Genomic DNA, 57,671 nt, shown 5'->3' on the forward strand with positions numbered 1-57,671 from the left:
CGGAGACTGGCGCCGCGCGCCTTTTCATTAGCAAAGACGGCGATGCAAATCGCTGGTGCGTCTTTCCCGTCAATGCGCCCTGCTGGCGCCCTACCCCTAGAACGCAAGCGGAAAATTTGACAGTCATCGTCCCTGAAGTATCGCAGCAGCGCGTCGCTTCACTGCAATCGCTGTGCAATCACCAAAGCGTCTTGGCGCTCGAGGGCTGATTGAGCAAGCTGGAAAAAATGCAATGCAACCAGCAACATCATCGCGTTGGAGCCTGCTGTTTTGAGCACACAGCAAGCCTATGCTGGCGCTAGCGGCAAGCCTTCCAGTTGCTTGAGAAAACTGGAGAAACCGCCGAGTGCGCGTGCGTGCCGGCGGGCGCTGGTCAAGACGACCGAGCGTGGTGACCAGGCGATCGGCGCTCTGATGGCTTGCAATGCGCGGACCAGCGCTACGTCTTCGCTGCAGGTCAACGCAGGAAAGCCGCCGCACTGTTGATACAAATCCACGCGAACGCCCAGGTTGGCACCGTGAATGCGGCCGTGGCCTTCTCCGGTTGGCTCGGTCTGTTCAAACCTGCGGCGCACGTCGTCGGAGTAGTCCAGCCAATCCTCCACTTCCACCACGCCGCAAAACACACCGGCGCCTGCCCTGCGTTGTTCGATCAACCAATCCGCCGGAACGCGGGAGTCGGCATCGGTGACAGCCAGCCAGTCCGCGCCCAACGCAATGGCCTTGGACGCAGCCGCAGCGCGGGCGATGCCTACCCCGCCGGGCATGGGCACATCGATGACACGCGCACCCAATGCCAATGCCAGTTGCGCCGTGGCGTCCGTACAGCGATCCACAGCGACGATGACTTCCACCCATTCGTCCAACTCGGGGTGCGAGGCGGCACGGGAGACCGATCTGAGACAGGCAGCCATGCAATCGGCTTCGTTGTGCGCTGGAATGATGACGGCGATCATCGCAGTCCCTCTTGCTGCGCCACAGATAGTGGTTGTGCCGTCCACGCTTCGAGGACAAAGTCGCTGTCGTCATAGCGATACGCCACAGGAAGCGTCAGCAGCCGCGCAATGCAGGCATGGACCTCGGTGCCATCCTGTTGCGCCTGTTCGAACGGATGCTTCCAGTGACAGGCCACCAGAAGTCCATCTGCAGTAAGTGCGTTTTGGATGCGCACGATCAGGTCTTCGAGCTCGGCGGTGGCAAGGTAATAGCCGATCTCACTCAATACGATCAGGTTGAAACTGCCGACCGGCCATTGCTGCGGATGACACGCTTGCAGGATTTCGACATTGCTGCGTTCGCCAACCCGCTGCTTGGCCTGCTCGACCGCTGCTGCGGACATGTCGGTTGCCAGCAAGTAGTCACAGCGGGCAGCCAGGCCGCGTGTGGCCTCGCCATTGGAACAGCCCAGTTCCCATCCACGTGCGAACGTCGTTCTGGGCAAGGTTGCCAGCAGGATGTCGCGTTTGCGCGTCTCATACCAACGCGTCGCGTAGCCAAAGGGATCCGGCTGTTGGTAGATATTATCGAAATAGCCGGCGTTGGCCTGGGCATTCATGGCAGATAGACCTCGAAATCGCGCCGAAATCTGGCCAGCGCCCAATCAGGAAGAATGGGACTGCGCAGCGCTGGCGTGACGTGGCCTGTCTGCGTCTTGAACGCCGACACCGCCCGCATCTTTGCAGCGTGAGCAGCAGAAGGAAGCGCAAGCCGTGTTGCCGATGCCAACATCCGGCTGGCGTCCGGGTCGTCCCAGTGCCATGCCCAGACCGGAAATTGGATCAGCCGCGCTGCGCAGGAAGCGCCTGCGTTCGTGGCTGCATCAGCGCATGCCTCGTGATCCGGATGCCCATCGCGTGCATAGGTCACCAGCACGGCGTCGGTTGGTTCGAGCAGATCGGCAAGCCGGGCGCCAAGCGCAATCACGCCTGCACGCACTTGACCATCTCCCATGTCCAATCTGACCACATTGGCTGAATCAATCCCCAGGCAGGACAGCGCATCACGCAGCTCGTGCTGACGCGCGGCAGCGAGCCGCGCTGGTGGCCATGCGTCTTCGTGCCGATAGGCCGCTTCGCCATCTGTGACGGAGGCGATCAGCACATCGCGTCCCGATTCGATCGCCATCGCAAGCAGCCCGCCGCATCCCAGTACCTCGTCGTCAGGATGCGGGGACACCACCACCAACCGGCGCGCATTACCAAGCAGTTGTTCGATCGTGGTCGTCGGCAGGGCGTTCAACTGACGCGAAGCGTTCCATTGGGCTTCGGTGTTGCCCTGCCCTTCGATATGCTCCCCTCTCAAAGCAGCCATGGATTCACCTCGCGTGCGTGGAGCTGCTCACCCAGCCATTGCTGATCCTTTTCGCCATGCGATTGGCGGATGAAGGCTGCCAAGTCGGCACAGCGCTGCGCATGCTCGGCATCGCAACACAACGAAACAGGGCCCAGTGCCAGTGCGGCGCGTTCGATCACGTCGCGACAAATGCGATCCATCAGGCTGCGCAGCTGGATGACCGCGAACTGATGGCTTTCAGTCGGGGCGCCATCGATCGTGTTGGCCAAGTTTTCCAGCATCAGCCGTGCCGCCGACAGCTGCGTGTCGATGGCACCCAAGTGCGCTGCGGAAAATGGGTTGTGCGTCGTCCGAGGCGAGCGGCGGACATGCTCGGCAATCGCTATTGCGGCGCCGTACCAGCACGCCGCGATCCCTGCCCCCCCGTGCCAGAAGCCCGGGCGCTGCAAATAGAAGTCCGGCTCGCCGAGCAATGCAGCAGGCGCGTTCTTGAACAACCCGTTGCCCGTAGGAATGCCGACCATGCCTGGGCCATGCCATTGGCTTGCGTCGAGTTCGAACTGGCCCTGCATCAGCGCGACCGCCGCAAGCGGCCGTTGATCGCCTTGGTTAACCGTCACCAGCGCATGCGTCACCACCGCCAGGTCTGCGCTGCACCACGGCTTGACGCCAGAAACGCTGCAGGAGTTCGCGTCGTACGCTGCGGTATCGTTCGGACCGCCGGCCGCCCAGACCGCCCAGACGGTGCCTACCGGCGGCGCGGCCTTTCCGGCCTCGGAGAAAATGGACAAGGCGTCGTAGTGCGCTTCCAATACCTTGGCCGCGGGAAGGCTTTCGGCGCCAATTCTGCTCAGCGCCTGCCAACGGGCACGCGTCTGGCCCGAGCCTGGATTGGGGAGCTGCGGCATCGCGCACACGTGCTCGCCAATGCGCTGCGCGAGTCCTTTATTCGTGGAGCGTGGAAGCGTGCCCGGCAGCTGATCACTAGCAATGAATGACTGAGACATTCGCCAACTTAGGCGCTGTATCGTCAACCCGAGGTGAGTCCGTGCGCATGCGCTGAACACATCGACGCGACGCTATATTCACGCAGCGCGGCGGCTAGATGATTGCCAAGCGAACGCTGCCTGCACTCAGAATTTTTACCTAATGCTTGCGCAGTGGAGCTCTTCGGAGCCGTCCACATTCCTCTGCCGATTGATCACTTAGGTTTCGAAGCCGCCCAGACGCCCAGGAAGGCAATTTCCGAGTTTCCCTATCCTGACCGCATCGCTGGATTCCGCACCAATCTGCAGAACACCATCGATATCTGCGTGCAATAACCAGCAGTGACCATATAAAGCAAGATGAAAAAAGCGCTACCAGGGTGTTGCACTGCACAGGCGAAGCATCGTCTACGATAGAAATGCTTCATGACGTTTCCGGCACTTCCGCAGCACACCCTTCGCCTGGCCGTGCTGAGCGCGCAGCATGTACAGATTGTCAGTTGAGAACTATTGATCCAGACGGGATGAAACACACGCCCGCCCGATCAGCGCTTGGCCCGCATACGATTCGCTCACCTGCCATCAAGACTCCCCAGTTGCCGTTGACGTATCTCTCGCTCTTTTTCGTATCGCTGGTTGCTGCCACCCTGCTGCCGGCGCAATCGGAGGCCGTGCTGGTGGCATTGCTGCTGGACGGCGGCTCTGTTGTTGGCCTCGTGATGGTTGCGAGCCTTGGCAACGTGCTGGGGTCGCTGATCAACTGGTGGATCGGACGCGAGGCGGTACGGTTCCAGGGGCGCCGATGGTTTCCCATCAAACCGAATGCCCTGCTGCGTGCGCAGGCGTGGTACCGCAAATATGGCAAGTGGTCGCTGTTATTGAGCTGGATGCCGGTCATCGGCGACCCGCTCACGCTTGCCGCCGGGGTCATGCGCGAGCCGCTGCGTACCGTGCTACCTCTGCTGGTGGTTGCCAAGACCGCACGCTATGCCGTGGTTGCAGGGGCGGTGCTTGCACTTGCCTCGTGACAGCCAAATCCGGCAGTTAGCGTCCGGCCTGAAATCACCAAAGTGCATCGCGCACGGGCGCTTAACATGCGCTGGCTATGCCTTTTGGGCTGCAGAGTAGCTGCAGCGCATGAGCGACACGACGAAGGAGACTGTATGAAGCAGCTACAGACGATGATCCTGGCTGGTTGCCTGGTGGGGCTGAGCCCCATGGCCTACGCCGAGGTCGCCAACCTCACCAATAGCGCCGATGGCGCCAATCGCGACGCAGGTATCGCTGCGGTCAAGAAGAAATTGCAAGAGGCCTGCACATCGCGGAACGGCACGCCGGATCTCGGCTCGTTTGAAGTGGTGTTCGAGAAGATCAGCAAGAATCCGGATGTTCCCAAGCCGTATTACGTGGACGGCAAACTCAAGTGCGATCTGCCGTAACACGCGCGTTCGATGTTAAACGCAGCGCGTTGCGCTAAGCCACTGCAACATCGGAGTAGACTGGCGCCCCTGCATTGGTAGGGGCGCTTTTCTGATGATCTGGATCAGCGTCAACCGCGCAAGATGCTTTTCCAATGCGCTGGCGCTGATCGGCGCCGTGCAAGATCGTGGGCCGCCGGACATTCCTTCTCAGAATTGATCAGCGCATGCTGTGCAGAAGGACAGACGGGATCCGGCTGCCACGCGCGCTTCGGTTGATGGCGGCCCTCGTGAAAAGCGCATTGTTCCTGGCTAGATGGCCGCCCCGCCTCGCGCTTCGCCGCAGATGCTTACCGACGCTACACCACACCTAGCTGCGACCGCGCCACGTCCAGTGTCGCCATGATCCGAAGCACCTCATCGAGCGGGTGCAGCGGCGATTCCGTCAATCCTTGGCCGATGTAGCGAGCGGCTGCGGTGGCTTGCCAGGAGAGCCCGCGATAGCCGTCGAGGCCGGTCGGGTCGGTCCAGAGCAGCGGTTCGGTGGCGGAATCGTTGCCGGCCAGACGCAGCGTGGTGGGGCTATGAAAGTCGCCTGCCAGGTCGATGCGGCCGGCGCTACCGGTCACATAGGCGGTCGAGTTGCTACGGGCTACGATGGAACTGATGAGGGTGGACTGCGCGTGCCCGCCATGCGACAGCACCACGGTCGAATAGGCGTCGACACCGGTTTGGGTGAGCGCACCGACGGCGGTGATTGCGCTGGGCGCGCCAAGAATCATCGAGGAAAACTGCACGGCATAGACGCCCAGGTCGAGCAGCGCGCCGCCCCCGAGTGCAACGTTGCGCTGCCGATGCGAGGGATCGCGCGGGCCCGACTGGCTCAGGTCTGCGAACACGTGCCGGATGTCGCCCAATGCCGCCTCTGCCAGTAGCTTGCGCACCACCGAGGTGTGCGGCAAATAACGGCTCCACATGGCTTCCATCAGAAACAGCCCGCGCGCACGGGCTTCTCGTACCAGCACGCGAGCATCTTGCGCGCAGGTCGTCATAGGCTTTTCGATCAGGACATGCTTGCCTGCGCGCAGCGCCAGCAGACCATGTTCCAGATGCTCGCTGTGTGGGGTCGCAACGTAGACGATGTCGACGTCCGGGTTGCAAACAAGGGCCTCGTAGCTGTCGTAGGCATATTCCATCGACCAGGCAGTGGCGAATTCCTGGGCACGCGCGCGGCTGCGTGAAGCCACCGCGACTGGACGTTGATGGGTGTTGCGACGCAAGGCACCGACGAATGCGGATGCGATGTTCCCTGGGCCCAAGACACCCCAGCGCAACGCAGGTTCGCCCTGGCCTGGCAGGAACAGATCCGGCGTCGGGAATGTCGTCGGCAGCATGATCATGTGCTCTGCATCGGTGATGTCGCGATGCTAGCAAACCACGGACGATGGCAATAACGACGAATAACGCATGCTTTGCGTACAAGGGATGCGTGCCATATCCAGCGCATTGCACCTCAAGGCAGGACACCGCACGCAATCAGCGTCGTGACCAGCTGCAAGCGAACGACTAAGTTGCCGACTGTCGTTCCGATCCCGGGGCTTGCCGCACCAGGATCGGAAGTTGCGTAACGCGTTCCTGCTTACTGCGGCGCAGCTGCAGACGTCTCTGGCGTGATCCGCCAGATGATGTTGGCCAGATCGTCGGCCACGATCAGCGCACCACGCGGGTCTACCGTGACACCGACAGGCCGCCCGCGGGTCTTGCCATCTTCACCGTGGAAGCCGGAAACGAAGTCGATCGGGTCGCCTGACGGGCGACCATCGCGGAACGGCACGAACACCACCTTGTACCCAACCGGCGGGTCGCGATTCCAGCTGCCATGCTCGCCGACGAACACGCCGTCGGCGAACTTGGCGCCCATTGCGCTGGACGAAAACGCAACGCCGAGTGCGGCGACATGCGAGCCCAGCGCATAGTCCGGCACGATCGCCGATGCCACCTTCTGCGGATCTTGCGGCATGACGCGCGTGTCCACGTTCTTGCCCCAATAGCTGTACGGCCAGCCGTAGAAGCCGCCTTCGCGCACCGAGGTCAAATAGTCAGGCACCAGGTTCGGGCCGATTTCATCGCGCTCGTTGACGACCGCCCACAATGCGCCACTGCCTGGCTGGATGGCCAGCGCAGTGGGATTGCGGATGCCTGTGGCATACGGCTTGTGTGCGCCGGTTGCGGCATCGACTTGCCAGATCTGCGCGCGGTCGAGTTCGACAGCCATACCGCGCTCGGTGATATTGCTGTTGGAGCCGATGGCCACATACAGGTAGCGGCCATCTGCACTGGCAGTGAGCGCCTTGGTCCAATGGTGATTGATCGCTGACGGAAGCTCGGTGACCTTGGTGGGTGACCCACTCGCTTGCGTCTGGCCATCGCGATAGTCGAAGCGCACCAACGCATCCTGATTGGCGACATACAGCGCGTTGCCGATCAGCGCGAGCCCATAGGGCGCGTTGAGCTTGTCGGCAAACACCGTCTTCAATTCGTAGGTGCCATCGCCATTGGCATCGCGTAGCAAGGTCAAGCGGTTGCCGCTCTTGGCCTTGGAGGTGCCCTTGGCCTTGATCGGACCGGCGATCACATCCTTTGGCTTGAGGCTGGGCGCACCGCCGCCACGGCCTTCCGCCACCAGAATGTCGCCATTGGGCAACACCAGCGTCTGGCGGGGAATGCCGAGATCTTTGGCGATCGCAGTGATGCGATAGCCTGCGGGTACGGTCGGTTTGCGCTCGCCCCAACTCGTCGGGTCGGCGATGGTCATGTCAGGCAGCAAGCCGCGATCGGGCGTGGGTAATTCTGGTGTTGCACCGCGCTGATTGAACTCCGGTGCTTTGCCGCATGCGGCCAGCCCTGCGGCAAGAATGGACACCGCGAGGATACGGGTGGTCTGACGCTTCATCGTGCACTTCCTACGCGCAGACCGGACATTCCCGCCCAGGTCGCAACCAACGCAAACAGTGTCGCAATCGCAGACAACGCCAGGGCTGCCGGCATGACGGCCCATGCGTCGCGTGCATGATGCAAACAGTCGAAAAAGCCCACGACCCACGCGGCAACGAGCGCAATGACGTAGACCAGGTGACGGCTTCCGCGCACCAGCGCGACGATGGCGCACACCAACGCAAGCGTGGTCAGCACCATCGCGCCCACTAACAGCCAGGACGCAAAATTGCTCCACTGAACCTGATAGCTGCTCCAGTAGGCGTAATCGCTCAGCAGCGCACCGAGAAACAACGGCCACACGCCGCCGAGCACAGCTGCATGGAACGGGTGGATAGCCCAGGGGCGGGCCGAAACGGTCGTGAAATTCATAGCGGACTCATCGGGGGTAATGGCGAAACGTGCCCCGATGCTGCCAGCTTGCATGTGATGAGGAGCGTGATATTTCAGCGCTTCCTGTTCTTGCAGAGGACTTTGACCGGATGTGCCTTGTGCTTATCGAACGACTGCAACGCATGCACTTGCTGTCGAGTTCGATTTCCCACTGGATCGCACGCGATGTCCATCCAGGCGCAGTGTAAATCTTCGCCCGCTGCCCCACTCATCCGCCCCGACGACCGCTCGATGGCTACCGCGACCGCAGATGATGCATCGCTGGGCGCAGCGCGGCCCTCTTCGCAGGCTCAGCTTCATCCACTGGAGGAGCAGACATAGGAAGACAGTTGCAATGATGGTGTTGGTCACCGCGCTGCGCATTTCCGGTCCGGCTGGCACAAAGCAGCCAGCGCCGCAGGCATCAGCGACGGCGGCGCTGGTGCGCGAAGCGGATGCGTTTTTCAAGGGCAGTCGACCGGGCGGTGTGGTGCTGGTGACGCGCGGCAATCAGGTGCTGCTGCGCCAGACCTATGGCATGGCGGATATCGAAAAAGGCATCGCCATGCAAGCCAATGCGGTGTTGCGGCTGGCCTCGGTCAGCAAACAACTCACCGCCATCGCGATGTGCAACTGGTGCAGGCAGGCAAGCTGCGTCTGGACGCCACAGATCAAACATTGAACGGCCCGCTCGCCAAGGTCACGGTGCAGCAGTTGCTGACGCACACCTCGGGCAACAAGAATGTCAGCAGCATCGCGGCGTCGCATGCGACGGCGCGAGGACACCAATGCGCACAGCCGGATGACTGTCGCAGTTGCCGAGCAGCTGTCGTGAAACCACGCTGCGGGTGTCGGAATTAAATCCATACCCATGATCACCGGATAATCCCAGATCCCACTGCGGGGCTTTCCCGGTGACATGGAGCCATGCCATTGAGTTGAAATGCTAGATGCCAGTGCCGGGAAAAGTGCCGGATCCAGTGAATCCAGATCACTTGAGACGATGGATTACGCACAATGGCTAGCCACGCTAGAGCACGCCCTATATATTTTTACAGATATACTGTTTAAATATCAGGCCAGCTAGCACACATCAGAATTACTTTAATTTAATCGATTATAAATTCGACAGCAAACGCCAGAGTCCGTTAGAGCTGCTAACTTGCGCTTGAATTCGCTACACCGGGGAGGGAATCGACCGACATTCGCGATGTGTTTCCCTTATTCCGCCTTACTGTGGTCGCATTTAGGATTGCCGCCCTCCGAGATTTGTGACGCACTATTGTCGAGTTCGCTCCGACAAAATTGTGCGGTAGGGCCTGCTAGCGCGGTTTTCATTCGCTTGGACTATGGAATAAATCAGCGACAGCTATTTCGGTTGATTTTCTCTGAATAGCAACTGTCCATTCAGGTTTTAGAGTTTTTGGATAGCGCCGTTAAACAATCTCGCAAGCACACGGCCAATGCACGAATGCATTTTCCGGATGGCCGGTAAGTGCATCTCCCCGGGGATGGAGGTGCGGCAGTCAAAGTGAATAACCTGTGAAATTAATGCCCGCGTTGGTCATCGCCAGCGCTGGGGACCTCTGCGCCAAATTTTGAATATCCGCTATAGCGGCGCGCCCAATGATCGGAACCGACAAGCCTATGAATCGCTCGCTGCTCGCAACCACCATCGCCTCCTGCCTCGTCCTGACTGCCTGTGGTGGTGGTGGCGGTGGCGGCAACGTCCGTAGCGATCCGCCGCAGAGCACCGTGATTGCACCGGCTCCGACGCCGTCGCCGACGACTCCGCCGCCCGCAGCCGACCCGTTGCCCAAGACCGCGCCGGCGCCGACGCCGGCCCCGCCCCGCTACCAGGGTGTGGGCAGCAATCTGTTGGTGCCGACCAATGCGGATCTGGCGCAGCAAGCCGGTGCAAAGGGTAAGGGTGTGAAGCTGGCAGTGCTGGACGACAATCTGGTGCCGAGCTACGCACCGATCAGCGGCAAGGTCGACAGCTTCAACGATTACACCGCCAGCCCGGGCACGCCGGAGTCGTCGGCCAATGCCTTGCGCGGTCATGGCACGATTGTGTCCGCGCTGGTGCTGGGCTCCGCGCAGGACGGCTTCGCCGGTGGCGTCGCGCCGGATGCGGACCTGTTCTATGCGCGCATCTGCGCCGAAAATTCCTGCGGCACGCAACAGGCCCGCCGCGCTGCGGTGGATCTGGCCGCCGCTGGCGTGCGCATCGCCAACCTCTCCATCGGTGCCTCCTATCCGGATGCTGCCGCCAGTGCCAACGCTGCGTTGGCCTGGAAGTACGCACTGACCCCGCTGGTGCAGGCCGACGCGTTGATCGTGGCCTCCACCGGTAACGAAGGCGCGGCGGAAGCCTCCTACCCGGCCGCAACGCCGGTGCAGGAAGCCAGCTTGCGCAACAACTGGCTGGCCGTGGGCGCGATCAATATCGACAGCGCCGGCAACGCCGCCGGCTTGACCAGCTATTCCAATCACTGCGGCGCCGCTGCGCAGTGGTGCCTGGTCGCGCCGGGCAGCTACACCGCCCCGGCACTGGCCGGCACCGAATTGCAGGGCCAGATCGCCGGCACCTCGTTCTCCACCGCCGCCGTCAGCGGTGTCGCGGCGCAGGTGCTGGGCGTGTATCCCTGGATGAGCGCCTCCAACCTGCAACAGACCCTGCTGACCACCGCCACCGACCTGGGCGACCCAGGCGTGGACGCGCTGTACGGCTGGGGCCTGGTCAATGCGGCCAAGGCGATCAAGGGCCCGGGCCAGTTCGCAAGCAACTGGGCAGTCAACGTCACATCCGGGTACGACAGCACGTTCAGCAACGACATCTCCGGTGCGGGCAGCCTGACCAAGAACGGCACCGGCAAACTCACCCTGAGCGGCACCAACACCTATACCGGCGGCACCACCATTCTCGATGGCGTACTGTCGCTCACCGGCAGTCTGCGTTCGGATCTTCTGGTGGCCAACTCGGCCACCTTCGAAGCGCGCGGCGGTGTCATCAACGGAAACTACAGCCTTGTCAACGCGACCGGTACCACTGCCATCGAGCTGGGCAAGGGCCTCACCGTCACCGGCCAGGCCAGCTTGAAGGGCAATCTGCTGTTGCTGCCGGAAGCGGCCGGCTACACCGTGGGCAGCACTGAAAAGATCGTCAGGGCCGGCGTCCTGCAAGGCACGTTCGACCGCGTGCAGTACGCCAATAATTTCTTCTGGAACGCGGCGCTGTCCTACGACCCGACCACCGTCACCGCCACCCTGACCCGCAATGCTTCCGCCGCCAGCGCGCAGGCGGCCGGTGCGCCGCAGTCGGTGGTCAATGGTGCGAACCAGATCGACGCACTGGTCAAGGTGCTCGATACGCGGGTCGCCTCGGGCGACACCGACAACCTGGGTGGCCTGATCAGCGCCACAGGGTCGCTGATCGCCGCGTCCGATGCGCAGGTTGCCGCATCGTTGCCGACGCTGGCCGGCCAGGTGCACGGCATCGAGCGCACGCTGGGCTTCCAATCCGCACTCAACGATGCGCGTGTGGCTGCCGACCGCCTGCCCTATCTGGCCGATACCACCACGCTGACCACCTGGATGCAGGGCAGCTATCTGGACGGCGATCTGAGTCGCAGCGGTTTCGATGCAGCCGATTACACCCAGCAGGCGACCACCTTCGGCGTGGATCTGCCGATGGGCAACGCCGGCACCATCGTCGGTGCGGCTTTGACCTCTGGTCAGGACCGTGCGCACATCGCGGCGTCTTCGAGCCGTCTGCGCTCGGACCGTTATGCGATGACGGCGTACCTCTACCAGCCGATTGGCAAGGCGTATCTGTCGGCGATCGGTTCGTACGGCATGAGCAACGTCGAGACCGAACGCACTGTGCAGGCCGGTAGCATCGGCGAGCGCTTGCAGGACCGTCGCCACGACACCAACTGGTCGGCGCGCGCGGAACTCGGCTTGATGCCGCATGCCGGGTTGTCGCCGTTTGTGGCCGCCGGTGTGGTGAGCCAGACCCAGGATGCCTTCAGCGAGGCGTCGGTGACCGGTCTGGGCTTGAGCGCGAACAGCGACACCCTGCGCGCAGGGTATGGCGAGGTGGGCGTACGCGGTCATCTGGCGCGTGGCAAGTGGGGCTTCGATGGTCTTGTGGCGTATCGCTCGCTGCTGGGCAACCCGAACTCCGACTTCTCCGCGTGGTTCACCGGCTTACCGGAAGCGCGGTTCAACGTGGCCGGCGAGCCGGTGTCCAAGCAGTCGCTACGCGCCTCGGTTGGCGTGCGTTACCAGCTCAACGATGCGTTTTCCATCTATGGCAACGTGGGCGCCGAGCGCAGTCGTTCCGATGCCAACAGCATCAATGCCAACGTCGGTCTGCGCTGGCAGTTCTGATCGCAGCAATGCAGCCGTGCTGCACGCTACGCACGTGAAGATGTCACGCACGCTGTTGTGTGACAGATAAAAGAAAGGCCCCGGCATGTCCGGGGCCTTTGCGTCGATGGTCTCGTGCGACTGCCGAACTGCGGAATGCCTTGACTGACACGGCGTGTCGCGCACCGGCCGCGCGCAGACGATACGAAGGTATATCGATGCGATGTCCATGGACTGCCGAAAACGCCTGAAAACCCCTGGTTTCACGCACTGACGGCTGGCACCATGCACGCCATCGACGCGGCTGCAGCACGCGTCGTCACTGCGCCGGCCCCGATGGCAGGCGCGCAACTTCACTCCTGTGGCGAGTGCCATGGGTGCGATGCCGATGTCCGCCGCTGCCGGCAGCGAGCGTGCCTCCAATCGCCAATGCGACCGCGGCCGCTGTCGCGCGTCGCTGATCGCGTGTGCAACGCCTTCCCTCTCCCCCGTTCGAGTCACCGCATGTCGTCCCTCTTCCTGCGTTCTACGCTGGCAGCTGCCTGTGTCGGCAGCCTGCTGGCTGGCTGCGGTGCCGCGCCGCCGCCGGCTGCTCCACCGCCGCTGCTGATCCACACCAACACGCAGGTGATCGTGCCGGCGCACTCGCCGTTGCGTGCGAGCCTGCGCGTGCAGGCGGTCCGCAGCCAGACCATCGCCCCGCCGCTGCAGATGCCGGCAGTGATCGAGGTGTTGCCCGAGCGGCTGGTGCGGGTGACGCCGCCCCTGGCCGGGCGCGTTGTCGCATTGCCCAAGACCCTGGGCGACACGGTGCGTGCCGGCGATGTGCTATGCGTGCTCGATTCGGCCGAACTTGCCAGTGCCTACAGCGAGGCCGGCAAGGCGAACGCAACGCTGCAACAAGCGCGTCTGGAACTTGCCCGCCAGAAGGCACTAACCGCAGACAGCATTTCAGCCGAACGTGATCTGCAGGCAGCGCAGCAGGTCTTCGACAGTGCGCAGAACGAGGCGCGTGCAGCCAGCGATCGGCTTGCCCAGCTGGATGTGGCCGCGCAAGCCGCCTCGCATCGCCGCTATGCATTGCGTGCACCCATTGCCGGCCGCGTGGTGGAGCTGAATGCCGCGCCGGGCGGCTTCTGGAACGACACCACCGCACCGTTGATGACGGTGGCCGATATCTCGCAGGTCTGGCTGACCTCCAGCGTGCCAGAGCGCGAGATCGGCCAGGTCTTCGAAGGGCAGCCGGTCATTGCCAGCCTGGATACCTATCCAGGCCAACGCTTCGCCGGGCAGGTGCAACACCTGGACGATTTGCTCGATCCCACCACCCGCACGTTGAAGGTCAGGGTGGCGTTGACTAACCGCGAAGGCCTGCTCAAGCCCGGCATGTTCGCACGCGCCCAGTTTCAATCGCGTCCACAGCAGGCGTTGATGGTTCCCGACAGCGCGCTTTTGCAGATGGGGCTATATACGCGGGTATTTGTCGAAACCGCGCCGTTCGTTTATCGCTCGCGCATCGTGGCCACCGGCCGTGCGCTGGATGGGTATACCGAGATCCTGTCCGGCTTAAAGGCAGGCGAGCGTGTGTTGATCAAGGACGGAGCCTTGCTCAATGATTGAGTCGATCATCACCACCTGCTTTCAGCGTCGTGGCATCGTCTGGCTGGTCTTCGCACTGGTGGCGTTATACGGTGCATGGAGCTGGAAGCAGCTGCCGGTCGAAGCCTATCCGGATATCGCAGATGTCACTTCGCAAGTGGTCACGCAGGTACCGGGCCTGGGTGCGGAGGAAGTGGAACAGCAGATCACCGTGCCGCTGGAACGTGCGTTGATGGGCACGCCTGGCCTGCATGTGCTGCGCTCGCGCAGTCTGTTCGCTCTTTCGTTGATCACGTTGGTCTTCGATGACGGGACGGAAGGTTACTTCGCGCGTCAGCGCGTGCTGGAACGCATACAGGCGGTCACCCTGCCCTATGGCGCGATTCCCGGGCTCGACCCGTATACCTCCCCCACCGGCGAGATCTATCGCTACACGTTGGAATCGAAAACCCGCAGCTTGCGCGAGCTGTCGGACCTGCAATTCTGGACGGTGATTCCGCGCCTGCAGAAGGTGCCAGGCGTGGCCGATGTCACCAACTTCGGCGGTCTCACCACGCAGTTTTCCCTGGCGCTGGAACCGGATCGCCTGACCCGTTACGGGCTGTCGTTGCAGCAGGTCAAGAGCGCCATCACCAGTAACAACGCCGACGGCGGTGGCAGCGTGATGGATCGCGGCGAGCAGAGTTACGTGATCCGCGGCATCGGCCTGCTGCACTCGTTGCAGGACATCGGCAACGTGGTGGTGAGCAGCAGCAATGGCGTGCCGGTGCTGGTCAAGGACCTGGGCGAGGTGCGCTACGACAATGTGGAGCGGCGCGGCATCCTGGGCAAGGACAGCAACCCGGACACCATCGAAGGGATCGCGCTGCTGCTCAAGGACAGCAACCCCTCGGTGGCGCTGCAAGGCCTCCACAGCGCGGTGCAGGAGCTCAACGACAGCGTGTTGCCCAAGGACGTCAAGGTGGTGCCGTATCTGGATCGCACCGCGTTGATCGACGCCACGCTGCACACGGTCAGCGCCACGCTCACCGAAGGCATGCTGTTGGTGTGCGTGGTGCTGTTGATTTTCCTCGGCAGCCCGCGCGCGGCGGCAATCGTGTCGCTGACCATCCCGCTGTCGCTGTTGATCGCCTTCATCTTCATGCACCACCTCAAGATTCCGGCCAATCTGCTGTCCTTGGGCGCGATCGACTTCGGCATCCTGGTCGATGGCGCGGTGGTGCTGGTGGAAAACGTCCTGCGCCTGCGCGAAGAAAACAGCGAACGTGCGTTGACCGCGCACGATGCGATCGACGCCACCTTGCACGTGGCGCGGCCGATCTTCTTCGGCATGGCGGTGATCGGGTGTGCCTATCTGCCGCTGCTGGCGTTCGAGCGTATCGAGTACAAGCTGTTTTCGCCGATGGCCTACGCGGTGGGCGCGGCGCTGATCGGTGCGTTGTTGGTGGCATTGACCCTGATTCCCGCCCTGGCGTGGCTGGCGTTCCGCAAGCCACGCAAGATGCTGCACAACCGCGTATTGGAAACACTGGGGCAGCGCTACCGCGCATTGCTGGAGCGTAGCGTTGGCCGTCGCGGCTGGTTGTTGGCCTGTGCTGCGCTGGCGTTGTGCGTGCTGGCGGTGCTGGGTGGCAGCATTGGTCGCGATTTCCTGCCGTATATCGATGAAGGCTCGCTGTGGCTGCAGGTACAGATGCCGCCAGGCATCACCCTGGACAAGGCGGCGAGCATGGCCAACGCCTTGCGCAAGGCCACGCTGGAATTTCCCGAGGTGTCGTACGTGGTAACCCAGACCGGGCGCAACGACGATGGCACCGACTACTGGACGCCTTCGCACATCGAAGCGAGCGTCGGCCTGCGCCCGTACAGGCAGTGGCCATCGGGCATGGACAAGCAGGCGCTGATCGCTGCGCTCGGCGCGCGCTATGCACAGATGCCAGGCTACACGGTCAGCATGATGCAACCGATGATCGACGGCGTGCAGGACAAGCTCTCCGGCGCGCACAGCGATCTGACCGTCAAGGTGTTCGGCGACGATCTGCAGCAGGTACGTGGCGTTGCCGACCAGGTGGCCGCAGCCTTGCACAAGGTCCCGGGAGCTGCGGACATCGCCGTGGATGTGGAGCCGCCCTTGCCCAACCTGCAGGTACGTTTCGACCGCGAGGCGGCGGCACGCTATGGCATCAACGCGGCCGATGTGTCGGACCTGATTTCCACCGGCATCGGCGGCAGCCCGATCGGGCAGATGTATCTCGGCGAGAAGAGCTACGACCTCACCGTGCGCTTTCCGCAACGGTATCGCAACGATCCGCAGGCGATCGGTGCGTTGCGCTTGCGTACTGCCACCGGTGCCGAGCTACCGCTATCGGCAGTGGCCAGCATCGAGACCACCAGCGGTCAGAGCGTGATCGTGCGTGAGATGGGGAGGCGCAACATCATCGTGCGGCTCAACGTGCGCGGGCGCGATCTGTCCAGTTTCCTGAGCGATGCGCAGGCCACGCTCGCGCGGCAGGTGCGCCTCGACCCGCAACACATGCAGTTGGTGTGGGGCGGCCAGTTCGAAAACCTGCAGCGTGCCCAGGCCCGCTTGCTGGTGGTGCTGCCGACCACCTTGTGCATCATGTTCGTGCTGTTGTTCGGCGCGTTCGGCAACCTGCGCCAGCCAACATTGGTGCTGGCCGCCGTGCCGCTGGCCATGATCGGTGGGCTGGCCGCATTGCACTTACGCGGGATGACGCTCAACGTCTCCAGTGCGGTGGGCTTCATCGCCTTGTTCGGCGTGGCGGTCTTGAACGCGGTGCTGATGCTGGCGCAGATCAACCGATTGCGTCAGGACGCCGGCATGGCATTGCGCGAGGCGGTGGTGGCCGGCGCGGTGAGCCGCATGCGTCCGGTGCTGATGACCGCGACGGTGGCAGCACTTGGCCTGGCACCGGCGATGCTCGCCACCGGCCTGGGCAGCGATGTGCAACGCCCGTTGGCCACGGTGGTGGTTGGCGGGTTGGTCACCGCCACGGTGCTCACGCTGGTGTTGTTGCCATCGCTGTACTACCTGATGGAAGCCTTCGTCGCAACGCGTCGGGGCCGCCAGGAGACAACCGCATGAGACACGTTCGCAGCGCTTTGCTCGCAGGTGCAGTGGCGGTGTCGCTCGCCGCCTGCGCAGTGGGGCCGGACTTTCAGCGCCCCGCTCCGCCCGCTACCGACCGCTACACCGCCAACGCCCTGCCTGCAGCGACCGCAGCCGCCGACGTAGCGCATGGTGGTGCGCAACAGTTCGCACCCGGGCAGGAGGTGCCGGCCGCCTGGTGGCGCGCATTCGGCTCGCCGCAACTGAATGCTGTGGTGGAGCGTGCATTGCGTGCCAATCCTGACCTGCAGGCTGCCGATGCGGCACTGCGGCAGGCGCAACAGACGCTGGCCGCGCAACGCGGTGCCTGGCTGCCGCAAGCAGATCTGCGTGTGGATGCCAGCCGGCAGCGCGACTCGGTGGTTCCGGCGCCGGATGCCGGCATCGACACGCCCTATGCGCTACGCACTGCACAGCTCAGCGTGAGTTATACGCTGGACGTGTTTGGCAGCACGCGGCGGCAAGTGGAAGCGGTGGGTGCGCAGGCACAAGCGCAGCGCGATCAGCGCGATGCGGCGTATCTGAGTCTTACGGCAAACGTGGTCAACGCGGCCATTGGCGAAGCCTCCATACGCGCGCAACTGGATGCTGCACGCGCGCAGGTCGCCATCGCCGAACAGCTATGCACGCTCACCGAACGGCAGCAGACGCTCGGCGCCATCGGTGCAGCGCAGGTGCTGGCCCAACGCACGGCCTTGGCGCAGACACAGGCCGCGATACCTGGACTGGAAAAACAGCTGGAACAACAACGCACCCTGCTGGCGATTCTGGGTGGGCACTTGCCCAGCGACGCCGCTGATGCGGCATTGACGCTGGACACGCTGCAGCTTCCGGCGCAACTGCCGTTATCGCTGCCGTCACGGCTGGTCGACCGCCGGCCGGATATCCGCGCCGCCGAAGCGCAAGCGCATGCTGCCAGCGCGCTGATCGGCGTGGCGGCGGCGGCGCGCTTGCCCTCCATCACCCTGAGCGCGGCCAGCGGCGGCTCTGCGACCAGTGTCGGCCGCATGTTCGCTGCCCGTAATACGCAATGGTCGCTGGCCGGCACCCTGCTGCAGCCGCTGTTCCATGGCGGTGCGCTTGCGCATCAGCAACGGGCGGCCGAAGCGGGCTACGCGCAGGCCATGGCGCAATACCGCAGTGTGGTGTTGAACGCGTTTGGCGAGGTCTCCAATGCACTCACCGCGCTGCAGAGCGACGTGCAAAGCCTGCGTGCATCTGCCGATGCGCAGGCGCTGGCGGAGCGCACGCTGGCGGTGGTGCAACGTCAACAGGCGGCAGGCGCGGTGGGAATGGCCGATCTGCTGCAGGCGCAGCAGGCCTACCAAAGCACGCAGGCGGCCACGGTGCAGGCACAAGCCGCACGCTACACCGACACCGTGGCGCTGTATCAGGCCCTGGGTGGCGGGCCGTGGTGGTCGCCATCGGCACAGACACCCCAGGCCGCGGCACCATGAATCAAGCGCTGTATCCAGCGCCCGTTTTGCGAACAAGGCGCTCTCAGCTGAGACAATCGTCGCCATGCGCATGACCTCTCTGTTCCGCTCGCCGCCGACACGCACCGACCTGCTTGGCATGGTCGGGCTGGTTGCCGGCATGGCGGTGATCTTCGTGGCCGACACCTTCACCGACTACGCGGTGGCTGCGGCCTTGTTCTATACCCTGGTGGTGCTGCTGTCGGTGCGCCTGCTCACGCGCGCGGGCGTGGTGGCGTTGGCGGCGACCTGCATTGCGCTGATCGTGCTCAGCTTCCATCTCACCCCGGCTGGCAGCTACCGCGTGGGCGTGATCAATTCCTGCATCAGCGCGGTGGTGGTTGCGATCACCACGTACCTGGCGGTGCAGATGGAAGCGGCCAAGGCCAGCGCACATGCCGCGCAAGCGCGGCTGCTGCGGCTGACCCGCAGTGGCAGCATGGGCGGGCTGGCCGCGTCGATCGCGCACGAAGTCAATCAGCCGTTGGCGGCCATCGTGACCAGCGGCAACGCCTGCCAGCGCTGGTTGGCGCAACAACCGCCCAACCTGGCCAAAGCCGATGCCGCACTGGAACGCATGCTCGCCGATGCCGGTCGCGCCAGCGCCATCATCGCGCGCATGCGCGCGCTGGCGCGCGGCGAGGCGAGCCAGCGCCAGCCGCTGGATTTGAACCGTACCGTGCTCGACATGATTGCGCTGACCCGTGGCGAGACCGAGCGCCATGCAATTGCGTTGTCGCTGGAACTGGACCCTGCCCTGCCTGCGGTGCTGGCCGATGGTGTGCAGATTCAACAGGTGATCGGCAATCTGCTGCTCAACGCGGTGGAGGCGCTGGCCACTCTGCCGGATGAGGCGCGCAGCATTCGCGTGCGCTCGCACCCCGATGGCGCGTGGGCGTGCCTGTGCATCGACGATACCGGCCCGGGTTTGTCCGACGACGCACTGGCGCATGTCTTCGAAGCATTCTGGAGCACCAAGGACGATGGAATGGGCATTGGCTTGAGCATCAGCCGCACCATCATGGAAGCCAACGGCGGCCAGATCTGGGCCGAACCGGCCGGCACGCGCGGTGCGCGCTTCGGTCTGCGCCTGCCCTTGGCCGCGGCGGAGCGCAGGCAATGAGCGAGATGGCTCCGGTGGTGTATCTCATCGACGACGATGCCTCGATGCGCGCCGCATTGGAAGATCTGTTCGCCTCGGTCGGGCTACAGGTCTATGCGTTCGGCTCCACCGATCAATTCCTGGCGCATGGGCGACAGGATGCCCCCGCTTGCCTGGTGCTCGACATCCGCATGCCAGGCCAGAGCGGGATGGAATTCCACAGGCGCATGGTCGAATCCGGCGTTGCACTGCCGACCATCTTCATCACCGGTCATGGCGATATTGCGATGGGCGTGGAAGCGATGAAGAACGGCGCGATCGAGTTCCTGACCAAGCCATTCCGCGATCAGGCCCTGCTGGATGCAATTCAGGACGGGATCCGCCGCGACCGTGCGCGCCGTCAGAGCGATGCGGTTGCTGCCGAATTGCGTGCACGTTGGGAGTCGCTGAGCAGCGGCGAGCAGGATGTGACGCGGCTGGTGGTGCAAGGCCTGTTGAACAAGCAGGTGGCCGCGCGCTTGCACCTCAGCGAGATCACCGTAAAAGTGCGGCGTGGGCAGGCCATGCGCAAGATGCAGGCCGGCTCGCTGGCCGAGCTGGTGCGTCTGGCGGAACGCATCGGGCTGTGAGGCGCGCTGCGCGACGGGTCGCGCGGGGTGCTTGCTGTGTTGCATGCCAGCGCATGCGCCATCGGCTGATGGCAGCCGCAGTGACGGTCTAGGCGGTTTGCGAGTGCAACCCTCAAGCAACACGGCACGCAGGCAGCGCGTCTACGCCTATCACGGTCATGCGCTGAGCTGATCGCAGCAACGCATGCGAACGCCCAGGTGCATGCCTCACGACTCGCGCGACGCACTTAGAAAAAACGCAAAAAACGCCCCGGCGTGCCGAGGCGTTTTCCAGTGTCACGCATGCGGCAGGCCAGGACTCAGAAGCTCATCCCCCAGGTCGCCTGGCCGCCGTACGCAGTCTGGCCGTCGCCACTGAGTCCTTGCAGCGACAACGCAAATCGGCTGCGCGGCGAGGTGATCAGACTAATGCCCAACTCGCCGATGGCCGCATTCTTGGCCCAGGTGACGCTTTGCACCGAGAACTCCGAGGCGGTGCCGACGAAGCCGGCCGAGCGCTGCACGGAGCGGTCGCCGAAGGCGTGCCGCCAGCCTGCCGACGCGTACAACGCCGCCTTCTGGCCGAGGTCCCAATGCCCACGCACACCCAGCGTGGCAGTGCTGAAGGTATCGCTGGCACTGTCCACCGACAGCGCGGAAATGCCGCCGCGCTCGGTGAAACCGTCGGTCTTCAGACGGGTGTAATCGGCCGCAATGAAGGGGCTGTACACCGCACTCTCGGTGCGCAGATTCCAGGCTGCTTCCAGCGAGACCGTCACTGCGGTTGCGTCGTAGCGGCTGCTCAGACGTTCTTCGAGCACGTCGGGCAACATCACCCGACGCGTGCTGTCGACGTCATAGCTGGCGTAATCCACCGCGCCCTGCAGCGAGAAGGCTGACCAGTCCGCCCGGCCATACACCCCGGCGTGGGTGCCATCCACATCGGCGCGATCGCCCCATTCGCGCGACCAGCTCTCGATGTCCTGGTTGCCTACCGCGACGCCCACCACGCTGCGTTCGCCAACACGGCGTTCCGCACCGGCCATGACGCCATTGTCCTCGCGGCGCACAGACACCGCATTGGCATCGCCATCGACACGGTTGGGCAGACTGCGCCCGGTGATCCATACCATCGTGTCGCCGACCAGCGAGTTCTGGCTGTCGCCACGCAGATGGTTGGCGATGCCGCTGTTGAGGAAGCGACTCTCCAGCAGTGCGGTAGCGGTGCTGGCATGGCTTTCGCCCGAGAGCGATGCGAACGCGGTGCGAATCGCTTCCGGATCGTCTGGCAAACGCACCACGGCTTGATAGATCGGGCTGGTGTTCGGCAAGCCATCCACGGCCGCCGCAGTGGACTGCTGGTTTGGCGTGGTCACCGCGTCCACCATGCCCACGGTGTTGCGACCGAACGTGACCGACAGGCCGGTGGCGGTGGCGCTCATATTCGGCTCGATAAAGGCGTAATCGGAGATGACGTTGGTGAACTGTCCGGTGAGGCCGCCGCTGGCGCTGATCACCGGAATCTCGGTGAACAATGGCAGGTCGGGCGCTCGCACCAACTGCAGGGTGGTACCGGTCGCCACGGTGGCTGCGCCGCCCACCGTCACCGGCGTCACCGCGCCGCCGTCACCGGGCGTGACCACCAAGGTGGAACCCGGCGCAAACGTGGCATTGCCGCCGACGCTGATGGTGCCATCGGTGCCTCCGATGGCCACCGTGCCCGACGACACCAGGCTGCCGATACTGCCGCTGCCGGTGAGCGTGCCGCCCGGGCCCACGGTGACCGGCCCGCCCAACGCAGCGCCCGGATTGGCCGGGTTGCCCACGCTCAGTGTGCCGGCGTTGACTTGCGTGGGGCCGGTGAAGGTGCCGCTGTTTGCAGTGAACAACAGCCTGCCGCTTCCCAGCTTGATTAAGCTGCCACCCCCGAATAGCCGGCCTGTATAAGTGCCTGCATTGTTTTGCAGAAACGTCAACGTGCTGTTGTTGGTGATGTCGCCTTGCAGGCTGGTGGTATTGCCGATCAGCGTACCCGCATTGATGGTGGTGCCGCCCAGATAGCCGTTGGCGCCATCCAAGGTCAGCGCGCCGGTGCCGTTCTTGATCAACGCACCGCTGCCGGTGACGGTGCCGGCGTAGCTCCCATCGGTCGCCTGATCAAACACCAGCACCGCATTGTCGACGATGTTGCCCTGCAGGCTGACAGTGGTGCCGATCAGGCTGCCACTGGCGATGGTGGTCCCGCCGCTGTAGGTGTTGGGCGCCACCAAGGTCAACGCGCCGGCGCCCTGCTTGATCACACTGCCGGTGCCGCTGACCGCGCCGGCAAACGTGCCGTCGGTGGCCTGGTCGAAGATCAACGTGGCGTTATCGACCACGTTGCCTTGCAGGCTGGTGGTAGTGCCGATCAAGCTGCCGGCGCTGATGACGGTGCCGCCGGTGTAGCTGTTGGCGCCGATCAATTGCAGCACGCCGCTGCCAGTCTTTTCCAGCGAGCCAGTCCCGCTGACCGCGCCGGCATACACGCCGCCGGTGGTCTGGTTGAAGACCAACGCCGCGTTGTTGGCGATATCGCCCTGCAGGCTGGCGGTGTCGCCAACCAGGGTGCCGGCCACGATGCTGGTGCCGCCGGTATAGCCATTGGCACCGTTGAGCAGCAAGGCGCCGGCGCCGTCCTTGATCACAGTGCCGGTGCCGGTGATCGAACCGTTGAACACGCCATCGGCTACCTGGTTGAACGCCAACGTCGCGTTGTCGACGATGACGCCTTGCAGACTTGCGCTATCTCCCACCAGCGTACCCGCGGTCAGCGTAGTACCACCGCTGTAGCTATTGCTGCCGTCCAGGGTCAGCGTGCCGGTGCTGGTCTTGATCAACGCACCGCTACCGCTGATGTTGCCGGCAAGCGTGAGGTCGGCCGGGTTATCGACGGTGAGCGCCGCGCCCAGCGTGACCGCATTGCCCAGTGCGGCGGCAACCGCATTGCTCAGCACCGAATCGCCGGTCACCGACAAGGTGCCGCTACCCAACGCGGTGTTGCCGGCCACCGCCAGAGTGCCATCGCTGAGCACCGTACCGCCGGCATACGTATTGTTGCCGCTCAGCGTGAGTGTGGACGTGCCGTTCTTGATCAGGCTGCCGGCACCGCTGATCGCGCCTGTCAATGCCAGATCGTTGCTGCCGGGCAAGCGCAACCCACCCTCGAGCACCACCGCATTGCCGACCGCCAATGCCTGATTGGTATCGAGCGTGGTGCCCGCTGCGGCGGTCAGCGTACCGGTGCCCAGCGCTTGCGCATTGCCCAACACCAGGCTGCCGCCGCCGAGCGCGGTGCCGCCGGTGTAGGTATTGGGACCACTCAGCACCAGCGTACCGGTGTCGAGCTTCTGCAACGTGCCGGTGCCGCCGATGGCGACATCGATGGTGCCGGTCACGCCGGGGTCGACGCGGATGATGGTGTTCGCCGCGTTGGCGCTCAGTGCGCCGCCACCTGCATCGCTCAGCACATAGCCGTCGGTGATGAACTGCATGCCGGTGATGCCTTGGGTGCCCTGCACGCCCACGGTGCCGGCGTTGCCGGCGAAGACCGCAAAGCTGTTCTGCCAGTCGCTGTTGGTCAGCCCATCGATCGAGGTCCAGTTGGTGGTGCCGGCAGTCCACACACCGGTACCGCCATCGGCGCTGCCATTGGCGATGGTTTGCGCGCCATCCCAGAACTGCACGTTGCTGCCAGATGCCAGCAACACCACATTGACCTGCTGCGCCAACGCGGTCTGCAGTGTCAGCTGGGTGGGATCGATCGTGCCCGGCAATGTGCCAAAGCCCATGCCATTGTCGGTCAACGCGCCGGTGTAATCGATCAAGCGATACACGCCGGTGCCGAAGCCGCCGATGTCGGTGATGTTGAGCGTGCCATCCAGCGTCAGGTTGCCGTTGACCGCCAATACCCCGGTTTGGCTGGGGATACCCAGGAACGCATCGAGCGTGGCATTGGGCGCCATGCTCAGGCTGCCGGTGGTCAACAGCGAGCCACTGGTCACCACCAGACGACCACCGTCGTTCACCGCAACCGCAGCGTCGACCACGCCGCTGCCGCTGAGCGTGCCGCCGGCGCCCACCGTGACGCCACCGGTACTGCCCAGCGTGCCATCCACATCCAGCGTGCCGGCCGTGATCTGTGTGGTTCCCCCAATCGCGCTGGTGCCGGTGAGTTGCACGGTGCCGGTGCCGACTTTTTCGAGATTGCCGGCATCGCTCAACGCACCTGCAAAGGTGCTGCTTGTGTTGTTGACGCCCACTTGCAAGGTGCTGCCGCCCAGGATCGCGACATTGCCCAAGCCAGTGACGCTGTTCAATGCGGTGTTGCTGCCGAGCGAGAGCCCAGCCCCTGCCGCGACATCCACGCTGGCAGTGCTTCCCAATGTGCCGGTGGCAGAGGTGGCAAGCACGCCGCTCTGTACCGACACCGGTCCACTGAACAGATTGCTGCCCGACAAGGTCAAAGTGCCCAGCCCGGTCTTGGTCAGCGCGCCCGCGCCCGTGAGCACGCCGGTCAACGCCAGATCGTCGGCACTGGCGATGGTCAGGTTGGCGCCCAGGTTGACGTTGTTGCCCAGCGCCAAGGCGATCGCATTGCTCAAGGTCGCATCGCCCAGTACCGACAGGCTGCCTGCACCGAGTGCGGTGTTGCTGCCCACCGCCAGCGTGCCGGCGTTCAATACGCTGCCACCGAGGTAGCTGTTGCCGCCATCCAACGTGAGCGTGGAGGTGCCGTTCTTGATCAAGCTGCCGGCACCGCTGATGGCGCCTGTCAATGTCAGATCGTTGCTGCCGGGCAAGCTCAACCCACCATCGAGCACCACCGCGTTGCCGACGGACAATGCCTGATTGGTATCGAGCGTGGTGCCCGCTGCGGCGGTCAGCGTACCGGTGCCCAGCGCCTGCGCATTGCCCAACACCAGGCTGCCGCCGCCGAGCGCGGTGCCGCCGGTGTAGGTGTTGGGACCACTCAGCACCAGCGTGCCGGTGTCGAGCTTCTGCACACCGCCGATGCCGGTGATGGCCACATCGATGCCGGCCGTTGCGCCCGGGTCTACGCGGATGGCGGTCAGCGGGTCCGTCACCGCCAGTGCGCCCGCGCCGGCATCGGTCAACCGATAGCCATCGGTCACGAACTGCAGGCCACCGATGTTCTGCGTGCCCTGTACGCCCACGGTGCCCGCAGCACCGGAAAATACCGCGAAATCGCCCTGCCAGGTGCTGTTGGCGCTACCGTCCTGGCCGGTCCAGTTGGTGGCCGCACCCCAGGTGCCGGCACCGCCATCAATGGTGCCATTGGCCGTGGTCTGCACACCGTCCCAGAACTGCACGATGCTGCCCGGCGCGGTCACCACCAGATTGAGTTGCTGGCCGATGGCCGTCTGCAAGGCAAGCTGGCTGATATCCACACTGCCGGGAAACAGCCCGATCAGCATGCCGTTGTTGGTGAGCGCGCCGGTGTAGTCGATCAAGCGATACACACCGGTACCGAAGCCGCCGATATCGGTGATGTTGAGCGTGCCGTCCAGGGTGAGATCGCCATTGACTGCGAGCAAGCGGGTTGCGCTCGGCGCGCCCAACGCCACATCGACGAATGCGCCCGGTGCCAGGGTCAACGCACCCAGACTCAACGACGAACCGCTGGTCAGTGCGAGCCGGCCGCCATCACTGATGGTCACGGCAGCGCCCACGTTACCGGCGGTGCCGGTGCCGGTCAGCGTGCCGCCCAACGCCACGTTCAACGCGCTGGTGCCGAGGCTGCCGACCACATCGAGCGTGCCCCCGCTGACCTGCGTGGTGCCGCCAATCACGCTGTTGGCCAGCAAGCGCACGGTGCCGGTGCCTACCTTGTCCAGATTACCGCCGCCGCCCAGGCTGCCGGCGAAATCTCCGCCGCCCAGTTGCAGTGTGGCGCCGGCATCGGTATCGACGCCGCCTGCACCGCTGAGCGCGGTGATCAAGCCACCGTTGGTCAGATTCAACAGCGCGCCTGCTGCGACATCCACATTACTGGCGTTGCCGAGCGAGGCAGCAGTGCTGGCCACCACGGTACCCGCCTGGATGGCCAGCGGGCCGGTATAGCTGTTGGTGCCGCTCAAGGTCAGTGTGCCGAGGCCGGTCTTGATCAGATCGCCGCCACCACTGATGGCGCCACTGGCCAGCATGTCTGCGGCGTTATCCACCGTCAGCGCGGCGCCCAGTGCGATATCGTTGCCCAGCGCCACAGCGACCGCATTGCTCAATACCGAATTACCGAGCACCGACAGGCTACCGGTGCCAAGCGCATTGTCGGCTCCCAGCGCAATGGTGCCTGCGGTCAGGCTGGTACCGCCGCTGTAGCTGTTGCTCGCAGTGAGCGACAGTGTGGTGGTGCCATTCTTGATCAGGCTACCGGCGCCGCTGAGGGTGCCGTTCAAGGCCAGATCGTTGCTGCCAACCAGCGTCAGTGGAGCATTCAACAAGACGTTGTTGCCCACCGTCAACGCGGCGGTGGTATCCAGTTCGGCAGCGCCGCTGACCACTAAGCCGCCCACGCCGAGCGCGTCATTGTTGCCAAGCACCAGTTGCCCTGCATCCAGTGCAACGCCAGCGCTGAAGGTGTTGGCGTTGCTCAACGTCACGGTGGCGTTGCCCTGTTTGTTGAGGCCGCCGATGCCGCTGATGACACCGTTGAGCGCAATATCCTGTGTGCCTGGCAATGTCAGCGTGCCATTCAACGCGACTGCATTGCCCAGCGCCACGGCGGTGCTTGCATCCAATGCGGTACCGCCTGCGGCGGTCAAGGTGCCCACACCCAATGCCGTATCGCTGCCCACCAGCAACGCCCCGCTCTGCAATTGCAGCCCACCGCCCCAGGTGTTGTTGCCGTTGAGAGTGAGCGTTTGCGTGCCGGTCTTGATCAAGCTGCCGGCGCCATCGATCACGCCATCGAGGGTGAGGTCCTGTCCATCGATCGTGAGCGCGCCATCCACGGTGACCGCGTTCTGCAGGGTCACTGCGGTGGCGGCAGTGAGCAGCGTGCCGTTGCCGGCAGTGAGTGCACCGCTGCCGAGCGCGGTATTGCTCCCCACCACCAGCGCACCATCGTTCAACAGCGTGCCGCCGGCGTAGACGTTGTTGCCGTTGAGTGTGAGCGCACCCGTGCCCTGCTTGACCAGGCTGCCGGTGCCGCTCACGGTGCCGGTCAGGCCCAGGTCGTTGTTGCCGGTCAACGACAGCGCACCATTGAGTACCACATCGTTGCCGACCGTGGCCGCCGCGGTGGCCTGCAGTTGCGTGCCGCCGGCTGCCGTCAACACGCCGCTGCCCAATGCAGCACCGCTGCCGATCAACAGGCTGCCCGCGTTGAGATCCACGCCGCCGTTGAAGGTGTTTGCGCCAGTCAGTGTCAGCGCCGCAGCGCCATCCTTGATCAAGCCACCGGTGCCGCTGATGCCGCCGGTGAGGGTGAGGTCCTGGCCGCCACCGAGTTGCAGATCCGCATCCAGCACTACGCTGTTGGCCACCACGCGTGCCGCGGTGCTATCGAGCAGGCCGCCGCTCACGCTCAGGCTACCTGCGCCCAGCGCGGTATCGCTGCCCAGAATCAGGCTGCCTGCAGTCAGGCGGGTGCCGCCCACGTAGGTGTTGTTGCCGGTCAGGGTCAGGCTGGCCGGGCCGAGTTTATCCAGGCTGCCGGCGCCACTGATGGCACCGGTCAGCGTGAGCGCATTGCTGCCGCCGACATTGAGTTGCCCTGCCAGTGCAATTGCATTGGCGAGCGTGCTCACCACTGCGGTGTCCAACGTCGTGCCTGTCGCTGCGGCCACTGTCCCGCTACCGAGCGCGGTGTTGCTTCCCACCGTGAGCTTGCCGGTATTGAGTGTGGTGCCGCCGGCATACGTGTTGTTGCCGCTTAGCGTGAGATCGCCGCCGGATTTGACCAGACTGCCGGCACCGCTGATGGTGCCGCCCAGCGTCAACGCGGGCGCGCCGTTGAGCGTCAGAGCGCCGGCGCTCAACGTCACGGCATTCGTCAGCGTGGCGGCGACCGTGTTTTGCAAGATCGCAGAGCCGGTGACATTCAACGCACCGGTGCCCAGTGCGGTGCCGCTGGCTAGCTGCAAGGTGCCGGCATTGAGGCCGGTGCCACCGGTATACGTGTTCAAGCCGCCCAGCGTCAGCGTCCCGCCACCGAGTTTGTTCAATGCGCCGGCACCGCTGATGGTGCCGGTGAGATTCAGTGCATTGCCGCTACTGCCTACGCCCAACGTCCCGGTTAACGCAACTGCGTTGCCCAACGTTGCCGCAGCGGTGGCATCGAGCTGGCCACCGCTGGCGGTGAGTGTGCCGGCGCCCAATGCGGTATTCGAACCGACCACCAACCGCCCGGCGCTGAGCGTGGTACCGCCGGTATAGGCATTGGAGTTGGTCAGCGTGAGATCGCCGATGCCGCTCTTGATCAAGCTGCCGGCACCATTGATGGCACCGCCGAGCGTGAGCGCCTGCGTGCCGGTCCAGTTCAACGGCGCAGCAAGGTTGATGCCATTGGTCACTGTCAACGGCGCAGTCGTGCTGAGGCTGGATGCTCCGGTGACATTCAATGCGCCGGTGCCCAATGCGGACGCAGTACCCAGTTGCAGCGTGCCCGCTGCCAGCGTGGTGCCGCCGCTGTAGGTATTGGAACCGCCGAGCGTCAGCGCGCCGGCACCGGTTTTGTTGACGCCACCAACGCCGGCCAGCGTTCCGCTCAAGGTCAGCGCGTTGCCGCTGGCACCCAAGCCCAGCGTGTTGGTCAATGCGAAATTGTTGGTCAGCGACAGCGGCGCAGTGTTATCCAGCAAACCGCCTGCTGCAGTGACGGTGCCAGTGCCGAGCGCACCAGAAGTTTCCAGCAGCACGCTTCCTGCGCCCAACGTGGTGCCGCCGCTGTAGGTATTGCTGCCGCCCAAGGTCAACGTACCGGTGCCGACCTTGTCGAGCACCCCGGTGCCACTGACCGTGCCACCAATCCGCAGCGCATTTGCACCGCCTATCCCAACCGTGTTGCTCAGCGAAAATGCATTGGCCAGGTTCACCGAAGCACCAGCCAAGATGCTGCCGCCAGATGCGGTGACGGTGCCGGTGCCCAACGCACTGTTGGTGCCGACCGTCAATGCGCCACCGCTCAAGTTGACGCCGCCGGTAAACGTGCTGGTCCCGGTCAGCGCCAGTCCGCCGGTGCCGGTCTTGGCCAACGCACCGGCACCGGTGATCGGGCTGCCGATGGTCAGGTTATTGGTGCCCTGCACGGTCAGCCCGCCTGCGCCCAGCGCAACCCCATTGGTCGGTGACAGCGTCAGGCCCGCAGCCGTGGCTTGCAGGGCGCCGCCGTTGGCGGTGATGGTGTTGCCCAACTGCGCGGCATTGGCGAACTGCAGCACGCCGCCATTGAGCGCGCTGTTGCCGAAGTTGCTCGCGCCCCCAACCGCCCACGTGCCGCTGTTGACGCGCAAATTGCCGAAATTGATGTATTGCGCGGTGCTCAACGTCCCTGTGCCGGTGCTGCCGCTGCCGGTACCGACCGCCGAATTCTGCAGGATCAGCGTGTTGTTGCCGCCCAGGCCGCCATCCACCACGCCGGTTTGCGCAAAACTCAGCAAACCGCTCGGGCCGAGCAACTCCAAAGCAAGTCCTGCCCCGCTGTTGACGCTGCCGCCCGTCACGGCAGTGAAGCTGTTCGTGCTGCTCGCACCCATCGAAACACTGCCGTTGATGGCGCCCGAGTTGACGAACGTATTGCCGGTGACCGAACTCTGAAAGCCGACCCGCCCGTTGATGGTGCCGGTATTGACCGCGTTGACGGTGCCTCCACCGGTCACCGCGATCACTGGCGTGTCCGGCCCCAGAATCGACAGCCCCAGCAACGGACGGCTATCGATCACGCCGGCATTGTTGATCTGCACCGTGCCGTTGTTGGCCGACGTCAGCCCAACCGCCATGCCGTCGAGATTGAGCAGATTGGCGCCAAGCAAACCGCCGGTGCCGAAGATCGTGCCGCCGGCGAGATTGTTGAAGGAAACTACAGTGGATGTGGCACTGCCCATCGTCACGCCGCTGCTCAGCACCGAGAGCAGCCCAAGCACAGAGGGGTCGACGGTGCCTGCATTGTTGAGGGTGGGATTTGTTCCGCTCAAGGCGATGGCCGTACCGCCGACGAGACCGGCGGTCATCTGGCTGCCGGACGCAATATTCACGGTCAGGTTGCCGGCACTGCTGGCGAAACTGTTACTGGTGACGGGCGTCCCCGAGCAAGTGACCGTCACGCCCGCTGTCGGGATGGCTGGCGTGCACGCACCCCAGGCCAGCATCGGTGCGGCAGCCCCCACCGCCAGGACCACCAAGGCGGGCAATTGACGACGGGTAGCGCCGGGCTTGCGGCGTCGACGCACCAATTCATGCGTCACCACCCAATTGCCAATGGCTGCATTCCAGACCAGCGCAAATGCTCGATTCATTAAATTTCCCCTAAGTACCGCCCAGAGACCGACGCGTGCCCATGCACGCGCCTCCAAAGACAGGATTGGAATAACGGTAGAGCCGGTTTAAGGCAGCAGTGCCGCCTCAGAAAATTGCCATCAAGAACAAAAGAAGCACCGAAAAAATGAATCGATCGATCAATACCACTACTAAATCGCCCCTTTCCTAAATTAATAGGCGAAACGATCTACCTGAAACTGTGCTGAATATCACCAACCTTAAACTCGCTCATAACATAAGCGGAATTTGCGGACTGGTTTGCTCGCGCTCGTTTATCTCGCTTTACCGACTCATCCGTAAAGGCAAATATTGAGGTGCGCTACGATTCACACAAAGACATATTTATCAACCATCTGCGCGCAACTGGGCAGCATGAGCGTGAATCATCTGAAGCAGACTGATGCGCATGTGAGGCTATATCGAACCTGTAAAACAATCGTTTTCAACGAAAAACCGCTGGACGGCAAACTCGACAATTCCCACCTTCTACGCGCCAGCAAATTTATGAGCTCGCTTTAACGATTAATACCAATTCCCCATTCGACATCGAACGGCAGAGTGCGCCATGTGTATATCGCGGACGCGACAGCAGATTTTATTGTCGGGACTGCTATGCAGATGAACGTTTGTAAAAAATGTCGAAGACGATCAGGCGCGGCACGCAGTTTGCGTAGATCTCGCCACCTATCGATGACCGTGGTTTGTTTCTAGTCGCAGTGCAGGCAGTATGTGATCTCCAACACGGAACCTGACGAGATGACGCTTGCCCTGGACGACAAACTGCAAGATCGCCACTTCGACTGGTCGGGTGTGCCGATCGATCTGGGCGGCATGGAGCCGCTGGAACAAATCGCACGATTGCTCTGTCATGCCTTGGTTGCGCCGGCTGCCGCGCTGACGATCACGGAAGGTGGCCGCTTGCGCGTGCTGGCAGCGCGTGGCATCAGCAGCAATCATGTCGAGCAGGCGATTGCCGTGTGCCAACAGGTTCCGGCGGCGCCCAATGGCGTGGCTGAGTTGATCGAACACGCTGCGCTTGCGCAGATTCAACTCGGCGATGCCGCGTTCCCCGGTTTGCCTGCACGCTTTATCGCCTGCGTGCCCGTGGGTGCGCCGCAGACAGGCATTTCCGGGACGTTATGCTTGATCGACACCCGCGAGCGCCGGCTGGCAAGCCAGGAGCATCAGCAACTGCTGATGTTTGCCAATGTGGCGGCCGCACAGCTTGAACTGCAGTTCGGTGCCGGCCGACGCGAACCGCATAGCGGCTTGCTCAATACGCGTCAGTTGCAATCGGATCTGGATGCCCTCGCCTTCGGCAGCCACTGCGTGCCCACCATTGCGGCCTTCATCGAGGTCTACGACACCCAGGCCGCCAACGAGGCGCGCCAGGCGCTGGGCATGCAGCCGCTGGAAGAATTGATCCGTCACGCCAGCTACGTGTTGACGTGCGCCTTGCGCGGCAAGGCCATCGTGTACCACGTGGCTCCCATGCGCTTTGCGTTCTTTCTCCTCAACTCCGCACCGGATGAGATGGAAGACCTGCTGCTGGATCTGCGCGACATGCTGCACAAGCCGGTGGATGCCGCCGGCGTCCCGATGTCGCTGACCTTTCATGCCGGTGTGGTGCGCTTTGCCCCGCAGCAACCGGACACCAACGATGTCATGCGCAAGGGTCTGGTGGCATTGGGCGATGCCATCAACAACCATACCATCGTGTGCTGGTATAGCGCATCGCACGACGATGCGATCCAGCGCTCCTACCGGCTGGCGCTGGATGCCGAAAAAGCCTTGGAAGCCGGCGATTTCAGGCTTGTATTCCAGCCACGCATCGATCTTGAAGATCTATCGGTGACCGGCTTCGAGGCCTTGCTGCGCTGGCATCACACTAATCTCGGCCCGATCGGGCCGGACGAGTTCATCCCGCTGTTCGAAAAAACGGCGCTGATGTGCACGGTCACCAATTGGGTGATCGAAAGTGCGCTGGCGCAGCTGGCGCAGCTGGCGCAGTGGCGTGCCCAGGGACTGGATTTTTCGATCTCCATCAATCTGTCGTCGCGCGATTTCGGCGACATCAATCTTGCTGCGAACGTGATCGACCGGTGCAGGGAGCTGGCGATTCCCACCGCACGCATCGAGTTGGAAATCACCGAAGGCCGCTGGCTGCGCAGCAATGTCGAAGCGGTGCCGCGGCTGCGCGCATTGCGCGACGCAGGCGTGAGCGTGGCCATCGACGATTTCGGCACCGGCTACAGCAATTTCGGCTATCTCACCGAACTGCCGGTCAATGTGCTCAAGCTGGACCGATCGTTGGTGACCGGCATCGCCAACAAGGCAGGCATGCAGATGCGTGCGGAAGCGGTGGTGCGCCTGGCCAATGCATTGGGCTATCGCACCGTGGCCGAGGGCATCGAGCATGCCGACGAAATCGCCTTGCTGCGCAGTTGGGGATGCGATGAGGCGCAGGGGTATCTGCTCGCCAAACCCATGGAGGCGCACTTGGTGGCCGAGTACGTCAAACAGACCACAGCGTTCCAGCGTCTACCCTGAAGGTCCGGCGCCGTGGTGTTGCCAGACATGCACACCACCACGCGAGTTTTTCACGATGCATGCGCGGTCCATCGCGCTGCAACGCACACGCAACCTGCAATGCAGCAATGACCCCATCGCTCAACTGAGATCGTGCAGGTCCTTGCCCAACGGGGCGCGCAATGCCCAGTCGGAGAAACGCACTTTCAACCCGGCGCGCTCCGGCGTGCAGCACATCGGCCCGACCAGATACTCGCTTGCCACCGGGAACGGACACAGCCGCACCAGCGGCCAGTGACGGCCGTCCGCAGAGACCTGCAGGCGCAGCACACCGTCGGCGACCGTGGCACGCATCCAGAAATCCTTGGAGTCGGCTTCGTACGGAGCAGTGGCCCAATCCGACACCGGGTTGGTCAATACGCTGCTGAGCATGGCACGCCCGTCGCTGAGTTCGATCCCGGCCTTGATCCAGTGTTGCTCGTCCACGCGCACCATGATGCCCGCCTGGTCGTACAACGCTTCGTACTGCGCTCGCACGCGCAACTGCGCGGTGAAGCGCGCGCCTGCCTTGATGCCAAGGAAATGCCCGCTGTCGCGGGTGAACCCGTAGTGCGTCTTGCGCCAGAAGTCGGTCGCTTGGTCGGTCACCACATCCAGCCTATCGCCACCGATATCGACTGTGTTCGGCCGGTTGAGCCACGTGCCGGCCTGCCAGTTGCTGTCCTGCGCCATCGTTTCCCCCGGTTTGCTCTGTTGTGCAAACGCGCTGCCAGTGAACGTCATCCCGACCATGCCACCCAGCACGCGCCTGCATGTGCCCTTGACTGCATCATGTTGCATCGACTGCGCTGCTGCGACTGCCGGCTGCGTAGTTCATGTGGTGTACGCGCAAGGCCACATGCATGCCTGTCTCATCTTCGCCATGCGTGCAGCGCAAGACCGCAGTTAGACGCTGAGCAGTTGCGGACCTGCATCGCGCGCAACTGCGACATACCAAGAGAATCTGGACCGAATCTGCATGCGAGCAATGGCGTGCAGATGCCTGCTGGCCCAGCCTTGCTGGCTACGAACCATCTGCCCTATCCCCAGCCCTGTGCCAATGCGTAGTCGATTGCCGCACAGATCGCCGCCACCTGCGCCGCATTGCATTGTTCGGGTGTGGCGCGTGGTCTATCCGGATAGACCTCGGTGGTTGTGCGATACCGGGCATCGGTGACACCAGCGCACAAGCCCAGCCGCCGCACCGGGTAGTTGATGACGCCATGCCCCGCCACCGGTGTGCCGATGAGCTGCCCATCCGCATCGGCAGGCGCGATGTGCGTCACCTCTGCCACCGCGGCGATCACCGCCTGCTGGAAGGCAGGCTGCGGGTCTTCGCTGTCGCCGACCAGATAAAAACCGTCAGGAATGCTCCCGGGCACGAACGTCGCACCGTCGCGCGCCGCCAAGGCGGGACGAAACTCGCTCTCATCGCTATCGGTGGTTTCGTGCAAATCGATATGCAGCAGCATCTGCCCTGTGGTTGCGGCCACCAAGCGCATCAGTGCAGCCGACTCTTCGGCAGGACTGTTGTCGCGGAATGCGCGATTCGGATCCAATGCGTGGGCATTCCAGCGCTGGATGCGCTCATAGCCCCAGGGGTTGATGCACGGCGCCACCAACAAATTGCACCTGCCCGCGTAATCGGCAGCACGCTGTTGCAGGAATTGCAGCGCACCTTGCACGCCGCTGATTTCGTAGCCGTGCACGCCGCCTGTGACTAAAACACACGGCAGTCTGTCGTCCCACTCGGCGCTGCGCAGTGCGAGCAGCGGATAGTCCCCTTGCGCGTGGGCAATGGTTCCGTACTGCACGCGTTGATAACGTGCAGCCAATGCGGCGACCTGTTGCACGACATCGTCCGCATAGCTGCGCTGCTGCAGCTGGCGTGCGCGCCACACGGCGCGCTCCGCTTCACCCCATGGTTGCCCGGGCATGCCGATCGGATAGGTTGCGTTGGTCGTCATTGCAGAAACCACGTGCGAAGAGAGCGCCAAGGGTAAGCGCTCTGCGCGCAGAAACAAAAAGGCCCCGCCTTGTGGGGCCGATGCAATCACGTCGCTGGCCATCGTACCTTCGACGATTTCGTCGGAGGTGGTCATACCGCCGATGGCCTGGCCGAATCCATCCATCTTGCCCATGACGTCCTGGATGACCGACCGAGAGACGCCCAGGCGTTCGCTGCACGACTCGACCAGGCGCTGTTGCCCCAGCGTTCTTCCAGATGCTTGATGCGCGCCTTGAGCTGCGGTAGTGCTCGATGCGTGCGGCCTGAACCTTGAGCATCTGCTCGGTCTGCTGTCCCATCGCATGCGCGTCGTGTAACCAATGACCTGTGCGCAATGCACCGTCGCTCCCCGTGCCATCCTCACCTCAAGTACCCACTGCATCCAAACTCCGTGGGAGCTGATGCATGCCTTACGCTGCGGCCACGCCAGACGCCGAAGAATGAAGTGGCATGCAACTCCTGCCGTCGGCAGGAGCGACACCATTGCATGAGCGAAATTTTTCCCTGCAATCGATGTCGGCGACCGGCAAGGCTGCAAAAATTTCGCACTGACGCTCGATGCGCTGCACAGCGAGCTGGTGTAGATCTTCACGTGCGGTCTGGGTATCGCTTGCCGCTGTCTGACTGCAGAAGCGTGCAATCGATTGCGCGCGACCCCGTGCGCCGAGCCGCTTGCGTGAGAGAGATAACAAGACAGGCACTAGACCGCATGGGCGTAGCGCCTGTCTCCAACGTCACGCAAGACTAGCTAAGCCCGGCACGCCATGGGCGCGCCGATAGCTGGATTAAGCGGATTCTTCCTGCGGCTTTGCCTGTTTGGAACGTCCGCCCTTGCTGCCGATCCGCGACATGTGATCGCGATCGCGGCTCACGGCCTGGCCGCCTTTACGACCCGCTTCGCGAGCTTCGTCGCTGGTGAATTCATGCGCATTGCCACTGGCGTGCGCGGCTTTGCCGCCGCTGCTTGCCAGCACGCGACGCTTTTCCGGGTCCAGTGCGGCAAAGCCGCGCCGGCTACGGGTTGTGTTTTGTGCGTCTTCCACTGTGCCTCCTCTCGATGCGTCGGGTACGTCATTGGGTAATGTGCTTACCGCAACAATCGTGCCAACCCGCAAAAGCAAGCTATACGGTGAGAAACGGACACATGCAGGAAAAAACCGCTGCGCTCACTGCGCAAATCTTGCGCACTTTCACGGCCAGGTGGGGCTGCAGCGCACTCTGGAATGGGTGACGCTACCAACCGGCACATCCAGTCACCGAACTGGACTGCTCACCACAGTGCGCCGCGCCTCCATATCTGTGACGCACGCACCCGCTGCTCCAATGGCGCGCCATTGGAGCAGGCGCAGTGCAGCACGATGACTGGACACGCGGTGCGTTCGCGCTTGACCGGGATCAACGGCAAGCCAGACCGCCTGTAAGCCGCAAAAAGCCAGGCGCACGTGTGGGATTGCCCGGCCCACACGTAGGCCATGCGCAGGGCGGCTGTGCCAACGGCGCTGGCCGGCCTTGGAACACGAGCGGCCTGCGTCCTCACACCGGCGACCGGTTGATCCGTCATCGAGGGTGCGCATTCGCGGGCGAATGAGAACGCTGCTTCGGCCTAGCTAGCAGCGCACGCAGTCAGGCGACGCGAACAGCGCACGCTGGACAGGCTGCAAAGCACCGTCAGCGGTCGAACGACTACGTTGCCGTTCCGGTGCATTGCCGTCGCGCACGCAATGGCAGCGCTCCCTATCCCACTGCTTGCTCCAGCACGGCAGCAAGACGATCGTCGCAAGTGGCCGACGCGTGTGCGAGCGCATCGCCGACCAATAGCAAGGTCGGCAGGCCTGGCAGCAACGCCGCTGCGGTGGCGCCAAGTTCGCCCAACGTGGTGAGGCGACGTTGTTGCTCGGGACGTGTGGCCGCCTGCACGATGGCTGCCGGCGTAGCGGCCGGCAGATGCGCCAGCAGCGCCGTCGCCAGTGCGTCCGCGCGCGCCAGGCCCATGTAGATGCCCAGCGTGGTGCCGCTGGCGGCCAGTGCCCCCCAGTTCGGCGCGCCGTGGTCGTGCGTGTGCGCGGTGACGAAGGTGATGCCGTGGCAATGCTCGCGATGGGTCAGCGAGACTTCCAGCGCCGCGGCGGCGGCGAACGCGGCGCTGACCCCATTGATCACCTGCACACCGACACCGGCGCGACGCAGGAAGTCGATCTCTTCGCCGGCCCGCCCGAACAACAAGGCATCGCCGCCCTTGACGCGCACCACGCGCAGCCCCTGCAACGCATAGCGCCGCATCAGCCTGCAGATGAAGGCCTGCGGCGTGGAGCGGCACCCGCCGCGCTTGCCGACGCGGATCACGCGCGCCTGCGGTGCCAGTTCCACGATCTGCGGGTTGGCCAGGTCGTCGAGCAGCAGCACCTGCGCCACTGCCAGCGCCTTGACTGCCTTGATGGTCAGCAGCTCCAGATCGCCGGGGCCGGCAGACAACAACACCACATCACGCGCGCAGGAAGGGATGACGGACATGAAAGATCTCGCAGTGTGTGGAGGGGTGAAGCGCATCAGGCCAGCCGCGGTTGGCGGCACAGCCGGGTCAGTTGCGGAACGCAGGAGCCGCAGACGGTGCCGCAGCCCAGGCGTTGTTTGAGTTGCGCCACATCGGCGCCGTCGTCGATGGCGGCATGGATTGCCGACGCTGCGACGTTCATGCAGGTGCAGACGATCGGATCGCTGGGCGCAGCAGACGCCTGTGCGAACACCGCCAGTCGCGCGCCACGCCACGGCTTGCCCGCCAATGCGGTGCTGAGCAGCGCCTGATTGGCTGCGCTGGGTTGCGCGGCAGTGAGCAACAGGCCGTCGATATGACTGAGCCCGTCCTGCGCTCGCCAACCGACGCGGCGCATCAGCCCACGGCGCAGATCGCGGTATTCCAGGACATCGGCACCGGTGGGCAGCTGCAAGGCGGCGACCAGGCGATCGATCCAGGCCGCCTCGGGCGCCTGCGCGCAGGCGGCATGCAGCACCGCCCACTCGCCGGCGGCATCGGCCAAGGGTTCGGCATGCAAGCGTAGGCTGGCATAGCCGCAGTCGCGCAGCAGCGGCTGCAGCGCCTGTTGCAGCGCCAGTGCATCGCCGCGCCGCGCGGCCAGCAGATGCCAGCCGAACACGGCCTTTTCCACCCGCACCGCCGCGTGCTTGAGTTCGGGCTGCTGCGAGCGCGCGTCCACTGCCGGCGTACTCACTTCGTTGATGCCGCCGCTGGACAGTGTTTGCCCGCTCCAGTGCATTGCCGCGAACACGGTGCCCGAGCGCAGCTCGTCGGACAGTTCCAGCGGCAGCACCAGCGCGCCACGCTTGCTGGCCACCTGCACCAGTTCGCCGGCCACCAGTCCGCGCCGCGCCGCATCGTCCGGGTGCATGCGCAAAGACGGTTCGGGACTGTGCGCAAACGCGGCCGCCACCCGCCCGGTGCGCGACATGCCATGCCACTGGTCGCGCAGGCGACCGGTGAGTAGGCGCATCGGAAAGCGTGCCGAGGTCGCCTCGGCCACTTTGCGATACGGCGTTGCATGGAAGCGCGCGCGCCCGTTGTCAGTGGCGAAGACGCCATCGGTGTAGCGTCGCGCCTGACCCTGCGTGCTGCCGGCTGGAAACGGCCATTGCTGCGGGCCGTTCTCCAGCACCGCGTAATCCAGGCCGCCGATGTCCAGGTCGCGGCCCACCGTCAACGTGCGGTGTTCGTCGAAGACCTGCGCGGTGGTGTCGAAGGCGAACAGCGAGGCTGCGGCGCCGGGTTGCAGTTTCGCCTCCAGCCGGCGTGCCACCTCGTTGGCAATCCACCAATCCGCACGCGCCTGGCCCGGCGGCTCCACCGCCTTGCGCACGCGGGTGATGCGACGTTCGGAGTTGGTCACGGTGCCGTCCTTCTCGCCCCAGCTGGCCGCAGGCAGCAGCACATCGGCATAGGGCACGGTGTCGGTGCCGGAAAACGCATCCTGCACGATCACCAGCTCGACCTGCTCCAGCGCCGCGCGAATGCCGGCTAATTCAGGCATCGAGTGCACGGGGTTGGTACACACGATCCACACCGCCTTCAACGTGCCGGCACGCAGGCGCTCGAACAATTCCACCGCCGGCGTGCCCGGCGTGGCACTGATGCGCCCGGCAGGAACGCCCCACAGCGCTTCCAGGTCCGCGCGATGCTCGGCATTGCCGATCTCGCGGTGCGCCGCCAGCATCGTCGCCATCCCGCCGACTTCGCGCCCACCCATTGCATTGGGCTGGCCGGTCAACGAAAACGGGCCTGCACCGGGTTTGCCGATCTGCCCGGTGGCGAGATGCAGATTGATCAGCGCCAGGTTCTTGTCGGTGCCATGCGCCGACTGGTTCAAGCCCATGCAATACAGCGACAGCGCCGCCGGGCTGCGCCCGAACCACTCGGCCGCCTGCACCAGATCCTCATGCGAGATCCCGCAGATCTCGGCGCTCATGCGCGGGGTGTATTCGCGCAGCATCCGCTTGAGGGCCTCGAACTCCTGGGTATGGCCCGCCACGAAACGCGTATCCACCAGACCCTCCCAGATCAGGTGATGCAGCATGCCGTTGAAGAGCGCAACGTCGGTCCCCGGTTCGATCGCCAGGTGCAGGTCGGCCATGGCCGCGGTGTCGGTACGGCGCGGATCGATCACGATCCAGCGAATCTCCGGGTTGCGCGCGCGCGCGGCTTCCAGCCGGTGAAACAGCACCGGATGCGCATACGCCATGTTGCTGCCGGCAAACAATACCGTCTGCGCCAGCTCCAGGTCTTCGTAGCAGGTGGGCGGGCCGTCGGCGCCCAGCGCCAGCTTGTAGCCGGTGACGGCGCTGGACATGCACAGCCGCGAATTGGTGTCGATGTTATTGGTGCCGATCAGACCCTTGGCCAGCTTGTTGAAGACGTAATAGTCCTCGGTGAGCAACTGCCCAGACAGATAGAACGCCACCGCATCCGGGCCATGCGCCTGGATGATGGCCGCCAGTTTGCTGGTGACATGCTGCAGGGCCTGATCCCAGCTCACCGGCGCACGCGGCGCCTGCCGATGCCGACGCAGTTCGGGGGCCAGCACGCGGCCCTGCGTGCTGGTGGTGGTCTGCGGCAATGCCAGACCCTTGCTGCACAGACGGCCGTGATTGGCCGGGTGCTGTGGGTCGCCTTCGATGCCCACGATGCGCTCGCCGGCATCATCGTGCTCGCTGCGGATCAACACGCCGCAGCCGACACCGCAGTAGCAACAAGTCGAGCGCGTGATGCGGTGCATCGGCGATGCCGCAGACGCGTGCGCAGCGGTCTCCGATACCGGCGGCGACAGGCCCTCGCTCATGCGGCGGGCTCGGCAACGGCCTGGGGCTCGGGTACCGGCTGCAACACGATCCACACCGCACCGGCCTCCACCTTCACCGGATACCGTAGAGCGCAGCCCACGTCCGGTGCACAGGCCTGCCCGCTCTGCAGGCTGATCGCCCAGCCATGCAATGGGCAGGTCACGGTGTCGCCGGCCACGATACCTTGCGACAACGGCCCGCCCTTGTGCGGGCAACGATCGCGCAGCGCAAACACCTGATCGCTGGCGGTACGGAAGACGGCAATCGCCGGCAGGCCTTCGACCTCCAGGACGCGCGCACCCAGCGCCGGCAACTCCTGCAAGGCGCACACATGCACCCACGCGTGATTTGGCATGCTCATTCCTCCACCGTTGCCGCAGATGCCGCGATCCGCAGCGGTTGATATTCCTGGCGACGCTCGCCGGCGATGCGCGCCTTCCACGGGTCGACCAGGCCTTCCAGCGAAAACAGCAGGCGCTCGTACAGCGCTCGCCGGTTTGCCGCGTCGTCCACCACCTGCGCGCGGATGTAATCCAGCCCCACGCGCGCGATGTAGTGCACCGTGCGGTCCAGGTAATAGGCCTGCTCGCGGTAAAGCTGTAAGAATGCACCGGTGTATTCGCGCACTTCCTCGGCGGTGCTGACCTTGACCAGGAAACGCGCCACCTCGGTCTTGATGCCGCCATTGCCGCCGACGTGCAGTTCCCAACCCGAATCCACCGCGATGATGCCCACGTCCTTGATGCCGGATTCGGCGCAGTTGCGCGGGCAACCAGAGACCGCCAGCTTCACCTTGTGCGGGCTCCACATATTGGCCAGCATGGTCTCCAGATCGATGCCCATCTGCGTGCTGTTCTGGGTGCCGAAGCGGCAGAACTCGCTGCCCACGCAGGTCTTCACCGTGCGAATCGACTTGCCGTAGGCATGGCCCGACGGCATGCCCAGATCGCGCCACACATCCACCAGATCTTCTTTCTTGACGCCGAGCAGATCGATGCGCTGGCCGCCGGTGACCTTGACCATCGGCACCGCATACTTGTCGGCCACATCGGCAATGCGGCGCAGCTCGCCGGCATTGGTCACCCCGCCCTTCATCTGCGGAATCACCGAGAAGGTGCCGTCCTTCTGGATGTTGGCGTGCGCGCGTTCGTTGATGAAACGCGACTGCGGATCATCGATGGCCTCATGTGGCCAGGTCGAGAGCATGTAGTAGTTGATCGCCGGCCGACAGACAGCGCAGCCGTTGGGCGTGCGCCATTCCATGAAGGCATAGGCCTGCGCATGGGTCAGTAATTTATGTTCGCGGATGGCGCGGCGCACTTCGCCGTGACTCAGGTCGGTACATGCGCAAACCGCCTTGGTTTTCGGGGTTTCCTGGAAATTGGAGCCCAGGCAGTTCATCAGGATCTGTTCCACCAACCCGGTGCACGAACCGCACGAGCTGGCCGCCTTGGTGTGCTTCTTCACCTCATCGACGGTGAACAGGCCCTGCTCGCTGATCGCCTTGACAATCGTGCCCTTGCACACGCCATTGCAGCCGCAGACCTCGTCGCTGTCGGTCATTGCACTGGCGCGATCCTGGCCGCCGGTGCCGGCATCGCCCAGCGCGCTCTCGCCGAAGATCAACTGATCGCGTTGCGCCTGGATCGGCGTGCCGTCCTTGAGCAGCTTGAAATACCAGCCGCCATCGCTGGTGTCGCCGTACAGGCAGGCTCCCACCAGCACGTCGTCGCGAATCATCAGCTTCTTGTAGACGCCGCCGGCCGGATCGGACAGCACGATCTCCTCGCAGCCATCGCCGCCCATGAAGTCGCCGGCGGAAAACAGATCGATGCCGGTGACCTTGAGCTTGGTCGATGCCACCGAACCGCGATAGATGCCGATGCCCAATTGCGCCAGATGGTTCGCGCAAACCTTGGCCTGCTCGAACAACGGCGCCACCAGGCCGTAGGCGATACCACGGTGATTTGCGCATTCGCCCACTGCATACACGCGTGGATCGAAGCTCTGCAGGCTGTCGTTGACCACGATGCCACGCGAGCAATGGATGCCGGCTTCTTCGGCAAGGCGCGTGTTGGGGCGGATGCCGGCGGCCATCACCACCAGATCGGCCGGGATTTCGCTGCCATCGGCGAATCTGGCCCCGATCACCTCACCCTGCGCGTTGCCGAGCAGCGCGCTGGTTGCGGTGTTCAAGCGAAATTCCAGGCCACGTGCGCGCAATGCCTGCTGCAACAGATTACCGGCTACCGGGTCGAGCTGGCGCTCCAGCAGCCAACCGGCCAGGTGCACCACGGTCACGTCCATGCCGCGCACTTTCAAGCCGTTGGCCGCTTCCAGACCAAGCAGGCCACCACCGATCACCACCGCATGCTGCTTGCTGCGCGCGGTGTCGATCATGGTGCGGGTGTCCTGGATATCGCGGTACCCGATCACGCCTTTCAGCTCGTTGCCCGGGATCGGCAGCACGAACGGCACCGAGCCGGTGGCGATCAGCAGGCGGTCATACTCGACCTCGGTACCGTCGGCGGCAATCACCCGGCGACGCACGCGGTCGATGCGGGTGACTTCGGTGTTCAAATGCAGATGGATGCCGTTGTCGCGATACCACTGCAATGGGTTCAACACGATGTCGTCGAACTCCTGCTCGCCGGCCAGCACCGGCGAGAGCAGGATGCGGTTGTAGTTGGGATGCGGCTCGGCGCCGAACACGGTGATGTGGTACATGCCCGGCATCAGCTTGAGCAGTTCCTCCACGGTGCGGATGCCGGCCATACCGTTGCCGATGACGACGAGTCTGGGTTGCTTCATTGCCTGGATTCCTGTCGACATATCAGACGCGCGCCGCGCCGGCGGTGGACCATTCGCTGCGCCACTGGGTCTTGACGCCCGCCAGCAGGCCCCAGCCGCCCAGCGCGAATGCAGCGAACAGCCACATGCCCAACGCATAGCTGCCGGTGTGCTGCTTGAGCACGCCCAACCCGGCCGCAAGCGCGAAACCGCCGATGCCGCCGGCCATGCCGATCAAGCCGGTCATCACCCCGATGTCCTGGCCGAAGCGCTGCGGTACCAGCTGAAACACCGCACCATTGCCGGCGCCCAGGCACAGCAACGTCAGTACGAACAATGCCAGCGTGATCATGGCCCCGCCGGCGCCGAACCCGGCAATGCCCACCAGCGTGGCAACCAGCAGATACACCGCCAGCAAGGCACGCGTGCCGCCCACGCGGTCGGCGATCACGCCACCCAGCGGGCGCATCACCGAGCCGGCCAGCACGCAGGCCGCAGTGGACCAGCCCGCGGTCCGCGCGTCGAAATCGAACTGGTCGTGGAAGTAGCCCGGCAAGGCGCTCGCAAAACCGGAAAAGCCACCGAAGGTGACCGCGTAGAAAAACATGAAGCGCCACGCGTCGCGGTTGCCCACCAGCACGCGGCCGTAGTCGGACCACTGCTTGCGTGCGACCGGCGTTGGTGCCTCCTTGGCCATCGACGCAAACACGATCAGCGTCAGCACCAACGGGATGCACGCCAGCCCGAACACGTTTTGATAGCCGAAGGCGGCCGCCAGCATCGGCGCGAACAATGCCGCCAGCACCGTGCCGGAATTGCCGGCACCGGCGATGCCCATCGCGGTGCCCTGATGCTCGGGTGGATACCAGCGCGATGCCAGAGGCAATGCCACCGCGAACGAAGCACCGGCGATACCGAGCAGCACACCCAGCAGCAGCACCTGCCCCATGCTGTGCACGCCCAGTTGCCAGGCGCCGAACAGCGCAGCGATCACCGCGAACTGCGCGACCATGCCGGCGCGCTTGGCGCCGATGCGATCGGCAAACATGCCCAGCACCAGGCGCAGCACCGCACCGCACAGGATCGGCACCGCCACCATCAAGGCGCGCTGCTGTGTATCCAGGCCCAGCGATTGCGCAATCGGCACCTGCAGCGGCCCGAGCAGATACCACACCATGAAGCTCAGGTCGAAATACAGAAAGGACGCGAACAAGGTGGGCGTGTGCCCGGATCGCCAGAACGAGCGCTGCATAGAGACCTCTTAAGAATGCGATGGTCAAAAAAAAACGGCGCCCCTCCGGTAAACCGGAAGGACGCCGTTGTCCTGGATGCGTGCGGATCGCCGTTGAACCGCTGCACCGTGTACGTGTTGTTGCCGGCACGCCGTTGCGCCTGCACCTGAGTGCTACGCAATCACCATGCCAACTGACTCACTCAGATAGCACGGCGATGCAAGCCTTTGAAAGATGGGTGATTTACTTGAGGGGTCTCTGAGCATCCCCGCAAGCAGGAAGACCGGAGGCATGGCCCGATTCCCGGCTTTCGTGCGGTGATGCACCAAACCCGTGCGGTGCGTCGGTGCGACGTTGGCAGTTCGCGGTCACGCCTTCGATCATCGGCACTGCGAAACGGTCTAGCGGTTTGCGCTGACTGAGAGCCATGGATCAAGGCGCTGATTCAGCGCGTGTCGAACAACCGGTTGCTGCGGTGATCGCTGTCCGGCACCGCCACACCCACGCGCGCCGCGGCACGACGGTAGTTGTCCAGACGATGGATATCCCGCAGCCGCGCGATATCGTCGTCCTGGATGTCGTGCCATCCCCAGCGCTGGAACTGGCGCAGGAACCACTCACCATCCGATAGCCACGGCATGTTCACCGTGCCGTTGCGATGGAACGCGAGCGACGTCGCGGCATTCGCCGGATCATTGGCATCGGCCTCCAGACACGCGGCAAGATGCGTGGCCGACACCCCGATATGCTGCGGTTCGGCCAACCACTGCGCACACTGTGCGCGGTGGTCCGGCCCAGCATCCAGCCAGCGGCAGGCCTCCAGCACACAGGCCGTCAGCTGCTCGGGCAGCTCCGGCTGCAGGGCAGCGAATTCACGCCGGCATGCCAGCACCTTTTCCGGATGGCCGGGCCACAGCTCGCCGCTGCGGATCACCCGTGCACCCACGCCTTGCGCCTGCGCCACGGCTGCCCATGGCTCGCCGGAGCAATAGCCATCCACCAGCCCGCTGCCCAGCGCCTCGGGCATCTGCGGTGGTGGAATGCTGAGCACATCGACATCGCGCATCGGGTCCACCCCGCCTGCGGCCAGCCAGTAATACAGCCACAACGCATGCGTGCCGGTGGGAAAGGTCTGCGCGAAGACCGCGCGTCTCCCCAGGCCGGTCAGTGCCTGCGGCAACGCCTGACCGTCTGCCAGCGCCAGCGCCAAGGCAGGCGCCAGGGTAATCGCCTGACCGTTGTGATTGAGCGTCATCAGCAAGGCCATCGCGCATTGCGGCCCGGCAATGCCCAGATCGATGGCGTACACCAGGCTGGCCAATGTGTGGGCGGCATCCACCTCGCCCGCCAGCAGTCGATCGCGCACGCCCGCCCACGAGGCCTGCCGTTGCAGATCCAGATGCAGACCGTGCGCATGGTCTAGCCCCAGCCGCTGCGCAGCCACCAGCGGGGCGCAATCGATCAGCGGCATGTAGGCCACACGCAAGACGGGAAGGTCGGCTCGGCTCATCGGTTCATCCCAGCAATTCGGCCATGGCCACGATGCGACGCGCCACTTCGGCCAGCTTGACGCCCTGCTTCATCGCCTGCTGGCGCAGCGCGGCATAGGCATCGGCCTCGCTGAGGCCGCGTTTTTCCATCAGCAGACCCTTGGCGCGGTCGATTTGTTTGCGGTCCTGCAAGGCCTGCTGGACGTCGTCCAGGCGCTTGCGCATGCTGCTTTCGTGGGCAAACCGCGCCAGCGCCACCTGCACGATCGGCGCCAACCGCGCCGGCGCCAGGCCATCGACCACATACGCGGTGACACCCGCACCGACCGCGGCATGGATCAGCGCATCGTCACCATCGCCGGAAAACATCACCACTGGTCGCGGTGCATGCGTGTGCAGCATCGACAGCTGTTCCAGGGTGTCGCGCGAGGGCGAGTCCACATCGATCACTACCACATCCGGTTGCTGGCTCTGTACCGCATGCAGCAACGCACCCACCGAGGCCACATCGTCGAGCACCGTGTAGCCCGCGCGCGTCAGCGCCTGGCGCAGTTGCCCGATTGGCTTTTCGGTATCGTTGACCAGCAAAACACGCATTGGCGGCAGCGAGGCGTGTGGACGTGATCCGATGGTGCCATGCAACATGCCATTGGTGCGAGTCATCATTTCTGGGAGTGAACCGATGCCGTTGTTTCCGTTGTTCGCCAATCTGCAGGGGCGCGCCGTGCTGGTGATCGGTGGCGGCGAGGTCGCCACGCGCAAGGTGCTGGCACTGCTCAAGGCCGGTGCGCAGATTCGTCTGTATGCGCATGCGCTCTCGCCCGAGCTTGCGGAGCTGATGCAGGCCGGCCGCTTCGAGCAACTGGATGACGAATTCGATCCTGCCTGGATCGACACGGTATGGCTGGTGGTCGCCGCCACCGACGACGCCGACTTGAATCAGCGCGTGGCCGCCGCCGCAGGCGCGCGTCAGCGCTTGGTCAACGTGGTGGACGATGCCGAGCTATCCACCTATCAGGTGCCGGCGATCGTGGACCGCGCCCCGTTGATCGTCGCCATCTCTTCGGCGGGCGCCGCGCCGATGTTGGCGCGGCGTCTGCGCGAGCGGCTTGAGCGCGAACTGGATGCATCGGTTGGCCGTTTCGCGGGGTTGTTTGCGCAGTACCGCGAGCGCATCCGCAGCCAGTTTCCTGACATGAACCGGCGCCGCCGCTGGTTCGATCAAGTGATCGATGGGCAAGTGCCGTTGCTGCTGCAAGCCGGCGAAGATGTCGCAGCCGAAGCCGCCTTCAACGCGGCGTTGGACGACGCTGGCGCCGTCCCGGCGCGCGGCAGCGTGCAATTGGTCGGCACCGGTCCCGGCGATCCGGGGCTGCTGACGTTAAAAGCGTTGCGTGCCATGAATCTTGCCGATGTGCTGCTGATTGACGCGGAGGTACCGGACGCGATCCTCGAACTGGCACGCCGCGACGCCTCGCGGCGCGCCCTGCCGTCCGAGCCGCAGGCACAACATGCGCTACTGGTGGAACTGGCAAGTGAAGGCCTGCAGGTGGTCGCACTGCGCAGCGGCACCGGCTACTGCCCTATGCTAGCGGCCCCGATCGAAGCCGCGCTGCAATCACGCGGACTGGCCTGCGAGCGGGTGCCGGGAATTTGCACCGAACGGTGCAAGCAGGTCACGCCGTGACTACGGGCGGCCCACATACACGATGACGCAGTGACCAGGCAGACGCGGTCGGTAATCGGAGTGCGCATATATCGCACTTGGACTGCAGCTCCTGAGTGCCCTCCGCCCCCGCCCGACGACTGCCCACTGCGTTTTTTGCCGCTCCAATTCGCAAATCGACTGCAGACTTGTTGGTGCTGAGCAGACCGCAGACTGCGCGCTTAACGCACCCCATCGCTGTGTAGGACAGTCGCACCGATGCAGCAACGGTGCATCAACGCGTCAACTCACTGCTTCGAGAACCGCTTGCGTGCACTGTCGCGCACATCGATATCGAAGGTGACGCGCAGCGCCATGGTTTCGGCATGCCCGGCACCCGCATCAAACGTGAAGCTCAAGCCCTCGCGACTAGGCAACTGGCGTGCATGCTCTTCGAGCGCGCCGCGTGGTACCAGCAACTGCCAATGGTCTGTGGCGCAATTGCACGCGGCGTGACCGCCGGTCAGGCTCACGCTATGCCGCACCAGCCGCGCACCCTGCCCGCTTGGCAGCCGGCTCGCATTGTCGACCGTGCGCCCGGCCAGCAGTTCGGCCAGCTCTGCTTCGTCGATACGGAATCGCACCTGCTGGCCTTCAATCTGGATTTTCATGGATCAGCTCATTCCACTGCTCGGGCGTGTTGCAATTGACGAACGCGGCACGTTCACTGGCGGTGACAGCCACGCGATGGCACTGCAGTGAACGCTGCAAGGCGCGCAGCGAGCGCGACGATGCAGCGCCGGCCATCAGTGCGGCCAAGGTCTCACGCACGCCGGCATCGATGCGCAGGCACATCGGCAGCATCTGATCCTCGAAGGCCACGCAGCGGTGCTGCGACGGCGCCAGCAGTTTGCTCAGCAACGCGGCCGACAGCAGCGGCATATCCACCGGCACCACCACCAGCGTGGTTGCGTCGGCCACGCGCGCGATCACGCTGGCAAGCCCACCGAGCGGCCCCAGATCGGGCTGTGCATCGGCAATGCCGGCATAGTCGGGCCGGTCGCCACTGACCAAGACGTGCTGCGCGCCCGCCTCGCGCAGCAGCGCCTGCATCTGTTCGAGCAACGGGCGCCCATGCCAGCGCAACAACGCCTTGTCCTGCCCCATACGCGACGAACGCCCGCCGGCCAGCACCACACCCGTCCACGGTTGCATCGTCGTCATGCGATAGCCCGAGGTGCCATGTCACGCAAAGGCATGTTCACAGCGCGATGGCCGGCGCAGCCGGTTGCAGATGGCCCAAGCCGAAGACCTCTGCACCTGTGCTCGGCGCGGCGCCTTCGTCCTGCGGCTCCAGCACCGCCCAGACGTTGGCGTGCAGCAACGCTGACACACGAAAGGATTCCTGCTGCGGCAGGATCTGCACAGACAGCTCCCCGACTGCACTGCACAGCAGCCGCGCCCGCAGATGCTGCCGCCAGAGCGGGCGTGCCTGCATTGGCGTTTCCAGCGCCACGCGCAAGCCGCGCTCGGCCGGCATCCCTGATAAACCACGCAATGCCGGCTCGACGAAAAAACGCAGCCCGGCCGCACTGGCCATCGGATTACCGGGCAAACCGACGTACAGCACACCATCGGCGAAGCGTGCCAACAAAACCGGCTTGCCTGGCCGCACCGCAACCTTGTGAAACAGCAACGCGGCAGCATGGCGTGCCAACGCATCCGGGATGAAATCATAACGACCGCGCGAGACCGCGCCCGTGCTCAGGATGAGATCGGCACCGGCACTGCGGGCTTGCGCCAGCGCCGCATCGAACGCCGCATCGTCATCGCCCACCTGCCCCCTCCATACGACATCGGCACCGGCCGCGCGCAACTGACTCAGCAGATAACTGCTGGTGCCGTCGCGGATCTGGCCAGGCTGCAAGGTTTGCGCGGGGTCACCGATCAACTCGCGTCCCGTGGCGATCAAGGCCACGCGCGGTCGCCGCACCACTTGCACGCGCGCGCAGCCCAACCCCGCCAGCAGCATCAGATGCGCACCGCGCAGCACGGTGCCGGACTCGATCACACAGTCGTTCAAGCGCACATCTTCGCCGCGACGACGGATGTGCTGGCCCACACGCACCGGCTGACGTAAGCGGATGCGGCCAGGGCGTTCGCCGTCGTGTTCGAGAATCTGCACCTGCTCGATCGGCACCACCGCATCGGCACCGACCGGCATGCCGGCACCTGTCATGATTTCCCAGGCCGTGGCTATCGCGGCCGCACCAGCATCCTGCCCGGCTGCAACGGTGCCGCCCACCACGTAGTCGCTGTCTGCCAAGGCGCCGGCACCGGCAGTGGCCAGCGCGAATCCATCCATCGCGCTGTTATCGAAGGGCGGCAACTCGGCCGGGCTCGACAAGGCCTCGGCAAGCACCCGGCCTTCGGCATCGGCGCACGCCACCCACTCGCTGGCAAGCGTTGCGACGTGCGCGTGGACCAGCGCGAGTGCTTCGGCATAACTGATCATGTGCAAGACAGTGCCGACCGATGGATGACCGGGCTAGGATACCGGCCCCTGGCGTAGCAGGTACAGGCGCAGCCGTCGCAGCAGCGCAGCGTTCGCGTCACCAAAGCCCGCCTCACGCACTGCACACCACGCTTGAAGCTGCTCAAGCAGATGCGGACAGTGCGCGTTGCAAGGTCGCAGACCGCACTTGAGTGCAACTGCAGCGAATGCAATTCGTCAACTCTGTGGGCTGGCTCGCCAGCGTCACCCTGATCGCTACGTTAATCCGGCAGACCTACAAACCATCGTGCTCCGACGCCGCGCATGGCGTCTCGCGCTGGTTGTTCCTCTGCCAGGTCAGCGCCTCGGTGCTGTTGATCGTGTACAACTATTTCGTTGGCAACATGGTGTTTATCGTCAGCAATGCGCTGATCCTGCTGCCGATAAATACCGGCTACGAAATGCAGCGATTCAAGTGCCGCAAGCTGGAGTGCGCTGCTTGGATGTGTGGCGTGGATAACGCCTGCAGGCTGGTTGAGATTGTCAGCTTTTCTTTTTCGAAGGTTTCCGCGGTGTCGCCGATGCAGTTGCCGCCGTCTTCCCAACGATCTTCTTGACGGCGTCCTTGGCAGCGGCAGTAGGGATCTTCTTGGCTGCTGCCCTGCGCACAGGCTTCCTCGCCGCTGCCGGCTTCCGCGCCTGCTCAGCGGGCTGCGCATCCATCGCTGAGTGACCTGGCGCATCCGGCACGCGCAGGCTGATCCAGGTGGGCGCATGGTCGCTGGCCTTTTCCAGCGCACGTACCCACGTGTCGACACCGGCATCCTGCAAGCCGGGCGCCAGGTTGCGATTGAGCAGCAGATGGTCGATGCGCAAACCGCGATCGCGCGCGAAGTGCTGGCGGAAGTAATCCCAGAACGTGTAGCGGGTTGCATCGCCATGCACTTCCAGCAAGCTGTCGGTCCAACCCTGCGCTAGCAGCGTCCGATACGCATCGCGACTCTCCGGCTGCAACAAGGCATCCTTCCGCCAGCCCTTGGGGTCGTAAATATCCGCATCGGTTGGCATCACATTGAAGTCGCCGATCAGCGCGACCGGATGCGGTAGATCCACCAACGTTGCCACATGCCGGATCAAGCGTTCGAACCACGCAAGCTTGTAGTCGAACTTCGGACCGGGCTGCGGGTTGCCATTGGGCAGATACAGGCAGGCCACCACCACACCGTGAATTGCCGCTTCCAGATAGCGGCTCTGCGTATCGTCCGGGTCCCAGGGCAATCGGCGACGAATCTCCACCGGCTCGGCATCACGTGCGAGCAAGGCAACGCCATTCCAGGATTTCTCACCCTGCCAGATCGCCCCGTAGCCGGCAGCGCGGATCGCCTCCTCCGGAAATGCAGCTCGCGTCGATTTCAATTCCTGCAGGCCCACGATATCCGGCTGCTCGCGCCGCAGCCATTCCAGCAAGTGCGGCAGACGGCTGGCGATGCCATTGACGTTGAAGGTTGCGATCTTGCGTGTGGTGGCTGACATGGTCTGCGAGCGGCCGCTTCCGTGGTGCGTCAGCATGAGCGCAGCGCTATGAAGCCGGTGCCCAAGCGAGGTGAAGCCACGCTGCGCGCGTCTGCCTACGCTCACACCTCGCGCACCGCTGGCACCCTTGGCTTGGGACACACGCACCACGTGGAACTACCGTGCGACGCTCGACATTATTGATCGGCCTTGCGCCGCGCTCATGACGCGGCTTTCATCGGCCGCTCAAGTGCCTGCTTGCCTGGGAAACTCCACATCGCAGCGTCTGCATTTGCGCGACAATGGCCGCATGAGCAGCCACGACATCTCTCCCGCCGACGCCCGTGCCCGCGCCTTGCAAGGCGCCCTGCTGATCGACATCCGCCAATTGCATGAGCGCGCAAGCGGCCAGGCCGAAGGCGCATTGGCCATCGCACAGAACGCCCTGGAAACGGAGCCCGAACTGCACCTGCCCGAACAGGCCCGCGCAATCGTGCTGATCTGCCAGAGCGGCAAACGCTCGGCGCAGACGGCTGCCGTCTTGCGCGCGCACGGCTATGCGCACGTGGCATCGGTGGCCGGCGGCACCAGCGCATGGGCGAGCGACGGCCTGCCGTTGGTGCACCCGACCTTGCCGCCGGACGAGCAGGACTTTCTCGAGCGTTATTCGCGCCATCTGCGCCTGCCGCAGGTCGGTCTGGAAGGTCAGCAGCGCCTGGCGCGTGCGCGCGTGCTGCTGGTCGGCGCCGGCGGGTTGGGCTCGCCGGCAGCGTTCTACCTTGCCGCGGCAGGTGCGGGTCATCTGCGCATCGCCGACGACGATGTGGTGGAGCGCAGCAATCTGCAGCGTCAGATTCTGCACACCCAAGACAGCATCGGCACGGCCAAGGTCGACTCCGCAGCGCAGCGCATCACCGCGCTCAATCCGCGCGTTCACGTCGAAGCAGTGCAGACCCGCGTCAGTGCCGACAATGTCGAAGCGCTGCTGCAAAACGTGGATGTGGTGGTAGATGGCGCAGACAATTTTCCTGCGCGGTATCTGCTCAACGATGCCTGCGTCAAACTCGGCAAGCCACTGGTCTACGGCGCCGTGCAGCAGTTCGAGGGACAGGTGAGCGTGTTCGATGCCGGCCGCAACCGCGGTCATGCGCCGTGCTACCGCTGCCTGTTTCCCGAACCGCCGCCGCCGGAGTTCGCGCCCAGCTGTGCCGAGGCCGGCGTGCTGGGCGTCCTGCCCGGGATCATCGGTCTGTTACAAGCCACCGAAGCGATCAAATTGCTGCTCGGCATCGGCGACAGCCTGGCGGGACGTCTGCTCAGCTTCGATGCGCTTGCGATGCGCTGGCGCGAGATCCGCCTGCCGCCGGATCCGCACTGCCCGGTGTGTGCGCCCGGCGCAGCGTTTACCGGTTATGCGGATTACGCGGCGTTCTGCGGTAGTGCGGTTGGTTGAGCGTTGTCGAGCACGGTCGATCAAGCAAGCGCTCATAACGCATAAGGAATCACCCGCACGATCTCGCCGGCTTCGAAACGTCGCGCCTGCTCCGGCAGCACGATCAAGGCATTGCTGTCGGCCGCGCCACGCAATAGATGCGAGGCATCGCCGCGGTGCGGCAGCGCCGTGAGTCGTCCGTCTTCGCCGCATTCCAACCGACCGCGTAAAAACTCCAGGCGTTCGTGGCGTTTTTCCCAAGGGCCTGCCAACGCCGCATGCCAGACCGGGCGCGGTTCGCTGCGTCCCTGCAATCCATCCAGCAACGGCACGCCGTAGGCGATCAGCGTTGCAAGCACCGACACCGGGTTGCCCGGCAGGCCCAGCACCAGGCAGCGGCCAATCTGCCCCAACACCGCCGGCATGCCGGGGCGCATGCGCACGCGCCAAAAATGGATGCGGCCCAGTTCGCCGATCAACCGCGGCAGATAATCCTTTTCTCCGGCAGAAACGCCGCCGCAGGTAATCACCACATCGAACGCAGCGGCCGCATCTTCCAGCAGGGTGCGGATGCGTTGCGGGTCGTCCGGCAAGGTCGGCCAGGCGGTCGGCGCATAGCCCAGCGCACGCAGCTGCGCCATCAACATGTCGCGGTTGCTGTTGTAGATCTGGCCTGGCCCAAGTGGCATGCCCGGCTCGATCAACTCATCGCCGGTGGCCAGCACCGCAATGGTCGGACGCGGCGCAACCGCAAGGAGCGACACACCCAGCGCAGCAGCCAGACCGATACGCGCCGGCGTCAGCACCTGCCCGGTCTGTATCACCAGATCGCCGGCACGCACATCGCTGCCGGCCAGGCGCACCGCTGCGCCCGGTGCAGGCGCGCTACGAAACCGCACGCTGCCATCGCGCTCGTCGGCATCTTCTTTGGGAATTACCGTATCGGCGCCATCGGGCAGCGGCGCGCCCGTGGTGATGCGCAGACATTGCCCGGCGCTCAGTGTCCCGGCCCAACGCTCGCCAGCAAACTGTTCACCAACCAACTGCAATGACGCATCGCCCGCAGCAACATCGGCATGCCGCAGCGCAAAGCCGTCCATCGCACTGTTGGCGAACGGCGGCAGCGACAGCGGTGCGATCAGGTCGCCGGCGCAGATCCGCCCATCGGCACGCGAGGTGGCGATGTTTTCATCGGGCGAACGGTTGCCGGCCGCCACAGCACGCAGAATCTGCAGCGCCTGCGCGTAAGGGATGCGGGAAGGATAGTCGGTCATGACACGCAGGATACCAGCGCACCGCTACCGCCAAGACGTCGGCATCGTCTAGCCGCTCAAGCAGCAGCGGCGTCTGCAGGATGCCCGACATTGCGAGTGAACGTGGGATTTCGCCTGGCCCACCGGTCGGTCATGGCCAGAGCAAGCACATGCACGTGGTGTGGATCACCTCGGCTGCTGATCGAGCGCCCATGAAACGTTGTTCAGAGCGTTCTGGTCACGTTGTACAGGGCGACCGGCAACGCACAGACCAACAGACCTGTGCGCCTCCAGTACCGTCCGACCATTGCCGGTCAGGTGGCCTGAGCAAACTACTTGCCTTTAACGTGCCGCATCAGGCGCCGCTTGCGGGCCACCTGTCGATCGGAGAGCGGATTCTTCTTGCCCTCGTACGGATTGGCGCCTTCGCGGAAAATGAAACGCACCGGCGTGCCGACCAGCTTGAACCGCTTACGGAAGAAGTTTTCCAGATAGCGCTTGTACGACTCCGGCAACACCTTCAGCCGCGTGCCGTGCACGATGAAGGTCGGCGGATTTGCGCCGCCCGGATGCACATAACGCAGCTTGGAGACATGGCCACGGATGCTCGGCGGCGGATTGGTCTCGTAGGCGATTTCCAGCGCCTGATTCACTTCGCTGGTACTGAATTCGTGCGTCGCGGATGCGTGCGCACGGTGAATCGCCTGGAACAACTCGCGCATGCCCGAGCCATGCAGTGCAGAAATCCGCACCGCCTCGGCCCAACTGACAAAGCCCAGCTTGCGCGACAGCAGGTCTTCGGCCTGCGCACGCTGATAATCGCTTTGCCCGTCCCACTTGTTGATCGCCACGACCAGGGCGCGCCCGGCGTCCAGAATCGCGCCGAGAATCGTAGCGTCCTGGTCGGTCACACCTTCGGTGGCGTCCAGCATCAGCACTGCGACCTGGCATTGCTCGATCGCCTGCAGCGTCTTGAACGCGCTGAATTTCTCGACCGCCTCTTCCACCTTGCCGCGTCGGCGCAAGCCGGCCGTGTCGATCAGGCGGTATTGGCGGTTGTCGCGCTCCAGATCCACCGCAATCGAATCGCGCGTGGTGCCCGGCACTTCGGAGGCGATCATGCGCTCTTCGCCCAGCAGGCGATTGACCAGCGTCGACTTGCCCACATTCGGGCGGCCCACGAAGGCGATACGCACGCGGGCCGGATCGTTGTCCAGCAGCTCGCCAGATCCTTCTTCCGGCAGCCGTGCACCGACCTCTTCGAGCAATTCGTCGATACCCTGCCGATGCGCGGCAGACAGCGCCACCACGTCGGAAAAGCCGTAGCGCGCAAATTCCGAGCGCACGGTTTCTTCGTCGGTGCCATCGATCTTGTTGATCACCAGCACGGTCGGCCGCGCCAACTTGCGCAGCCAGGCCAGGATTTCGTCGTCGAGCGAGGACGCGCCTTCGCGACCATCGACCACGAACAGCACCAGATCGGCTTCGCCGGCGGCGGCACGCGCCTGGCGCGCAGTGGCGCCGGCCAGGCCTTCCTCGTCGCCAGCGATACCGCCGGTATCGACGACGATGAAGGGTTGCTGCTCGTCGAGACGGCAAACCCCGTAATTGCGGTCGCGGGTGACGCCTGGCTGGTCGTGGACCAGCGCGTCACGGGTGCGCGTCAGCGCATTGAAGATGGTGGACTTGCCGACATTGGGCCGTCCAACCAGGGCGACCAGGGGCAGCATCGCAAGGTCCTTATTGTGCCAACCGGAAGGCGGTGAGATCGCCGTCGGTGTTTTGTACCAGCAAAATACCATCGACGACCTGCGGCTGCGCCAGCAGCGTGTGGCGTCCAGCGCGCGCGCGCGCGGCCAGTGCACCGTCGCTGAGTTTCAGCCAGTGCAGGTAGCCCTTGTAATCGCCGACCACGGCGTAATCGCCCTGGATGGCCACACCGGTCAGCGAACGACGTGCCAAGGCGGCCTGCGACCACATCGCCGCACCGCTGCTCTTGTCCAGGCCCCACACCGAACCGGCGTTGTCGGACACCACCACGACGGCCGACGACACACCAACGCCGCCGGCGCCGCCATGATCGCGCGTCCACAGCGGACGGCCGCTCGGGCCTTCCAGCGCAAGGGTTTCATTCTTGAAACTGGTGGCATACAAGGTGGTGCCATCCAACACCGGCGCGCCATCCACGTCGGACATGCGCTCCAGCTCGGTACGACCTTCCGGCACGCCGATGGCCTGCTCCCACAACGGGCGACCGTCCTGCAGCGCCAGCGCACTCAAGGTGCCGCTGTCGTTGCCCACGAACACCACGCCCGGGCCGGTGACGATCGGCGCATTGCCACGCACCGACAGGGTCGGGCCTTCTTCGGCATGGAACCAGCGACGCTCGCCGGTGGCTGCATCGAACGCGGTCACGCGACCGTCGTTGCTACGCACCAGCACCAGGTTCTGTGCGACGGCCGGGGCGGTGATCACTTCGTTCGGCACCTTGGCACGCCACTTTTCGGTGCCGTCAGCCTGGTTCAGGGCGATCACATCGCCGGACAGGCTGCCGATCACCACCAAGCCTTCACCGACGCCGGGGCCACCGGACAGGCGCTGCTTGAACTTGCGGTCGTTACGTTCTTCTTTCTTGGGCTTGTATTCCCACACGCGCTTGCCGGTCTGCAGGTCCAGTGCCTGTACACCACCGGTGATCGCCGCTGCATACACCTTGCCATCGGCCACTGCAGGGCGCTGACGTACGCCGATATGCCCTTCACCCTTGCCCACGCCGGTGGACCAGATCTTGTCGACCTTGACCGACGGCTCGAACTTGACCAGCTCGGCTGGTTCCTGCGCCTTCTTGGCAGCAGCGTCCTTCCCGGCAAACCAGCCCTTGACGGTGCTGCAGCCAGCCAGCGACAGACCCATCACGGCAATCAATGCAACGCGCTTATACATATCAACCTGCTTCATCAAATCTGCTCCGCCGGATCGGGGACCTTGCCGCCCACATCCATCAGCTTGGTTTCC

The 57,671-nt window shown here is 64.2% G+C and carries 39 protein-coding genes and 2 pseudogenes (1 of these 41 running past the window's edge); 14 read left to right on the top strand and 27 right to left on the bottom strand.

Annotated elements, in window-relative coordinates:
- Window positions 1–209 (top strand): hypothetical protein (locus XBLMG947_RS23360; protein WP_209437471.1); only part of this gene is annotated, 209 nt, incomplete at its 5' end.
- A gap of 78 nt (window positions 210–287) precedes the next feature.
- Here XBLMG947_RS23360 and XBLMG947_RS08430 read toward each other — a convergent pair.
- Genes XBLMG947_RS08430 through XBLMG947_RS08445 form a run of 4 tightly spaced genes read right to left on the bottom strand, consistent with a single transcriptional unit; the run spans window position 288 to window position 2,816 of the window.
- A complete protein-coding gene (locus XBLMG947_RS08430; RefSeq protein ID WP_065467703.1) occupies window positions 288–956 on the bottom strand; it encodes a glycosyltransferase family 2 protein in 669 nt (222 codons plus the stop codon).
- Window positions 953–1,555 carry an SAM-dependent methyltransferase gene (locus XBLMG947_RS08435; RefSeq protein ID WP_065467705.1) on the bottom strand — a complete coding sequence of 201 codons (603 nt, stop codon included), beginning with the start codon at window positions 1,553–1,555 and terminating at the stop codon, window positions 953–955. Before XBLMG947_RS08435 ends, XBLMG947_RS08430 begins: the two co-directional genes overlap by 4 nt.
- Window positions 1,552–2,310, bottom strand: a complete 759-nt coding sequence (locus tag XBLMG947_RS08440) for a PIG-L deacetylase family protein (protein WP_065467707.1) — start codon at window positions 2,308–2,310, stop codon at window positions 1,552–1,554. The genes XBLMG947_RS08435 and XBLMG947_RS08440 overlap by 4 nt, the downstream gene beginning before the upstream one ends.
- Window positions 2,298–2,816 carry an acyl-CoA dehydrogenase family protein gene (locus tag XBLMG947_RS08445; RefSeq protein ID WP_065467902.1) on the bottom strand — a complete coding sequence of 173 codons (519 nt, stop codon included), beginning with the start codon at window positions 2,814–2,816 and terminating at the stop codon, window positions 2,298–2,300. Before XBLMG947_RS08445 ends, XBLMG947_RS08440 begins: the two co-directional genes overlap by 13 nt.
- 1,064 nt (window positions 2,817–3,880) lie before the next feature.
- Between XBLMG947_RS08445 and XBLMG947_RS08450 the strand changes: the two genes are divergently transcribed.
- On the top strand, window positions 3,881–4,306 hold the full coding sequence (locus XBLMG947_RS08450) for a YqaA family protein (protein ID WP_065467904.1): 426 nt from the start codon (window positions 3,881–3,883) through the stop codon (window positions 4,304–4,306).
- A 135-nt stretch (window positions 4,307–4,441) separates the two neighbouring features.
- Window positions 4,442–4,717 carry a hypothetical protein gene (locus XBLMG947_RS08455; RefSeq protein ID WP_065467709.1) on the top strand — a complete coding sequence of 92 codons (276 nt, stop codon included), beginning with the start codon at window positions 4,442–4,444 and terminating at the stop codon, window positions 4,715–4,717.
- Between the two features lie 338 nt (window positions 4,718–5,055).
- Here XBLMG947_RS08455 and XBLMG947_RS08460 read toward each other — a convergent pair whose 3' ends face one another.
- From XBLMG947_RS08460 to XBLMG947_RS08470, 3 genes are all read right to left on the bottom strand, one after another.
- Window positions 5,056–6,090: a Gfo/Idh/MocA family protein gene (locus XBLMG947_RS08460; protein ID WP_065467906.1), complete on the bottom strand. Its 1,035-nt coding sequence runs from the start codon at window positions 6,088–6,090 to the stop codon at window positions 5,056–5,058.
- A gap of 245 nt (window positions 6,091–6,335) precedes the next feature.
- The gene (locus tag XBLMG947_RS08465) at window positions 6,336–7,649 is read right to left on the bottom strand and encodes a PQQ-dependent sugar dehydrogenase (RefSeq protein ID WP_065467711.1); all 1,314 of its coding nucleotides are present in this window, start codon (window positions 7,647–7,649) and stop codon (window positions 6,336–6,338) included.
- Entirely contained in the window at window positions 7,646–8,062 is a 417-nt protein-coding gene (locus XBLMG947_RS08470; RefSeq protein WP_065467713.1) for a hypothetical protein, read from the bottom strand. The genes XBLMG947_RS08465 and XBLMG947_RS08470 overlap by 4 nt, the downstream gene beginning before the upstream one ends.
- A gap of 355 nt (window positions 8,063–8,417) precedes the next feature.
- On the opposite strand from XBLMG947_RS08470, the gene XBLMG947_RS08475 reads away from it, so the two are divergent.
- From XBLMG947_RS08475 to XBLMG947_RS08505, 7 genes are all read left to right on the top strand, one after another.
- Complete coding sequence (locus XBLMG947_RS08475) at window positions 8,418–8,744, top strand: serine hydrolase (protein ID WP_065467715.1); 327 nt, start codon at window positions 8,418–8,420, stop codon at window positions 8,742–8,744.
- A gap of 965 nt (window positions 8,745–9,709) precedes the next feature.
- A complete protein-coding gene (locus tag XBLMG947_RS08480; protein ID WP_065467717.1) occupies window positions 9,710–12,457 on the top strand; it encodes a S8 family serine peptidase in 2,748 nt (915 codons plus the stop codon).
- A 483-nt stretch (window positions 12,458–12,940) separates the two neighbouring features.
- Window positions 12,941–14,056, top strand: coding sequence for an efflux RND transporter periplasmic adaptor subunit (locus XBLMG947_RS08485; RefSeq protein ID WP_065467719.1), 1,116 nt, complete (start codon window positions 12,941–12,943; stop codon window positions 14,054–14,056).
- Window positions 14,049–17,141, top strand: a complete 3,093-nt coding sequence (locus XBLMG947_RS08490; protein ID WP_065467722.1) for an efflux RND transporter permease subunit — start codon at window positions 14,049–14,051, stop codon at window positions 17,139–17,141. The genes XBLMG947_RS08485 and XBLMG947_RS08490 overlap by 8 nt, the downstream gene beginning before the upstream one ends.
- On the top strand, window positions 17,138–18,622 hold the full coding sequence (locus XBLMG947_RS08495) for an efflux transporter outer membrane subunit (RefSeq protein ID WP_065467724.1): 1,485 nt from the start codon (window positions 17,138–17,140) through the stop codon (window positions 18,620–18,622). Before XBLMG947_RS08490 ends, XBLMG947_RS08495 begins: the two co-directional genes overlap by 4 nt.
- Before the next feature lie 118 nt (window positions 18,623–18,740).
- Window positions 18,741–19,763 (top strand): sensor histidine kinase, encoded by a 1,023-nt coding sequence (locus tag XBLMG947_RS08500; RefSeq protein WP_065467908.1) that lies wholly within the window; start codon window positions 18,741–18,743, stop codon window positions 19,761–19,763.
- Window positions 19,760–20,371: a response regulator transcription factor gene (locus XBLMG947_RS08505; protein WP_065467726.1), complete on the top strand. Its 612-nt coding sequence runs from the start codon at window positions 19,760–19,762 to the stop codon at window positions 20,369–20,371. The genes XBLMG947_RS08500 and XBLMG947_RS08505 overlap by 4 nt, the downstream gene beginning before the upstream one ends.
- Before the next feature lie 299 nt (window positions 20,372–20,670).
- Here the strand turns inward: XBLMG947_RS08505 and XBLMG947_RS08510 are convergent, their stop codons facing one another.
- Window positions 20,671–30,864: an autotransporter-associated beta strand repeat-containing protein gene (locus XBLMG947_RS08510; RefSeq protein ID WP_065467727.1), complete on the bottom strand. Its 10,194-nt coding sequence runs from the start codon at window positions 30,862–30,864 to the stop codon at window positions 20,671–20,673.
- Window positions 30,865–31,615: 751 nt separating this feature from the next.
- Between XBLMG947_RS08510 and XBLMG947_RS08515 the strand changes: the two genes are divergently transcribed.
- Window positions 31,616–33,436 (top strand): EAL domain-containing protein, encoded by a 1,821-nt coding sequence (locus XBLMG947_RS08515; RefSeq protein WP_065467729.1) that lies wholly within the window; start codon window positions 31,616–31,618, stop codon window positions 33,434–33,436.
- Between the two features lie 120 nt (window positions 33,437–33,556).
- Here XBLMG947_RS08515 and XBLMG947_RS08520 read toward each other — a convergent pair whose 3' ends face one another.
- From XBLMG947_RS08520 to XBLMG947_RS08570, 11 genes and pseudogenes are all read right to left on the bottom strand, one after another.
- Window positions 33,557–34,255, bottom strand: coding sequence for a DUF1349 domain-containing protein (locus tag XBLMG947_RS08520; protein WP_065467732.1), 699 nt, complete (start codon window positions 34,253–34,255; stop codon window positions 33,557–33,559).
- 239 nt (window positions 34,256–34,494) lie between these two features.
- Window positions 34,495–35,421 (bottom strand): M14 family metallopeptidase, encoded by a 927-nt coding sequence (locus XBLMG947_RS08525; protein ID WP_065467910.1) that lies wholly within the window; start codon window positions 35,419–35,421, stop codon window positions 34,495–34,497.
- An 87-nt stretch (window positions 35,422–35,508) separates the two neighbouring features.
- A pseudogene (locus XBLMG947_RS22570) lies at window positions 35,509–35,761 on the bottom strand (DUF892 family protein); the annotation flags it as partial.
- Window positions 35,762–36,247: 486 nt separating this feature from the next.
- The gene (locus XBLMG947_RS08535; RefSeq protein ID WP_065467734.1) at window positions 36,248–36,505 is read right to left on the bottom strand and encodes a KGG domain-containing protein; all 258 of its coding nucleotides are present in this window, start codon (window positions 36,503–36,505) and stop codon (window positions 36,248–36,250) included.
- Window positions 36,506–37,196: 691 nt separating this feature from the next.
- Window positions 37,197–37,943 carry a uroporphyrinogen-III C-methyltransferase gene (gene cobA / locus XBLMG947_RS08540; RefSeq protein WP_181093164.1) on the bottom strand — a complete coding sequence of 249 codons (747 nt, stop codon included), beginning with the start codon at window positions 37,941–37,943 and terminating at the stop codon, window positions 37,197–37,199.
- A 65-nt stretch (window positions 37,944–38,008) separates the two neighbouring features.
- A complete protein-coding gene (locus XBLMG947_RS08545) occupies window positions 38,009–40,807 on the bottom strand; it encodes a nitrate reductase (protein ID WP_181093155.1) in 2,799 nt (932 codons plus the stop codon).
- Window positions 40,804–41,169, bottom strand: coding sequence for a nitrite reductase small subunit NirD (gene nirD, locus XBLMG947_RS08550; protein WP_167352017.1), 366 nt, complete (start codon window positions 41,167–41,169; stop codon window positions 40,804–40,806). The genes XBLMG947_RS08545 and nirD overlap by 4 nt, the downstream gene beginning before the upstream one ends.
- The gene (gene nirB / locus XBLMG947_RS08555) at window positions 41,166–43,583 is read right to left on the bottom strand and encodes a nitrite reductase large subunit NirB (RefSeq protein WP_245228138.1); all 2,418 of its coding nucleotides are present in this window, start codon (window positions 43,581–43,583) and stop codon (window positions 41,166–41,168) included. Before nirB ends, nirD begins: the two co-directional genes overlap by 4 nt.
- Window positions 43,584–43,641: 58 nt before the next feature.
- Window positions 43,642–44,811 (bottom strand): nitrate/nitrite transporter, encoded by a 1,170-nt coding sequence (locus XBLMG947_RS08560; RefSeq protein ID WP_181093162.1) that lies wholly within the window; start codon window positions 44,809–44,811, stop codon window positions 43,642–43,644.
- Window positions 44,812–45,275: 464 nt separating this feature from the next.
- Window positions 45,276–46,340: a CmpA/NrtA family ABC transporter substrate-binding protein gene (locus XBLMG947_RS08565; protein WP_065467742.1), complete on the bottom strand. Its 1,065-nt coding sequence runs from the start codon at window positions 46,338–46,340 to the stop codon at window positions 45,276–45,278.
- A gap of 4 nt (window positions 46,341–46,344) precedes the next feature.
- Window positions 46,345–46,917 carry an ANTAR domain-containing response regulator gene (locus tag XBLMG947_RS08570; RefSeq protein ID WP_064510879.1) on the bottom strand — a complete coding sequence of 191 codons (573 nt, stop codon included), beginning with the start codon at window positions 46,915–46,917 and terminating at the stop codon, window positions 46,345–46,347.
- Window positions 46,918–47,002: 85 nt separating this feature from the next.
- On the opposite strand from XBLMG947_RS08570, the gene XBLMG947_RS08575 reads away from it, so the two are divergent.
- On the top strand, window positions 47,003–48,007 hold the full coding sequence (locus XBLMG947_RS08575) for an NAD(P)-dependent oxidoreductase (RefSeq protein ID WP_065467744.1): 1,005 nt from the start codon (window positions 47,003–47,005) through the stop codon (window positions 48,005–48,007).
- Window positions 48,008–48,273: 266 nt separating this feature from the next.
- On the opposite strand, the gene XBLMG947_RS08580 is transcribed toward XBLMG947_RS08575, so the two are convergent.
- From XBLMG947_RS08580 to XBLMG947_RS08590, 3 genes are read right to left on the bottom strand one after another with little or no spacing between them, the layout of a single operon-like run.
- Window positions 48,274–48,636 (bottom strand): hypothetical protein, encoded by a 363-nt coding sequence (locus XBLMG947_RS08580; protein WP_065467746.1) that lies wholly within the window; start codon window positions 48,634–48,636, stop codon window positions 48,274–48,276.
- Window positions 48,620–49,189, bottom strand: a complete 570-nt coding sequence (locus tag XBLMG947_RS08585) for a molybdenum cofactor guanylyltransferase (RefSeq protein ID WP_065467748.1) — start codon at window positions 49,187–49,189, stop codon at window positions 48,620–48,622. Before XBLMG947_RS08585 ends, XBLMG947_RS08580 begins: the two co-directional genes overlap by 17 nt.
- A gap of 37 nt (window positions 49,190–49,226) precedes the next feature.
- Window positions 49,227–50,480, bottom strand: coding sequence for a molybdopterin molybdotransferase MoeA (locus XBLMG947_RS08590; protein WP_065467750.1), 1,254 nt, complete (start codon window positions 50,478–50,480; stop codon window positions 49,227–49,229).
- Between the two features lie 206 nt (window positions 50,481–50,686).
- Between XBLMG947_RS08590 and XBLMG947_RS08595 the strand changes: the two are divergent.
- Window positions 50,687–50,959, top strand: a pseudogene (locus tag XBLMG947_RS08595) (hypothetical protein); the annotation flags it as partial.
- Between the two features lie 43 nt (window positions 50,960–51,002).
- Here XBLMG947_RS08595 and xth read toward each other — a convergent pair.
- Complete coding sequence (gene xth / locus XBLMG947_RS08600; protein ID WP_065467916.1) at window positions 51,003–51,992, bottom strand: exodeoxyribonuclease III; 990 nt, start codon at window positions 51,990–51,992, stop codon at window positions 51,003–51,005.
- 229 nt (window positions 51,993–52,221) lie between these two features.
- Between xth and moeB the strand changes: the two genes are divergently transcribed.
- Complete coding sequence (moeB, locus tag XBLMG947_RS08605) at window positions 52,222–53,424, top strand: molybdopterin-synthase adenylyltransferase MoeB (RefSeq protein ID WP_181093159.1); 1,203 nt, start codon at window positions 52,222–52,224, stop codon at window positions 53,422–53,424.
- Window positions 53,425–53,456: 32 nt separating this feature from the next.
- Here moeB and XBLMG947_RS08610 read toward each other — a convergent pair whose 3' ends face one another.
- From XBLMG947_RS08610 to XBLMG947_RS08625, 4 genes are all read right to left on the bottom strand, one after another.
- Window positions 53,457–54,677, bottom strand: coding sequence for a molybdopterin molybdotransferase MoeA (locus XBLMG947_RS08610; RefSeq protein WP_065467754.1), 1,221 nt, complete (start codon window positions 54,675–54,677; stop codon window positions 53,457–53,459).
- Between the two features lie 311 nt (window positions 54,678–54,988).
- Window positions 54,989–56,386: a ribosome biogenesis GTPase Der gene (gene der, locus XBLMG947_RS08615; protein WP_065467756.1), complete on the bottom strand. Its 1,398-nt coding sequence runs from the start codon at window positions 56,384–56,386 to the stop codon at window positions 54,989–54,991.
- A 10-nt stretch (window positions 56,387–56,396) separates the two neighbouring features.
- A complete protein-coding gene (gene bamB, locus XBLMG947_RS08620) occupies window positions 56,397–57,614 on the bottom strand; it encodes an outer membrane protein assembly factor BamB (RefSeq protein ID WP_065467759.1) in 1,218 nt (405 codons plus the stop codon).
- Window positions 57,614–57,671, bottom strand: the final stretch of a protein-coding gene (locus XBLMG947_RS08625) for a YfgM family protein (RefSeq protein WP_065467761.1). Its footprint extends 581 nt past the window's final position; the window shows 58 of its 639 coding nt (coding positions 582–639); the start codon falls outside the window, past its right edge — the gene reads right to left on this strand; the stop codon is at window positions 57,614–57,616. The genes bamB and XBLMG947_RS08625 overlap by 1 nt, the downstream gene beginning before the upstream one ends.

Origin of the sequence: Xanthomonas bromi (assembly GCF_900092025.1) — a bacterium.
In the GTDB taxonomy this organism is placed as follows: Bacteria; Pseudomonadota; Gammaproteobacteria; order Xanthomonadales; family Xanthomonadaceae; genus Xanthomonas; species Xanthomonas bromi.

What these genes read in the sequence shown, in the direction of transcription:
- XBLMG947_RS08430 (WP_065467703.1), bottom strand. Translation starts at nt 956, where the DNA reads ATGATCGCCGTCATCATTCCAGCGCACAACGAAGCCGATTGCATGGCT.
- XBLMG947_RS08435 (WP_065467705.1), bottom strand. Translation starts at nt 1,555, where the DNA reads ATGAATGCCCAGGCCAACGCCGGCTATTTCGATAATATCTACCAACAG.
- XBLMG947_RS08440 (WP_065467707.1), bottom strand. Translation starts at nt 2,310, where the DNA reads ATGGCTGCTTTGAGAGGGGAGCATATCGAAGGGCAGGGCAACACCGAA.
- XBLMG947_RS08445 (WP_065467902.1), bottom strand. Translation starts at nt 2,816, where the DNA reads ATGGTCGGCATTCCTACGGGCAACGGGTTGTTCAAGAACGCGCCTGCT.
- XBLMG947_RS08455 (WP_065467709.1), top strand. Translation starts at nt 4,442, where the DNA reads ATGAAGCAGCTACAGACGATGATCCTGGCTGGTTGCCTGGTGGGGCTG.
- XBLMG947_RS08460 (WP_065467906.1), bottom strand. Translation starts at nt 6,090, where the DNA reads ATGCTGCCGACGACATTCCCGACGCCGGATCTGTTCCTGCCAGGCCAG.
- XBLMG947_RS08465 (WP_065467711.1), bottom strand. Translation starts at nt 7,649, where the DNA reads ATGAAGCGTCAGACCACCCGTATCCTCGCGGTGTCCATTCTTGCCGCA.
- XBLMG947_RS08470 (WP_065467713.1), bottom strand. Translation starts at nt 8,062, where the DNA reads ATGAATTTCACGACCGTTTCGGCCCGCCCCTGGGCTATCCACCCGTTC.
- XBLMG947_RS08475 (WP_065467715.1), top strand. Translation starts at nt 8,418, where the DNA reads ATGATGGTGTTGGTCACCGCGCTGCGCATTTCCGGTCCGGCTGGCACA.
- XBLMG947_RS08480 (WP_065467717.1), top strand. Translation starts at nt 9,710, where the DNA reads ATGAATCGCTCGCTGCTCGCAACCACCATCGCCTCCTGCCTCGTCCTG.
- XBLMG947_RS08485 (WP_065467719.1), top strand. Translation starts at nt 12,941, where the DNA reads ATGTCGTCCCTCTTCCTGCGTTCTACGCTGGCAGCTGCCTGTGTCGGC.
- XBLMG947_RS08490 (WP_065467722.1), top strand. Translation starts at nt 14,049, where the DNA reads ATGATTGAGTCGATCATCACCACCTGCTTTCAGCGTCGTGGCATCGTC.
- XBLMG947_RS08495 (WP_065467724.1), top strand. Translation starts at nt 17,138, where the DNA reads ATGAGACACGTTCGCAGCGCTTTGCTCGCAGGTGCAGTGGCGGTGTCG.
- XBLMG947_RS08500 (WP_065467908.1), top strand. Translation starts at nt 18,741, where the DNA reads ATGGTCGGGCTGGTTGCCGGCATGGCGGTGATCTTCGTGGCCGACACC.
- XBLMG947_RS08505 (WP_065467726.1), top strand. Translation starts at nt 19,760, where the DNA reads ATGAGCGAGATGGCTCCGGTGGTGTATCTCATCGACGACGATGCCTCG.
- XBLMG947_RS08510 (WP_065467727.1), bottom strand. Translation starts at nt 30,864, where the DNA reads ATGAATCGAGCATTTGCGCTGGTCTGGAATGCAGCCATTGGCAATTGG.
- XBLMG947_RS08520 (WP_065467732.1), bottom strand. Translation starts at nt 34,255, where the DNA reads ATGCAACATGATGCAGTCAAGGGCACATGCAGGCGCGTGCTGGGTGGC.
- XBLMG947_RS08525 (WP_065467910.1), bottom strand. Translation starts at nt 35,421, where the DNA reads ATGACGACCAACGCAACCTATCCGATCGGCATGCCCGGGCAACCATGG.
- XBLMG947_RS08545 (WP_181093155.1), bottom strand. Translation starts at nt 40,807, where the DNA reads ATGAGCGAGGGCCTGTCGCCGCCGGTATCGGAGACCGCTGCGCACGCG.
- nirD (WP_167352017.1), bottom strand. Translation starts at nt 41,169, where the DNA reads ATGAGCATGCCAAATCACGCGTGGGTGCATGTGTGCGCCTTGCAGGAG.
- nirB (WP_245228138.1), bottom strand. Translation starts at nt 43,583, where the DNA reads ATGGCCGGCATCCGCACCGTGGAGGAACTGCTCAAGCTGATGCCGGGC.
- XBLMG947_RS08565 (WP_065467742.1), bottom strand. Translation starts at nt 46,340, where the DNA reads ATGAGCCGAGCCGACCTTCCCGTCTTGCGTGTGGCCTACATGCCGCTG.
- XBLMG947_RS08570 (WP_064510879.1), bottom strand. Translation starts at nt 46,917, where the DNA reads ATGCGTGTTTTGCTGGTCAACGATACCGAAAAGCCAATCGGGCAACTG.
- XBLMG947_RS08575 (WP_065467744.1), top strand. Translation starts at nt 47,003, where the DNA reads ATGCCGTTGTTTCCGTTGTTCGCCAATCTGCAGGGGCGCGCCGTGCTG.
- XBLMG947_RS08580 (WP_065467746.1), bottom strand. Translation starts at nt 48,636, where the DNA reads ATGAAAATCCAGATTGAAGGCCAGCAGGTGCGATTCCGTATCGACGAA.
- XBLMG947_RS08585 (WP_065467748.1), bottom strand. Translation starts at nt 49,189, where the DNA reads ATGACGACGATGCAACCGTGGACGGGTGTGGTGCTGGCCGGCGGGCGT.
- XBLMG947_RS08590 (WP_065467750.1), bottom strand. Translation starts at nt 50,480, where the DNA reads ATGATCAGTTATGCCGAAGCACTCGCGCTGGTCCACGCGCACGTCGCA.
- xth (WP_065467916.1), bottom strand. Translation starts at nt 51,992, where the DNA reads ATGTCAGCCACCACACGCAAGATCGCAACCTTCAACGTCAATGGCATC.
- XBLMG947_RS08610 (WP_065467754.1), bottom strand. Translation starts at nt 54,677, where the DNA reads ATGACCGACTATCCTTCCCGCATCCCTTACGCGCAGGCGCTGCAGATT.
- der (WP_065467756.1), bottom strand. Translation starts at nt 56,386, where the DNA reads ATGCTGCCCCTGGTCGCCCTGGTTGGACGGCCCAATGTCGGCAAGTCC.
- bamB (WP_065467759.1), bottom strand. Translation starts at nt 57,614, where the DNA reads ATGAAGCAGGTTGATATGTATAAGCGCGTTGCATTGATTGCCGTGATG.